This window comes from Aquabacterium sp. A7-Y, from assembly GCF_026153205.1.
Lineage (GTDB): Bacteria > Pseudomonadota > Gammaproteobacteria > Burkholderiales > Burkholderiaceae_C > Caldimonas.
The window spans coordinates 1-56,329 of sequence record NZ_JAPFBW010000030.1 but is presented as its reverse complement, the minus strand read 5'-3'; the positions used below and the strand labels follow the sequence as shown (position 1 = coordinate 56,329).

The window sequence follows — 56,329 nt, the reverse complement described above, 5'->3', positions numbered from 1 at the left end:
ACACGGCGATGCTCTCGACGTGCGCCGTGTGAGGGAACATGTTGACCGAGCCCGCGCCGGCCGCCCGGTAGCCGGCCTGATGCACCAGCAGGCCGGCGTCGCGCGCCAGCGTGGCCGGGTTGCACGAGACGTACACGATACGCCGAGGGGCACTGTAGCCGGGCACCAGCTCGGGCTGCTGGTACAGCTCGGCGAGCGCCTTGACCAGGGCGAACGCCCCCTCGCGCGGCGGATCCACCAGCCACTTGTCGGCCGGGCCGTAGTTTGCGAGCTCTGCCGGCGCGATCTCGAAGAGATTGCGCGCCTCGAAGGCGGTCTTGTGTTCCAGCCCGTTGTAGCGGGCGTTCTCGCGCGAGCGCTGCACCAGCGACTCGCTGCCCTCCACACCCAACACCTCTCGCGCTGTGCGGGCGATCGGCAACGTGAAGTTGCCCAGCCCGCAGAACCAGTCGATCACGCGTTCGCCGGCTTGCGCATCGAGCAAGCGCAAGGCGCGGTTCACCAGCACCCGGTTGATGTGGTGGTTGACCTGCGTGAAATCGGTCGGCTTGAAGGGCATGGTGATGCCGAACTCGGGCAGCGTGTAGGCCAGCTGCACCCCGCCCTCGTCGAGCAGGTGCACGCTGTCCGGGCCCTTCGGCTGCAGCCACCATTGCACGCCGTGCTGCGCGGCGAAGGCGCGCAGGCGCCCCAAGTCGGCCGTGCCGAGAGGTTCCAGGTGGCGCAGCACCAGGGCCGTGATCAGCTCGCCGTCGCGGTCGCCGACCGCGACCTCGATCTGCGGCAGCCGTTCGCGGGCGTCCATCGAGGCGATCAGCTCCCGCAACGGCACCAGCATTGCGCTCAGGTGGGGCGGCAGGACCTCGCAGCGTGTCATGTCGGCCACGTAGCTGGACTTGCGCTCGTGGAAGCCCACCAGCACCCCGCCCTTCTTCTGCACGTAGCGCACCGACAGGCGAGCCCGGTAACGGTAGCCCCAGGTCGGCCCTTCGATGGGTCGGAACATCGTGTCGGCCTTGACCTTGCCGAGGTGCCAGAGGTTGTCCTCCAGCACACGCTGCTTCACCGCGAGCTGCGCGCCGACATGGACGTGCTGCATCTTGCAGCCACCGCAGGTGCCGAAGTGCTGGCAGCGCGGCGTCACGCGCTGCGAGCTCTCGCGCCGCAGGGCACGCACCGTGGCCTGCTCCCAGTTGTTCTTGCGGCGCCCGGTGTTGACCTGCACCTCTTCGCCAGGCAGCGCCCCCTCGACAAACACCACCTTGCCCTCGGCGTTGTGGGCCACGCCTTGCGCCTCCAGATCGAGGGACTCGATCCGGAGCCATTCATTCACTTGTGTCATGCCCCGATTATCGGCTCCAGGCTTGCAGGTACTCCTGCCAGTGGGCTTCGTCGAGCTCACCCAGGCAGGCCCGGACGTGCTCGATTTCACGCTCGTATTCGGCCTCCGTGAGCCCGCCGCGCATCTGCTGGAAGCGGCAGTAGAGCAGATAGGTGTTCATCACGTCCGTCTCGCAGTAGCGGCGGATGTCCTCCAGCTGCCCGGCCTTGTAGGCCGGGAAGACGGCTGAGCCGTCCATGCCGAGCTTGCCGGGGAAGCCGCACAGCTTGGCCATCGCGTCCAGCGGCGCGTTGGCGCGCGGCTGGTACATCGCCAGCAGGTCCATCAGGTCCAGGTGGCGCATGTGGTAGCGCGAGATGTAGTTGTTCCACTTGAACTCGCGATCGTCCTCGCCCAGGTCCCAGTATTTGCTGGCCGTCACGCCGTGGCGCAGGCCGCGGTAGTGCAGCACCGGCAGGTCGAAGCCGCCGCCGTTCCAGCTCACCAGCTGGGGCATGTGCTTTTCTATCGTGTTGAAGAAGGTCTGGATGATCTTGCCTTCCTGGCTCACGCCGTCCGGTTCGCGGTCCACGAAGGAATGGATGCGCAAGCCCTCGGCGTTGCGAAACACGCAGCTGATCACGAGCACGCGCTGCAGATAGTGCGGCAAGAAGTCGCCCTGCCCGTTGGCTGCCCGTTCGGACAGTACCTGAGCGTAAAACTCGTCATCGCCGAGTTCGGGCTGTGCGCCGCGCAGGGCCCGCAGGCCCGCGATGTCGGGAATGGATTCGATGTCGAAGACGAGTACCGGCCAGGTCATGGCACCTCTTGGCAGTCAGGGCAAAAAAGAAGGCGAGGAAGCCGCAGGCGGGATGGCCGGGGTGAGCCGGCGCCGCCCTCAGAAGATCGAGTCGCGGTCCACCCCGTTACGGATCATGCGGCGCTTGAGCTTGAGCAGGGCTTCCTGCTGGATCTGCCGAATGCGCTCGCGCGTCAGGCCCAGCCGCTCGGCCAGCACCTCCAGCGTCTCGGGCTCCCGGTCGTGCAGGCCGTAGCGGCCCGCCAGCACTTCCCGCTCGCGTTCGCTGAGATCGCCCAGCCAGGTCTTGAGCAGGTGCTCGACCTCGTGCGAGAGCGTCGTGCCCATCGGGTCGGTGGCCTGCTCGTCGGCCACCATGTCGATCATCGACTCGCTGTTGTCGCGCTCCAGCGGCGCGTCCAGCGAGGTCGGCGTCTCGGCGAACTTCAGCAGCTCGGCCACGTCCTGCACTGGACGGCCCAGCATCGCCGCGACGTCCTCCACCCGCACCGGCTTGTCGCCGTCGGGGCGGCGCGAGAGCTCGGCCTCGAGTTGGCGGCGCGCCTTGAGCACCTGGTTGAGCTCGCGCACCACGTGCACCGGCAAACGCACCAGACGGGCCTGGTGCATGATGGCCCGCTCGATGCTCTGGCGGATCCACCAGGAGGCGTAGGTCGAGAAGCGGAAGCCGCGCTCGGGCTCGAACTTGCCGATCGCGTGCATCAGGCCCAGGTTGCCTTCCTCGATCAGATCGGTCAGCGGGAGGCCGCGGCCGAGGTAGTTTTTCGCGATGCTGACCACCAGCCGCAGGTTGTGCTCGATCATGGACTGCCGGGCACCGAAGTCGCCGCTGCGGGCACGGGTGGCGGTGGCGTATTCCTCTTCGGGCGTCAGCAGCGGAGTGCGCCGGATTTCGCGCAGATAGGTCTGCAGGGTGTTGCCGATGTCGGGTTCGCCGGCGGAGAACTCGGTCTTGGCGGCACCGTTGACGACCGGCTCGGCGACCTCGGGCAGGGGCTCGGCCGGCACCGCCTGGTCAGACTCCAGGTAGGGCTCCAGCGCCGCCTCAGGAAGCTCGCGACCGTTGAGTTCGACGTGCTTCCTGTTCATCATGGTCAGCTGCTCCGAGGAACGATTGCGCTCAGCGCGGTGGTAGGAACTTCGCCGGATCGACCGGCTTGCCCTGCTTGCGTATCTCGAAGTGGAGCTTCACTCGATCCGAATCCGTGGAGCCCATCTCGGCGATCTTCTGACCGCGGCGCACAGTTTGATCCTCCTTGACCAGGAGCGTCTGATTGTGCGCGTAGGCGGTAAGGTAACTGTTGTTGTGCTTGACAATCACCAGGTTGCCATATCCACGCAGACCGGAGCCTGCATATACAACGCGGCCGTCGGCCGCCGCGAAAACCGGATCGCCGGGCTTGCCGGTGATGCCCAAGCCCTTGTTGCGCGCTTCGTCGAAGCCGGCCACCACGGCACCGGTCGCCGGCCACATCCAGTTGACGTTGTCGTCGCCTTCACGTGCTACCGGCGGGGGCGGCGGGGGCGGCGGAGCCACCGGCGCGGAGGCCGCGACCACCACCGGCGGCACCCCTGTTTCGGGGGTGGTGCCGGGCTTGGCATCGAGCGGGCGAGGCTCGACACGCGCAGCGGTGATGGGCTTGGTTGCGGTGCCGGTGGGATCGGCACCAGGCGGCACCACCCTGAGCACCTGGCCCACTTCAAGGATGTTGGGGTTGTCGATGTTGTTCCAGCGCATGACATCGCGCCAGTTCTGACCCGACTCCAGGCCCACGCGGATCAGCGTGTCGCCGGGCTTGACCGTGTAGAAGCCGGGTTTGCCGGCATTCTCCGCTCCGGGAGGAAGAGGTTTGGCGGGATCGGCGGGCTGGCTCGACGACACACGCCCGGAGCTGCCGCGCTCTTCGACGGGGGCGCGATGCCGGGGCGACGCGCAAGCCGTCAGTAGCAAGGCGACTGCGATGCAAACGCCTGTCTTGAAACTCATCAAATCTCCAGAAGTGGACACCATCAGGGGACCCGTGGGAGCTCAGGTCGTGCCCGATTTTAAAGGGACAAAGTGAACGGCTTCGTGCTCGGAGCGAACAAAGCCGGATTCGCTGCGCTCGACCAGGACGATGACCTGACCGCTGCCGCGCACCACCGGCGCCACCAGCCGGCCGCCGACGGCGAGCTGGTCCAGCCAGGCCTGCGGGATGGCGTCACCGCCCGCGGCGCTGACGATGCCGTCGTAGGGCGCGTTGGGGCCATGCCCCAGCATGCCGTCGCCGTAGACGAGTCGCAGGTTGTCCACCCGCATCGAGCGCAGCAGCCCGCGCGCCTTCTCGTGCAGCGGCTTGAGCCGCTCGACCGAGATCACCTGTCGGCCCAGCAGCGCCAGCACCGCCGCCTGGTAGCCGCAGCCGGTACCGATCTCGAGGATGCGCGGCAGCGGCTGCTCGCCGCGGCCACCGCGCAACAGCTCCAACATGCGAGCCACCACCGAGGGCTTGGAGATGGTCTGCTGCAGCCCGATCGGCAGGCTGGTGTCCTCGTAAGCCTGCGTCGCGAGCGCGGTGTCGACGAACAGGTGGCGCGGCACGCGCGCCATCGCCGCCAGCACCTGCTCGTCGCGCACGCCGGCGGCCCTCAGCTTCTGCACCATGCGCTGGCGCACCGGTTCCGAGTCCAGGCCGAGGCCCGCGGGCGCCGCAGCGCGGGCGCGGTCCTGCACCGCCTGGTGCAGCGGGCGCTGCGGCCTCAACACCGTGGCCCCGGGAGGCGCCGGCGCGGCGGCCGGCTTGCCGACCGGCCCGAGGCGCTCCAGGCTGAGCGGAAAGGCGCGCGGGGCGCGCGGCTTGGTGGTGTCGTTCATGCAGCGCCCTGGCCGGCGAACCAGTCGCGCCACAGCGGCAGCCGCTCATGGTCGGTCAGGTCGATCTGCAGCGGCGTGACCGACACCCGGCCCTCGGCCACGGCGTGGAAGTCGCTGCCCTCGCCGGCCTCGCGCGCGCCGCCGGCCGGGCCGATCCAGTAGATCGGCTCGCCGCGCGGGTTGAGCTGACGGATCACACCCTCGCTGGCATGGCGGCGGCCGAGCCGCGTCAGGGCCAGCCCCTGCAGCGCCTCGTAGGGCCGGTTGGGGATGTTGACGTTGAGCAGGTAGGCGCCCGGCGACGGCGGCTGCGCGACCACGCGGCGGATCACGTCGCGCGCCACCCTGGCAGCGGCATCGAGGTGGGCCCAGCCCTTGTCGACCAGCGAGAAGGCGATCGCCGGCACGCCGAACAGAAAACCCTCCATCGCGGCCGCCACGGTGCCGGAGTAGAGCGTGTCTTCGCCCATGTTGGCGCCGTTGTTGATGCCCGAGACCACGAGGTCCGGCCGCTGCTCCAGCAGCCCGGTGAGCGCGACGTGCACGCAGTCCGACGGGGTGCCGTTGATGAATCGGAAACCGTTGGCGGCCTCGAACACCGACAGCGGCCGATGCAGGGTCAGCGAGTTGGAGGTACCGCTGGCGTTCTGCTCGGGCGCCACCACTTCGATGTCGCCCAGCCCTTGGCAGGCCTCGACCAGGGCCTGCAGGCCGGGGGCCAGATAACCGTCGTCATTCGCTACTAGGATGCGCATGGCGCGATTGTATTGAGTCGTCACCTCCGTGACTCAGGCCGTTAGGCACGCTCCTTATCATTCGTCAACTCTTCGAGGAGACTGGACGATGCATGCTTGGATTTGCGACAACCCCGTGGGCCCGGAGGCGCTGACCTGGAAGGAAGTGCCGACCCCGGCGCCCCAGGCCGGCGAGGTGCTGGTGGCCGTCAAGGCGGCCGGCCTGAACTTCCCCGACCTGCTCATCGTGCAGAACAAGTACCAGATGAAGCCGGCCCTGCCCTTCGTTCCCGGCGCCGAGTTCTCGGGTGTGGTCGAGGCGGTCGGCGAAGGTGTGAGCCATCTGAAGCCGGGCGACCCGATCGCCGCCTTCGCCGGCGTAGGCGGTTTCGGCACGCATGCGATCGTGCCGGCCGCGCTCGTGATGCCGCTGCCCAAGGGTTTCCCCTTCCCCGATGCCGCCGCCTTCCTCTGCACCTACGGCACCACCTACCACGCGCTGGTCGACCGGGCCGCGCTGCAGCCGGGCGAGACCGTGCTGGTGCTGGGCGCTGCCGGCGGCGTCGGCACCGCGGCGATCCAGATCGCCAAGGCGGTCGGCGCCAAGGTCATCGCCGCCGCCTCCAGCGACGAGAAATGCGCGCTGTGCCGCGAGCTGGGCGCCGACGCGACCATCAACTACACCAGCCAGAACCTGCGCGAGGCCATCAAGGCCCTCACCAGCGGCAAGGGCCCGGATGTGGTTTACGACCCGGTCGGCGGCGACCTGGCCGAGCCGGTGTTCCGCTCCATCGCCTGGCGCGGCCGCTATCTCGTCATCGGCTTCGCCCAGGGCAGCATCCCGTCGCTGCCGCTGAACCTCACGCTGCTCAAGGGCGCGTCCATCGTCGGCGTGTTCTGGGGCGAGTTCGCCAAGCGCGAGCCGAAGAACAACGCCGCCGCGCTCGGCCAGCTGGCCGCCTGGTATGCGCAAGGCAAGATCAAGCCGGTCATCGAGCACCAGCTGTCCATGGGGCAGCTCAAGGAAGCCTTCGATCTGATGGCCGCCCGCCAGGTGCGCGGCAAGCTGGTCCTGACCAACGCTTGAAAGCCGCCGGCCCGGCGGCCGCCCGGGGTCCAGGGCGGCCGGACGCCGGCCGGCACCGGTTCGAAGGGCCAGAACTGTCCCGTGATGAAGTGACATTGCCGCCGGGTGGGCAAATGGCTGCGCTACCATTGCGCCTGTTGGAGGAAGGCGCATACAAATGACAGTCAAGGTCCTGATCGTCGAAGACAACCCGGTTGCCCGGGCGTTCCTGTGCCGCGTGGTACGGGACAGCTTCAGTGACGCCATCGCGATCACCGAAGCCGGCGACCTGGAGTCCGCGCGCCGCCAGATCGGACTGCAAGCCGGCCAGGCGCTGGTGCCCGGGCCCGATCCCTTCAAGCTGATGCTGCTCGACCTGGAGTTGCCCGACGGCAACGGCCTCGAGTTGCTGGCCCAGCTGACGCAGTATCCCGCCACCAAGGTCATCACGACCCTCTACTCCGACGACGAGCACCTCTTCCCGGCGCTGCAGTGCGGGGCCGACGGCTACCTGCTCAAGGAAGACCGCTTCGAGGTGCTGGTCGAGGAACTGCAGAAGATCGTACGCGGCCAGCCGCCGCTGTCACCGGCGATCGCGCGGCGCCTGCTGACGCACTTCCGGCACGGCGGCGAGTTCGGCGCCTCGCGCTACGGTGACTCGGGCTTCAGCACGCCGGAGCCGCAGCCCGCGCCGGTGCGGCAGCCGGCACATCCGCCGATCCCGATGGATCCGGCCGACAAGCTCGACTACGAGCGCCTCACGCCGCGCGAAAACGAGGTGCTGACCTACCTGAGCAAGGGCTTCACGATCAAGGAGATCGCGAGCCTGATGGGCATCAAGTGGTTCACGGTCAACGACCACATCAAGTCGATCTACAAGAAGCTCAACGTGTCCAGCCGTGCCGAGGCGGCCGTGCTGGCCAGCAAACAGGGCCTGGTCTGAGCCCGGCGATGCGGCGGCTGCGGCTGCCGTGCCACGCGGGATCGGTCCCACGATCTAGGGACTGACGCAGGCAGGCGGCTTGCCTATCGTACGCTCGCCCCAGTTCGCCCCGGCACGCCCTGCTTCCATGACCACCGCCCCCCACCCACCCCAAGACCCGACTCCGCCTACGCTGCCGGGCTCGGAGGCCTTGCTGAGCACGGGCCAATGGAACGCCTACGACCGCAGCCTGGGGCGTCAGTCGCCCGCGTCGCACTGGCTGGGCTGGCGCCTGCGGGTGTTGGTCGCCACGGCGCTGCTGGGCTGCCTCGGCGTCTTCTGCCTGGCCTGGTGGCTGGCCGGCCAACCCCAGCTCGGCGCCGCGTGGCGTGCCACCGGCAATGGCCAGGTGGAGCTGAACCTCGCGAGCGACCCGGCCCTGAAGGCGGCCCAGGGCAAGACGCTGGTGGCGCTGTCCGGCCCCGACGGCCGTCCAGTGAACGTCGACGCGACGGCCTTGCAGCGCTCGGCGCGCTGGCTGATCTCGGATGCCGAAGCGGCACGCTACCTCGCCACCCAGGAGCAGCTCGGCCGGGTGCTGCAAGGCGACACGGTGCAGTTGCACTTTTCCGACCGCACCCTGCTGGAGCTGCAGCCGCAAGCGCGCGGCATGATGGGACTGGGTCTGCTGTTCTGGCTGCTGTGCGCGCTCGCGCTGGTGCTCTACGGCGTCGCCATGGCGGTGCTGCTGGCCCAGCCCGGGCAGCGCAACGGCGTCTACGCGGTGATGGCCTTGTGCCAGGCGCTCAACCTGGTGTTCATCGCGATCGAATCGACGCTGGACCTCGCCTGGCCGCGCGGCCTCGCCGACTGGGACCTGTATGTCCGCCTGGCGCTCGACATCTTCACCGCCGGCGCGACCGTGCATGCGACCGCCGTCTATCCTCGCCACATGCCCCACGCACGCTGGTGGCTCACGGCGGCCTGGAGCTGCGTGGCGGCGCTGATCGTGTTGTCCTGGCTGGACTGGCTGCCGGGCAAGTGGTGGTGGTGCCAGATGGCCTGCGCCGCGTTGAGCAGCTGCGCGATGCTGCTGCTGACCTGGTCGCACAGGGTCGAGCCCAATCCCTTCGCGCTGGTGCTGCGGCGCTTCGGCTTCATCGCGCTGGGCACCTGGGTGCTGCTGAGCCTGGCAGTCGCGATAGCCGACGGCCAGCCGGGCATCCAGCAGAGCATCTCGATCATCGGCTCGATGATCTGGTACGTGTTTTTCGCCTCGCTGCTGCTGCTGATCCCCTTCCTGTCGAAGTCGCAGCAGGTGATGCGCGAGTTCTCCTTGCTGGCCGCCATCACGACGGTGGCGACCTCGCTGGACCTGCTGTTCGTCGCCGCCTTCTCGCTCGGCCAGGTGACCTCGGTGACGCTGGCGCTGTTCGTCTCGCTGGGCCTGTACGTCGGCGCGCGACAGTGGCTGCTGGACCGGCTGATGGGCAGCAGCGTGGTGACGACCGAACGCATGTTCGAGCAGCTCTACAAGATCGCGCGCGAGGTCGAGGTGCGACCCGACCGCACCTCGGCGCTGTTGACACGGCTGCTGCGCGAGCTGTTCGAGCCGCTGGAGATCCTGGTGGTCGACAAGCTCACCGCCGGCTCGCGCGTGCTGGCCGACGGCTCGACCCTGGTGGTGCCGGTGCCCAACATGGTCAACCCGCAGCCGAACGCACCCACCATGGGCTCCATCGTGATCCGCTTCGCCCACCGCGGCCGCAAGGTCTTCACCGCCGACGACGCCCGCCTCACCGACCGCATTTTCGAGCAGCTGCGCCGCGCGGTGGCCTTCGACAAGGCCGTCGAGCAGGGCCGCAGCGAGGAGCGCACCCGGCTGGCTCAGGATCTGCACGACGATATCGGCGCGCGCCTGCTGACCCTGATGTACCAGGCCCAGACGCCGGAGATGGAGGACTACATCCGCCACACCTTGCAGGATCTCAAGACCCTGACGCGCGGCCTGGCGGCCCAGAACCACCACATCTCCGACGCCGCGGCGGAATGGAAGACCGACCTGGTTCACCGCCTGCAGGCGGCCGAGTGCGAGCTCACCTGGAACGTCGGCTTCGACCGCAACGTGCCGCTCGGCGTGGTGCAGTGGTCGGCCCTCACGCGGGTGCTGCGCGAGCTCGCCAACAACGCCCTGGCGCATGCCCGCGCGACCCGTGTCGACATCGCGATGACCTTGCAGGGGGACCGCTTCGAGCTGATGGTGCGAGACAACGGCATCGGCCGCAATCCGGCGGCCTGGTCGCACGGGCTGGGGCTGGGCGGCATCCGCAAGCGCATCAAGCAGCTGGGCGGCGAGGTCGAGTGGCGCGAGGTGGTGCCGCAGGGCATCGAGTGCCGCGTCATCATCGCGCGCTTCCGGCCGACCGACTGAAAGGCGGCCGCACCGGCCGCACCCGACTCAGGGCTTGGGCAGGAACACCCAGAGCCGCCCGTTCTGCCGCGTCTTGGCCGCCACCTCGCCGGCATGCGCACCGAAACCCCAGAAGAAGTCGGCCCGCACCGGCCCCTTGATGGCGCCGCCGGTGTCGTGGCCGAACACCACACGCCGGTTCATCACGCTGGGCGACAGCGGCGAGGGGAACTCGATGTACATCGGCGTCCCCAGCGGCACCGCCTTGGGGTCCACCGCCACGGAGCGCATCGGCACCAGCGGCGCGCCAGCGGCGCCGCGCGGGCCGACCGTCACGTCAGCCACGCTTTCCCAACGGAAAAACACCACCTGCGGGTTGCTGTGCAGCATCTCCTGCACCCGGGCTGCAGGGTTGCGGCGTGCCCACTGCCGGATCTGCAGCATGCCGGGCGAGGCCAGCTCGCCGGTCTCCTTGAACCAATTGCTCAGCGGCCGGTAGGGGTGGCCGTTGTGGTCAGCATAGGAGAGCCGGATTGCACTGCCGTCGGGCAGCGCGACGCGGCCCGAGCCCTGCACTTCGATCAGGATCACGTCCATCGGGTCGTCGACCCAGACGATCTCGCGCCCGCTCATCGAGCGCTGCCCCTCCGGCGCCGCCATTTGCGCCCGGGACCAGTAAGGCAGCACCTGGCTGCCCTGCCGCCGCCCGCGCGTGACGCCCTTGCCCGCCTTGGCATCCAGCGGCACCAGATCGACCGGGCGCGAATACAGCGGGAAGAAATACGGGTTGCGCGCCGTCCGCGAGCCGCGCAGCACCGGTTCGTAGTAGCCGGTGACCGGGCCGCTGGTCTCCCCCTGCTTGGACTCCAGCCGGTAGGGCTGCAAGCCCTGCAGCAGCTTGCGCAGACCGACCGCGTCACCCGGCTGCAGCCGCCCCACCTCGGCGCAGACGCTGCGCCATTGCGGTGTGCGGTTCAGGTAGGGGCAGCTGAGGCGGAAGCTCTTGTGCACATCGTCGAGCGGGTCGACCTCGACATCGGGCAGCTCGCTCCAGGCGACCGGCACGAGCCGGCCGGCCTCGGTCTCGATGGGCCGGGCGACGGGCGCCGCCGCGGCCGGAGCGGGCGCGGCTGCGGCAGGACCGACGGCCGGAGTGGGTGCCGGTGCCGCCGGCTGGCCCGGCTGCGTGGCGCAGCCGGTCGACAGCACGGAGACGAGGGCCGCAACGCCGGCCCGGACGGCGCCCGCACGCAGCGCAGCCCGGCGGCCCGGCTCGGCCGCAAAGGATCTCGACATCATCGGCCCCTCACTGCACCCGGATCTCGACGCGCCGGTTGCGGGCCCTGCCTTCTGCGCTGTCGTTGCTGTCCGCCGGGCTGGCATCACCCTGTCCGCTGGCCTGGATCGAAGCGGCCGAGGCACCTTGGCGCACCAGCAGCTGTCGCACCGCCTGGGCGCGCGCCTCGCTGAGCGCCTGGTTGCGTTGACCCTGGCCCTGCTTGTCAGCGTGACCGAGCACCGTGATGCCGGCACCGGCCGCTGTACCGACCAGCGCCTTCAGCTGCTGGCGTTCGGCGGCGCCGAGCCGGGGCGTGGCGCTCCCGGTGCCGAAGTACAGCACCAGCGAGCGCACCGGCTCGCCGGCCACTGGCACGGAGGCGGAAGCCGCGGGAGACGGGGCAGGCGCAGGCGCGGGTGCGGGCGCCGAAGCGGCCGCACCCTGCCCGCCCGCGGCCGGTGTTGCCGCGTCTCCCGAGGCTGCACCGGCCGCCGCCACCACCGTCGAGGGCGCATCGACCCACTCGAAGCTCACCGCCTCGAAACGTCCGCTGGGGGCATCACCCGTCGCCGGCTGCGACTTCAGCACGATGCGCTCCGGCGGCAGGGCCTCCATGAAGAGGATGCTCGCCGCCTCGGCGCGTGCCCGGCCCAGGTCCTCGCCGGCGGGACCCTGCTCGTTGGTGTGGGCCCGCCCAGTCACCTGCAGGATTTTGGTGCTGCCGCCCTCGGCCAGCATGCGGTCGCGCCAGGCGACAAATTCCGGCCCCGTAACGGCCACCGTCTGGTTGGCCTCGAACAGCACCGCGGTGCCTCCGGGGGCGGGAGCGCTGCTGTCGACCTGCTGGGCCGGCGCGTCGGCCGGACGATCGCCGCAGGCGCCCACCAGGGCGGCCACGGCCAGGGCGAGCGCGAGGCGCGCGGAAGCACGGGAAGACAACGGGCTCATGGGTTCTCTCCTGAATGTATCTCTGGCGCTCTGCGTGCACTGCCGGCCGGGCCACGAGGACCGGCGCGCTCAGGCCGCATCGCTGCCATAGGACCCGATCCGGCCGATCACGGTGGTTTCCGGGTCGATCTCTTCGGGCTCGGGCTCGGGGCCGCCGCTGAAGACGGCCAGCAAGGCGGTGAAGTTGTCGCGGTTCTCGGGCGCACGCTGGTCGACCCAGCGTTCCAGGCTGGCGAGCAACTGCTCGGCGTCACCGCCCTGGCGCAGCAGCTCCTGCATGTCCTGCTCCAGCACGTACTCCCAGACCCCGTCGGTGCACAACAGCAGCAGATCGCCCTCGCGTCCCGCGCCGGGCAGCTCGTAGACATAGGGCTCGACGCCGCCAGCGCTGCCCAGCGAGCTGGTCAGCACGCTGCGCTCCTTGCGCTGGCGCACGTCGCAGGCGGCGATCATGCCGGCATCCACCATCTGCTGCACCAGGCTGTGGTCGCGCGTCTGCAGCTGCAGTTCGGCGCCGCGGAACCAGTAGGCGCGCGAGTCGCCGACATTGCCGAAGACCGCGCGCCCACTCAGCAGGTCCACCAGCGCCAGGATGACGGTCGAGCGCATGTCCGGGTACTGTGCGAACTTGCTCTGCCCGGCCAGCACGACCTGCTGCGCGTGCTGGATCAGCGCGTTGGCTGCCTCCATCGAGCAGCGCGGCCGCAGCGAGTGCTGCTCGAGGATGGCGCGCACCACCAGCTTGGACGCCAGGTCGCCGCCCCCGTGACCTCCGGCGCCGTCGGCCACGACGACGCAGGCGATGTCCTCGGAGACGCGCAGACCGTAGGCATCCTCTTGATAGGAACGTCCGCCCTGGTTGTGCAGAAGATGGGCGTGCAGCTCCAGCATGGCGGCTCTCACTCTTGCGGCGGCATGTCGCGTTTCAGGGCCTCGACGTGCTCCTCGTAGGCCTTCAGGAAGGCCTGGCCGAACAGCGCGTGGAAGTCGTCTTCGGCTTCTTGCGCGATTTCCTTGTACAGCTCGGTGAAGAGGTCCCACAACCGGGCCTTGCGGGCGGCCGGAATGATGGACTCGACCAATCCACGCGTGCTCAGCCGCCCTTCCAGGCGCTGCGGCTCGAAGCGCTCCAGCACACCTTCGAGCGCCGCCTTGGTACCGGCCATGAAACCGAACTGGTGCGAACGCAGGTCGTAGTAGGCGTCGCGCATCGCGGTGATGGGGGGCATGAAGGCCGGATTGAGCCGGCCCGACACCAGGTAGAGCATCGCCGTCTTGGCGTCGGGCGAGAACTTCAGCGGGTTGTTGTTGCGCTCCATGATCATGGTCGCGCTGGCCTTGACCTCGCGCTTGGTGACCGCGCGGGCGCTGAGCAGGTCCACCGTACCCTGCACCGCCTCGCGCACCAGGCCGCCCATGCGGTACATGAACTCCTCGGTCACGCCGTCAGGCAGGTTGAGCGGGCTGCCGAGTCCTTCGCAGAAGGCCGCCATCAGCGTGTCGACCGAGACCTGGCTGGCCGACGCGGCGGGGGTGCCCGGCGCAGCAGCACCGGAGACCGGCCCTGCCGCCGGCGCCGCGCCGGGCACAGGCGCCGGCACGGGCGCTGCCGCCGGGGTCGGCAGCGGCGCGGACTGGGTCGGCTGGGCCACCCGGAACTGGCCGGTGGCGCCCTTGGGATCGAGCGGGCCGACGGAGGCCAGCAGGTCGTCGATGGCCTTGGCCGTGACGGGCCTGCCATGCGCACCACCGGCCGGCGGCAGCGGCGGCATCGGGGTCGGGCCGGAGTGCGCCGGGGGTGACACCTGCGGCAAGGCGAAGGCCGAATGCACGGCTGGCGTCTGGTCGGCCTGGGCCGGACCGGCGCCGCCGCCGGCCGGGGCACCGCCGAACAGCGCCAGCGGGTCGTCGACGGGCTGCGAGGACGGGTTCACGCCGGCCGGCGCGCCCAGCACGTCGAGCGGGTTGGCCGGCGCATTGCCCAGGCCGAACAATTCATCGATCGAAGCCGATTTCTCGACCGCCGGGCCGAGCAGGTCCTCATGCCCCGCGCGCGCGTCGAAGGGGATGGGCGCCGGCACGCGGCGGCTGCCTGAGCTGAGCGGGTTGAACCCGCCCGTGCCGGGAGCCGTCATCGGCTTCGGCAGGCTCGCGAAAGGGTCGAAGTCGTCCGGGATACCGCCCGGAGCGGCAGCCGGAGCGCCCAGGCCGGTGATCGGGCCCGCGGGCAGGCGCGGCGCCGAAGGCGCCTGGGGCGAGACCGGCGCGCCCGGCGAGCCGAACAGGTCGGCGAAGGGATCACCCGGCGCCGGGGCGGGAGCGCCGACACGCCCTGCCGCCGGCACAGGCGCGGAGGGCGGTAGCGCGAAGGGATCGAAGCCGGTGGCGGGCACCCCGCCACCGTGACCCTGCATCGGCGCCGACGCTGTTGCGCCGGGATCCTTGACCTGGGTGCTGTTCGCGTCAAAAGGCCGCGAGGCCGGCGCCTCGACCATCAGCACATAGGGCCCGATGCGCAGCTCGTCGCCGCCGCTCAGCGGCACCGCCTGGCCCGCGCCCACCGGCACGCGGTTGCGCAGGGTCGGGTTGGCGCCCTTGTCGATCAGCACGTACTGGCCGCCCTGCATCTGGACCAGCGCCTGCTGCCGCGAAATGGTCTTGGCCTCGTCGGGCAGCACCAGGGTATTGCCTTCGTTGCGGCCTATGGTTCCGCCGGTGGGCCCGAACTGGGCCGCCATCGCGGAAGCCGGTCTCTGGCCGGCCACACTCACGACTCGGATCTGGAGCATCTTGTAACTTCTGGGTTCGGGAGTCCGCGCTCGGGTCGCGGGGCGCTCGCCCGGCGTCGACGTGCGTCGTATGCGCCACCGTCCGGGGTCCTAGCCGAGGCTATCCAAGCCCCTCGGCAGGCGCAAGGCGACCCCCCTAGTTTGAGGTGAGACGCAGGACACGCCCGGACACCGCGCTGCGGCGACACTTCGTTTTTCAAGGCGCCAGCAACAGCACCTTCACCTGACTGGGTGCAATGCGCATGCCGGGCGCGTTGGTGCTGTTCTGCAGCGACATGCTGGTGAGCCGGGTGGCCGGCATGCCGCCGACCAGCACCGTGAAGGCCCCGGTCAGGTGGCGCGACGGCCCCATCACCATGCCCGAGGCCACGCCCATCGCGACGCCGGCGTTGTCGCCGTTGGTCAGCGGCACCACGGTGCCGAGGTTGTGGGCCGGCGCCATGCCGAGCAGCACGTGGTAGGCCGCTGGCACCCCCATCGGCCCCGCGGCCAGGTTCGGATAGGGAATCGGCACCGGCACCGGCGCCGGGGTCGGTGTCAGGCAGACGTCGGGAAATGCAAAGTCGACGCCGCCCATCTGGTTGTTCGCGAACATGGCGCTCACCCGACCTGGATCTGCTTGCCGTCGATCTTGACGAGCTCGCGCGACTTCATCACGGTGTGCCCGGCGTTCAGGTGCAGCACCTCCTCGGCCCGCAGGTCGACGTGGCCGGCGCGGACCATCTCCATGTCCTCGACGTGCCGGTGGTGCGACTTGACCTGCACCGTCCAAAGCCCTGCGACCTGCTTCATGCGCGCCGCCGTGCTTTCCAGGGTGTCGGCCAGCCAGTGCACCGCCTGGCCCACCAGGCTGATGCGCCCGGCCACGGCCTCGACGGCCTCGCCCTGCAAGGAGATCGCGCCGCGCGCCTGCAGCCGCAAGTCGCCCTGCACCGAGAGGCTGGCGCTGCACGGCAGCACCATCGCGAGCGGCGCCTCCGAGGCGCGCTCCAGCACCGCCAGCACATAGGCCTGCGGCCCGCGCAGCGCCACCAGCACGGTGTCGCCGCACTCGGGCTGCACCAGGCAGGAAACGGCCAGCCGCGCCTGCAGCAGGCCGCGCTCGCTCGACACCACCACCACGCCGTCGCGGCTGCGCTCGACCTCGCCGAGGGCTTGCACCACCGCCTGCGTCACGAAGGAAGCGGCCGCATCGGCCGGCGGCTCGGACTGCGCCAAGTCGGATTTCAGGCTCATCTACTTCTCCTCACACCTCGGGCTGCCACTGCTCGGCAGCCAGATAATCCGCATCGTCGGGGGCGGCCTGGGCACGTTCCAGGCCCTGCGCCTGCTGCAGGTGCGTGCCGCGCAGGTTCGCCCGGAACAGCTCGGCCCCGCCGAAGCGGCTGCCCTGCAACTTGCCGTGGGACAGGTCGGCATGGTGCAGCAGCGCCGCTTCGAAATCGCAGTCGGTCAGCTCCGCCTGCTGCAGCACCGCCTCGGGCAGGCTGGCCTGGCGGAAGCTCGCGCCGCGCGCCTTGGCGCCCATCCAGACCGACTGGGCCAGCTGCGCGCCGTCCAGGCGAGCACCGTCCAGGCAGGCGTCGACCCACAGCGTGTGGCTGGCGCGAGCCCCGCTCAGGCGGGCCTGCTGCAACTGCGCGCCCTTGAAATTGCTGCCGGCAATGTGGGCCTCGGTGAGGTCCACGCCGCTGAGGTCGGCGTCCATGAACTGGGTGCGCAGCCAATGCGCCTGAGCGAACTGCTGGCCGGCCAGGCGGCATTCAGTGAAGACGCACTGGTCGCCCTGGGGCACGCCGAAGCGGGCCTGCCTCAGGTCGCCCTTGTAGAACACCGTGCGCAACCACTCGGCGCCGGCCAGGTCCAGCGTACCGAACTCGCATTCCATGAAGTTGGCCGACACCAGACGCGCCTCGCGCAAGGAGGAGCCCATCAGCAGGCACCTGGCCAGCGTCGCGAACTCGAGATCGGCGCGCGTCAGGTCGGCCGAGCTGAGCCGGCACTCGTGAAAGCTGGCGCTGGCGGCGCTCGCCTCCAGCAGCGAGACCTGCGACATCGCGCAGCGGTGGAAGGTTGCCAGACGCAGGGCCGCGCCGCTAAAGCGCACGCGGTCCATGCGGCACTCGACGAAGGAGCACTCCTGCAGGTCGGCTTCGGTGAGGTCGCTGCCGCTCAGGTCGACGCGATAGAACACCCCTTTGCGCAACACGGCGCGCGCCAGACTCTGCCCGGCCAGGCTGGTCTCGTGCACCGGATCGCCGGCACGCACCCGGGCTTCCAGGGCCTGCAGCTTCATGAACCGCCTCCCGTCGTCTCAGGTCCCGCGCGGCCGGCCTTGCGCTGCGGATGCAGACGCGCCTTGGTCAGCACCGCCGCGTCGAAGCGCGTGTAGGCATCGACGTCGATGCGCATCAGGTCGGCCGCGAACAGGTTGGCGCCCTGCAAGTCGGCACCCTGCAGCCTGGCATGCTGCAGCACCGCCTGCATCAGGTTGGCGCCGCGCAGCACGGCCGACTGGAAGTTGCCCTTGATCAGCAGCGCGGCCTTGAGGTTGCAGCGATAGAAGTTCACGCCGGCGCAGCCCGCCTCGCTCAGGTCGCTGCCCGCCAGCAGCGCGTTGCTGAAGTCGGCGCCGTCGAGCGGCATGCCGCGCAGGCTGGCCTTCTCGACCTGGGCGTCCTTGAAGGAGGTCCGGCGCAGGCTGCTGCCGTGCACGAAACGCACGTTGTTCGCCTGGCAGCCGTCGAAGCGGCTGCCGTCCACCGGGCAGGTCACGAAGTCCGCCGAATCGAGACGGGCGCCGCTGAAGTCGCACTCACGCAGCTGCGCCTCGATGAAGGAAGCACGCGTCAGCGTCGCCTTGGTGAAGACGGCACCGTTGAGCACCGACTTGAGGATCACCGCCTGCGTCAGGTCCACCTGGATCCAGTGCGACTTCGCGGCGCTGATCTCCAGCAGCGTCACACCCGCCAGGCGGCTGCCGTAAAGCACCGCCTGGTCCAGCACCGTGTGCTGCAGGGTGGCGCCCTTGAACTCGCAGCCGACACAGCTGGCCCGGGCGAGCCGGGCCTTGCCGAGGTTGGCCTGGGTGAAGTTGGCGCCTTCGAGCTTGGCGTCGTCCAGGATGGCGTGGGCCAGGCTGGCATGGCTGAAGTTCGCGCCGGTGAGCGTCGCGCCGCTGAAGTTCACGCCCTCCAGCTCCGCGCCCGAGAAGTCGGCATGCGACAGGTCCAGCCCGGAAAAGTCGGCGCCCTTGAGTTTCAGGCCGGCGAAGCTGCGGCCCTGCGCCTGCGCCCGCGCAGCGCCCTCGCGCCAGCGCCCGGCGGTCTCGGGATCGAGCGGCACCGGTGCCGGCTGCAGGTGGGCGGCCTCGCGCAGCATCGGCCCGGCGGTCTTCTCGGCGTGCGCCGCCAGGCTCTTGAGCCGCGGTTCGAGCGCCTGCTGCGACTGAGCCAGCACCTGTTCGAGCTGGGCCACCGCCTGGGTCGGCGAAAACGCCGCCAGCGAGGGCTTGGGTCTGGCCAGCGCATCGAGCGCCGCGACCGACTTGCCCTGGGCCGTCAGCTCCTGCCGGGTCGCCTGCAGCGCGGCCTGGCCACGCGCCTCCAGGGCGGCTTTCAACTGCGCCGGGGGCAGCAGCTGCGCTTCGATCTGCTGCATCGCCGCCGCCAGCTGGGCCGGCTCGTCGGGCACCTGGGTCGGCACCTCGGGGACACCCAGTTCCTGGCGGGCCCGCGCCGCGCCGGCCTTGGCCTCGGCCAGCAAGCCGGGCGGGGTCACGGCGCCCAGCCGGTCGTCCAGCTCCTGCTGGGCGGCACGCAGGCGCTGGTTCAGCTGCTCCAGGCTGCCGCCGCTGGCGCCGAGCAGGCGCTTGTGCCGCAGCATCATCTCGTTGGGGGTCGCGAGGCCTTCGGGCAGCAGCTCATGGTCATCGAGCGCCTTCAAGCCACCGCTGTCCGGGTGCAGCCGGGCATCGATCGCCTGCACATAGGCCTCGCGGGCACGCGGGCGGGCGATCCACTCGGCGCCGGCCATCAGCAGCTCGACCTCGTCAGCAAACTCGTTGTCCACCTCCAGCAGCGCGTGCCAGATCATCACCATCCTCAGCTGGCGCGGGAACAGCCACAGGGTCGTCAGCCGGCCATCGACGAAACGCGCCTGGCCGGGCCCGTGGGCCCGGGTGCGCACGGCGATCACCGGGCGGATGCCGGGCAGGCGGCACTCGATGTGCGGCTGTTCGGGATGCAGGTGCCGCAGCTCGATCGCCTCGTCGCCCTGGAAGGGTTCGCTCTGCCACTGGTCCTCGCTCGCGAGGCCGTGGAAACGCCAGTTGAAGTCCTCCGGCGGGCCGGGATAGTGCTGCTTCAGCCAGGCGTCGTCGTAGCTGCCGTCGAAACGCTTGCGCTGCGGCCAGGCGCCCGGAATGGGCGCAAAACTGGCCGGCGCGATGACCTCGGTCGGCAACGTGCTGGGTGCGTTCGGGTACTCGACCTGCGCCAGCGGCTGCAGCCGGCCGTGCGAGGTCTCCTCCGGCGCCCTGCCCTTGCCCGCCGGGTTCTCCGCGAAGTCGGTGCCGCCGTAGGCCTGCGCCCAGGTCAGCGGTACCGCATCGACCGGCACCGGCTCGGTGGCACGGCCCGCGACCCAATAGCGCGGACCGAACACCCGCAGGGCCTTGCGCAGGCCCCCGACGCGAGCCTCGACATCGAGCCCGCCGACGCGCTCGCCGCGAGGCGCGCAGGCCTCGCCCATCAGCAGGAACTCCCCGCCCGTCTTGGGCAGCGCCATGTCGAGCGGGATCTGCGGGTCCAGCAGCGGCGGGACCTCCTGCCACAGTTCCTGCTCCGGCAGCAGCGCCGGCTCGTTCTGCAGCGGCACGTAGGCCAGCACCGCGATGCCGAGGTAGGCATGCTGCTGGCGCTCGAAGCAGCGGTGCAGCACCGACAGATGCTGGGGCTTGACGACTCGCATGCGCTCAGTCCTTGTGGGCCGCCCAGGGCTCGTCGATCACAAGGCGGTCGCGCCGCTTCGGATCGATCTTGAGCCGCAGCACCTGGCCGGGCTGGACCGCCGGCGTGTGGACCACCGCCACCACCAGGGTCAGCGTGTGCGGGTACGGCGGCTCGCCGGGCCGGGCGACTTCCAGCGCCAGCGCCACCTCGGGGTTGTTGCCGCTCCAGCTGCCGGTCTGATTGACGGAAATGACACGGCCGGTCGCCGCCACGCCGTGGCGGCGCAGCTGCTCGTCACGGTAACTCAGGTGGGCCATGTAGAAGGCCAGGCCCAGCACGATCACCAGGACCGCGGCCGCCGACCACCAGGAGTTCGATGTCATGCCAGGGTCCTCAACCGATGATGGTCATCGCCTTTTTGTGCACCGCGATCGCGCCTTGCGAGATCAAGGTCACCGGGTTGGCAAGCTGCAGCACGGTGGCGATCTTGTTGAGCACCACCTCCGACTTCTGGAAGGCCACGTTTTCGCCCTTGAAGGTGATGGCGCCGATGTCCACCCCCTTGGTCTCGACGTTGATGCCCTTGATGCCCCAGTCGTAGCTCTTGATGTTGCCCTCTTCGGTGGCATAACCCATCAGCTTGGTGCCGGCCAGCAGGTTCACCCCGGCGGGCGCCGTGATGTTGATGCCGCCCAGGGCCTCGATGTTCATCACCGCCGGGGTTTTCATGTTGAGGCCGTTGCTGGCCTCGACGTTCCAGGCCCCGCCCAGGGTCGTGTGCGTCGCGTTGCCGCCGGTGACGCTCTGGGTGTAGCCGCCGCCCTGGATGGTCTGGCTCACCGCGCCGGTCACGGTCTCGTCGATGCCGTCGGTGATCTTGAGGGTCTGGCCGCCAGCGCTGACGGTGTGCTCGTGCCCGCCGGAGGTGATGGTGGTCTTCAGGCCGTCGGTGATCTCCTCGACCTCGCCGGCGCCGATACGGCGCACGCTCATCTTGTCGACCAGCAGGTCACGGAAATCGCCCTTGACATGCTCGTAGCGGCTCTTGTCGACGGTGAGGCGGTCGATGCCGTGGATGTCGGTGGTGCGGTCGCGGCCCACGTCGCGCAGCTCGTCGACCTCGACCTCGGTGCGCAGCTGGCGCTCGGCATGGATGAAGATCTCTTCGTCGCCCTTCTTGTCCTCGAAACGCAGCTCGTTGGCGGTGCTGGTCGAGCCGCCCTGGGTCGAACGGGTCACGATGCCGGTGCGGGTCTTGTGGTCGGCCAGCGTCCAGGGCGGCATGTGCTCCTTGTTGTAGACGCGGCCGGTCACCATCGGGTTGTCCGGGTCTCCTTCGAGGAAGTCGACGATGACCTCCTGGCCGATGCGCGGGATCGCGATCATGCCGAAGTTCTTGCCGGCCCAGGGGTGCGAGACACGCACCCAGCAGGAGCTGTTCTGGTTCGATTCGCCACGCCGGTCCCAATGGAATTGCACCTTCACGCGGCCGTAGTCGTCGGTGTAGATCTCGTCGCCCTTGGGGCCCACCACGATGGCCGTCTGCGGGCCCTGCACGGCCGGCTTGGGCGTGACGCGCTGCGGCCGGAAGGTCTCGCGGCTGTCCAGCACCGCGAAACCGCAGCGCAGCCGCGCACCGACGCCGTCCTGCGACTCGTGGCCGTTGTCCTCCAGCTCCAGCGTGGTCCGCACCACCAGGTACTCGCGGTTCTGGTCGTCGCGCGGCTGGCCGGAAAGCCGGAACAGCGAGCCCACCGCGATGCCGCGCGCATTGCCGGCCCCCTCGACCAGCTCGTAGCGCGACTGCAGCTCCTCGAGCCTCACCTTGACGTAGTGGTCGCCGTCGCTGGCCTGGCGGTATTCGCCCGGGTAGTCGTAGTACTCGCCCGAGGACTGGGCGTGCTCGCGCTCGCGCCGGGTGGAGGCCCGCAGGTCGGCGCTGGGCTTGGTGAAGTCGAAGTCGTCGATGACGTAGGCGCCGGGCTGGATCTCGCGCGAGAAGTACCACTCGTCGATGTATTCCTGATCCAGCCGCCCGCCGCGGTCGTGCGGGATGAAGGGGATGGTCCTGTAGTCGTCGCTGAACGGGCGGTGCGCGCTCGGCCCGTCCGCCAGCACCAGGGTGTGCAGGCCGTCGGCATGCTCGAAGTAGTAGTAGATGCCCTCCTGCTCCATCAGGCGGCTGACGAAGTTGAAGTCGGTCTCGCGGTACTGGACGCAGTAGTCCTTGGGGGTGTAGCTGCCGGTCAGGCAGGTGTCGAACGAGGCCGAGGGGTACTTGTCGAAGATCTCCTTGAGGATCTCCGGCACCGTCTTGTTCTGGAAGATGCGGCAGTCGCTGTTGCGGGTCAGCAGCCACAGCCAGGGGCGGGCCGTCAGGCGGTAGCGGTAGTAGCGGCCGGAGATGCCGCTGAGGCCGAAGCGGGTGACGTAGCCGTCGAAACAGCGCGGCTCGGCGAAGGGCAGTTCCAGCCGCACCGTCACGTTTTTGCCCAGGATCTCGTCCGGGTTCAGGTCATTGCGCTCGGACAGCGCCTCGATCTGGTACTCGAACAGCCGTCCCAGCTCCTCGTGCGCCCTCATCGAGCTGAACCGGAGCACGTCCCCGCCGAAGGGCGTGCTGACTTCCATGACGCGTTGCATAAGAAAACCCACCCCTCCAGCCGGACGAGCGCTCTTGTTCGTATGGAAGCATTTTCCTTAACAGAGGCAAGAAAATGTATCCCTAACCTGCGGTCCCCTTGTGCCGTGGATACGCGCCGCCGCGCGCGCTCCTAGTGCAAGGCGGCCGTGTCGGGGACCCGGGCCGTGACGACCCAGCCTTGCACCGGCTTGCCGCCTTCGTTGCGCAGCGGCTGGCTCTGCAACTCGGGCGGCTCGAAACCGGCCTCCAGCAACACCCGCCGTACATAAGCGGCGTCGTGGCTGTAGCGGCCGTGGGGATGGAGGTGGAAACCCGTGCTGACATCGTCCGCGCTCCAGGCCTCGACGGTGAAGACCAGCCAGCCGCCCGGCCGCAGCGCCCGGCACGCGGCAGCCGAGACCGCGCCGAGGTCACCGAAGTAGCACAAGGTGTCGGCCGAGACGATCAGGTCGTAGCTGTCGGGCGCGGCCTCGATGAAAGCGGTCAGCTCGGCCTTGGTGAGCTGGTCGTAGACCCCACGCGGCTCGGCCTTGCTCAACATCTGCCCCGAGAGGTCCACGCCCACCAGCCGGCGTGCATAGGGCGCCAGGCCCGGCCCGCACAGGCCGGTGCCGCAGCCGGCGTCCAGCACGTCGAGGTGTTTCTGCGGCGCGCCGCAGGCGGCCTCGACGGCCGCCTGGATCAGCTGCGGCGCCCGGTAGCTGAGCCGCGCCAGCTTGGCGTCGAAGCTGTTGGCGAAACGGTCGAAGGTGTCCTCGACATAGGCGTCGGACGCCCGCACCGGCGCGGCCTCGCCGGAGCAGGCGGCCAGGTAGTGGGCCGCGACCGGGTTGCCGGGCTCCTCGGCCAGCCACTCGCGGTACACCCGGGCGGCCTCCTCCACCCGGCCCAGCGCGCAGTAGCCGATGCCCAGCATCTTGCGCGCCTCCGGGTGGCGGGGCTTGAGCTCGATCGCCTTGATGTAGAGCGCCAGCGCATCCTGGCTGCGGCCGCGGTCGGACATCAGGTTGCCGAGGTTGTTGTAGGCGTCGGCGAAGTCGGGCGCGAGCTCGATGGCGCGCCGGTAGGCGGCTTCGGCATCGTCGGGACGGCGCTGCGCGCGGCGCAGCACGCCCAGGTTGTTGAGCAGATCGGGCCGCTCGGGCGCGAGCGCCAGGCAGCGCTCGTAGGCCTCGGCCGCCTCGTCCAGGCGGCCCATCTCCAGCAGCACGTTGCCGGCATTGTTGTGCCAGTCCGGCAGCTTGGAGTTGGCCTGCAGCGAGCGCTCGATCAAGGGCCAGGCCTCCTCGCTGCGGCCCCGCTGGTGCTGCAGCACGCCGAGGAAATGCAGCGCGTCGGCCTGCCGCGGCGCCAGCTTCAGGATGCGCTGGTAGAGCGTCTCGGCGTCGTCGAGCGCGCCCGTGCGGTGCATCTCGACCGCCAGCCGCAGCGCATCGCCCAGCGAGAGGTGGGCGGGCGCCTTGGCGCTGCCGCGGCGGGCTTTGGAAGAAGGCTTGCTCATCGCGTCAGTCCATCTGGGACCGCAGCATCTCCGCCTTCTCGCGGTAGAAGCGGCCCGAGGCCTCGTTGCCGCTTGCCTTGAAGCGGGATGCGGCCTGCAGGGCAGCCGCTTCAGCCTCGCGGAAGGCCTTCACGGTCACGCCCGGGTCGTCGGTCGGCACCGCGGCGCCCTGCTTGAACTCGCCGGCGACCAGACCCTCGGGCTTCTCGATCACACCGATCTGCGGTGCGCCCTCGGCGAGCCGACCGTAGAAAACCTCCTTCACCTGCTGCTTCTCCAAGGCTCGCAGCACGCCGCTGCCCGAGGCCCGGCCCTTGGCGCAAGCGCCTTCCCAGCGCACCGTGTAGCCGCTCCAGCCTTGCGGCACGACAAACTGGCAGTGTTTGGGACCCTGGAGGACAGCGGGCGCCGGAGCCGACGCCGGTCCGGCGGGCGGGTCGGCCTCGGCACAGGCGCTGGTCGCCAGCCCGCAGGCCAGCAGCAGCAGCGCGATGCGTCGGGACAGGCCCGGGCGGCGCGCATGGAAAAGCGAGGTGGCTGGTGTCATGTCAGGCCCCCAGGGCAGGCGCCCAGGCTTCGATCAAAGACTGGCTGGCTTCGAAGTGCATCGCGTCCTCGGTGCGGAAGGCCGCGCCCCAGTACCAGCCGTGCCGGTTGAAGATCGGGGCGATCAGGGCCAGACCGTACTGGATGTTGTTGTCGCCGCGGCGGTCCAGCAGGCCATTGAGCTTGAGGTCGATCGCGGTGCCCCAGGCATGGTTGGAGATCGAGCTGGTCGAGCCACGCACCAGGCGGCAGCACAACATGCCGGCGGTGCCGAGTGCGGTGTAGACCTCACGATGCCGTTGGTTCACCTCGTCCAGCACCGTCTGCAGGCTGTCCACCGCCGGCCTCAGGCCGGTGACGCGGAAGGGGCCGACGCTGCGCGTGACAACGTGGCGCTTGAGCCTCTCGTTGGTCATCGACTGGCAGTCCTGCGTGTAGCTGTTGCGCGGGTTGCCGAGCTTCTCGGTCATGTAGCGGTTGCTCACCGCCACCAGGCCCGGGTTCATGGTGCTGCGGTCGGGCCGCGGCAGCAGGCGGGTCAGCGTGCCGTCGGCCGGCGCCGGCGGCGTGACCGGCGGGACTGGCGCCGTCGCGCTGCCGACCAGGCGGCGCCAGCTGGTGCCGCCCGGATCGATGCGGCCGTCCGGGTTCCTCAGGAAGCCGGTCTGGAAGGTGCGGATCGATGCCAGGGTGCGCCGGCCGCACTGGCCGTCGGCACCGCCCGTGTCCAGGCCTCGCTGCATCAGCAGGCGCTGGACGATGATCACGTCATCGGGGCGGTTGGCGCCCCGATACCCCACTGAACTCTGTATTTCGGCAGGCATGGTGTGGTCCTCTCCCTAGGCAAAGTTATAGGCGAACTCCCCATTGGCCACGTCGATGCGCACCCCCGTGATATCCCGCCCTTCCATCATGCGGCCGAGGAACTCGCGTGAGATGTCCGGCAGCATGGTGTTGGTCAGGATCGCATCGATCATGCGGCCGCCCGATTCGCTTTCGGTGCAGCGCGAGACGACCAGCTTGACCACCTCGTCGCTGTAGCTGAACGGGATCTTGTAGCGTGCTTCCACCCGCTTCTTGATTCGGCCCAGCTGCAGCGCGACGATACGGCCCAGCATCTCGTCCGAGAGCGGGTAGTAGGGAATCGTCACGAGGCGGCCCAGCAGCGCCGGCGGGAAGATCTTCAGCAGCGGCTCGCGCAGCGACTTGGCCAGGCCCTCGGCGTCGGGCATCAGCTCGGGGTCGCGGCACATGCTGGCAATCAGGTCGGTGCCGGCATTGGTGGTCAGCAGGATCAGGGTGTTCTTGAAGTCGATCTGGCGGCCTTCGCCGTCCTCCATCCAGCCCTTGTCGAAGACCTGGAAAAACAGCTCGTGTACATCCGGGTGGGCCTTCTCGACCTCGTCGAGCAGCACCACGCTGTAGGGCTTGCGCCGCACCGCCTCGGTCAGCACCCCGCCCTCGCCGTAGCCGACATAACCCGGGGGCGCGCCCTTCAGGGACGACACCGTGTGCGCCTCCTGGTACTCGCTCATGTTGATGGTGATGAGGTTCTGCTCGCCGCCGTACAGCGCCTCGGCCAGCGCCAGCGCCGTCTCGGTCTTGCCGACGCCGGAGGTGCCAGCCAGCATGAAGACGCCGATCGGCTTGCTCGGGTTGTCGAGGCCGGCGCGCGAGGTCTGGATGCGCTTGGCGATCATCTCCATCGCGTGGTCCTGGCCGATGACGCGCTGGCCCAGCGCCTTCGCCAGGTTCAGCACCGTCTCGATCTCGTTGCGGGCCATGCGGCCGACCGGGATGCCGGTCCAGTCCGCAACCACGCTGGCGACTGCCTGGTAGTCCACCGTCGGCAGGATCAGGGGGCTCTCGCCCTGCAGCTCGGTCAGGCGCGCCTGCACGCTCTTGAGCTGTTCCAGCAGCGCGGCGCGGTCGCTCTCGGTGAGCTTCTGTTCGTCCGGCGTGACGGCTTCGGCGGACGCTTCGAGCGCGCTGCCGGTGCCCTCCACCGACCTCACCCCGCCGCGCAGCCGGGCGCGGATCGAGAGCAGGTCGTCGACCAGGCCGCGTTCGCTGTTCCAGCGCACGGTCAGGTTTTCGAGGCGTTCACGCTCGGTCGCCAGCAGGGCGTTGCAGTTCGCCTCGCGTTCGCTGGTGTCGATGCCGATGCTCTTCTCGCGGCCGATGATGCCCAGCTCGGTCTCCAGCGCCTCGATGCGGCGCTGGCTGTCCTCGACCTCGGCGGGGGTGGCGTGCAGGCTCACCGCGACGCGCGCGCAGGCGGTGTCGAGCAGGCTGACCGCCTTGTCCGGCAGCTGGCGCGCCGGGATATAGCGGTGCGAGAGCTTGACCGCCGCTTCCAGCGCCTCGTCGAGGATCTGCACCTTGTGGTGCTTTTCCATCATCGTGGCGACGCCGCGCAGCATCAAAATGGCCTTCTGCTCCGAGGGCTCGTCGACCTGCACCATCTGGAAGCGGCGGGTCAGCGCAGGGTCCTTCTCGAAGTACTTCTTGTACTCGGCCCAGGTGGTGGCCGCGACGGTGCGCAAGGTGCCGCGTGCCAAGGCCGGCTTGAGCAGGTTCGCCGCGTCGCCGGTGCCGGCCGCGCCGCCCGCGCCCACCAGGGTGTGAGCCTCGTCGATGAAGAGGATGATGGGCTTGGGCGAAGCCTGCACCTCCTCGATGACCTGGCGCAGGCGCTGCTCGAACTCGCCCTTCATGCTGGCGCCGGCCTGCAGCAGCGCGATGTCCAGGGTGCGCAGCTCGACGTCCTTGAGCGCCGGCGGCACGTCGCCCTTGACGATACGCTGCGCGAATCCTTCCACCACCGCAGTCTTGCCGACGCCGGCCTCGCCGGTCAGGATGGGGTTGTTCTGGCGCCGGCGCATCAGGATGTCGATGACCTGGCGGATCTCATCGTCGCGGCCGACGATGGGGTCCATCTTGCCGGAACGCGCCTGCTCGGTGAGGTCCACCGTGAAGCGCTTGAGCGCCTCCTGCTTGCCCATCTGCGCGGCCGGCATCGCGCCGCTGGCCTCGCCGGGGGCGGCGCCGCCCAGGGAGCTGCCGTCGGTGGAGGCCAGGCCTTCCTCCGGCGAGCCGGCAACGATGGTCTCGAAGTCCTCGGCCAGGTCGTCCGGGCGGATGCGCTCGAACTGGCGCGAGATGCCGAACAGCGCGTTGCGCAGGAAGGAGGTCTTGAGCAGGCCCACCAGCACGTGGCCGGTGCGCACCTGGGCCTCGCCGTACTTCAGCGAGCCGTAGACCCAGCCGCGCTCGACCGCGTTGGAGATGTTGTCCGACAGGTCCGAGATCGCGGTGGCGCCGCGCGGCAGGCGGTCCAGCGCATTGGTGATGTCCTTGGCCAGCACCGAGACGTCGAGCTGGTAGTGCTTGATGATGCGATGCCAGTCGCTGTCGGCCACCTGCACGATCTGCGAGACCCAGTGCTCCAGCTCGACATACGGGTTGCCCCGGAGCTTGCAGAACACCGTGGCGCCCTCGACCGCCTTGTAGGCGACGGTGTTGAGCTTGCCGAACAAAGCCACGCGGCTGATCTCACTCATGGTTCTCTCCTTCAATTCGTAGGCCTCAAGCGAACATCGCTCGGGTGGTGTCGGTGTTGGTGTTGGTGTCGGATGCCGCGGTGGGCGCCCCTGCGGCTGCCGCTCCCTCGGCGGCCCGCCGGCGCCGGCTGCGCACCTGCTCGGGGTGGATGGTCAGCGGCTCGGCATCGCCGGCGTTGCGCCGGGGGCCGCCCCAGGTGGTCCAGCCCAGCCGGGAATGCATGCCGAGCCGGCCGCGCGGCACCTCGTCGGCACGCAGGATCAGGCGCACGTCCCAGTCCAGCTCGAAGCCGATGTACTGGCGCACTGCCGCGACCAGCGGCTCCAGCCCCTCGCCGCCGGGCAGGAAGTGCAGGTACTGCGCCATCGTCAGCGGGCCCAGGTGGATGCGGAACTTGTGCTGGCGGTCCCAGACACGCCGGCCCACCACGGCGCCCACGCCCAGTTGCTTGCTCTCGGACGGTTCGCGATGCAGCCGGGTGCGCTGGTCCTGCGGCAGGTTCATCCAGTGGCCGACGAACTGCTCGACGCGGGTCGGCAGGCCGAAGTAGCCCTGCAGGAAGGCCTGCAGCCCTTCGGCATTGCGCACCTGGCGCACCAGCAGGCCGGCAAAGTGCAGCTTGGCGTTGTCGGGCAGCGCATCGCGATGCTGCAGCGGCGCGCTGCCGATGCCGAACAGCGAGCCGACATAGCTGGCGAAGCGGTCGTCGCGCGGCCGGTCCAGCGACACGGTCGGCTGGGCCTGCGCCCAGGCCCGGTAGAACAGCAGCAGCAGGCGGTGGTGGAAGACGTCGGCAAAACGCGCGAAGCTGCGATCGCCGTGGTGCAGCAGGCGCTCGCGCGCGTAGTCGGTCAGGTGCAGCGGCAGCGGCCCGTTGGGGCCGAACAGCCCGAAAAAGCGCACCTCCATGCGCGGCGGCCGGCCGCCGTCACCGGGCTTGAAGCCCGACAGCGAGGCCGGCGCGAAATCGAGTGCCGGCTCCTGCCCCAGGCGCACCGGCTCGTCCACCGGCCGCAGCCCCAGGCCCAGGCGCGGGCGGTCGGTGTAGTGACACTCGATGCGCCGCATCGCCCAGTAGAAGTCGTGCCGCCAGGGCTCGGCCTCCAGGCGCTGCCACAGCAGCGCCGGCGGTCCCTTGCGGGCCGGGGCGCCCGGGCCCGCGGGACTGGCGAGCGGTGCCGCAGGTGCTGCGCCGGTCTCTGCGGAGGTCGGCGTCTGGCTCACAGGATCGCCCGGCTTCCGCATCTCGGCACCCAGCGCATCAGCTGGCCGCGGCTGGTCGAGCGCAGCACGGTTTCGGTGAAGGCGTTGATCGAGACATAACGGCTGAAGAAGGTCGCCAGCACCGAGCCGAACAGGAAGGCACTGGCACCCTGGAAGGCGAACTCGTCGACCTCCAGGCCGATCTCGATGCCGCGCCCGAAGGTGATGGGCCCGGGCACCGGGAAGCGCCGCACGGTGGGTTTGGTGCTGACCGAACGCAGCCCGTCGATCTGCTTGAGCAGGCTCGCGTCGCCGCTTTGCGCGTAGAGCGACAGCAGGTCGCGCAGCGCCGCGGCGCCTTCGCGTGCGTCGGTGTCGAGCAGCGACAGGTAGTTCAGCGAAAGCTGGTTGACGAACTTCCAGCTCGCCGCGCCTTCGCGGATCGCCGAATGCGGGCGCGACGGTCCCTTGATGGCCCGCACCGCCTCGACCGGTGCCGCCATGTCGAGCACGAAGTCGGTCTTGCCGATGCCCAGCGGCATGTGCAGCGGCAGGTCGCGGTTGGTGCACAGCGCCGTGACGGCCAGCTGGCGCAGGTCCTCGGCGAAAGGCGCCTCGCGGGGGTCGACCAGCGAGAGGTAGACCTCGCTGCCGACATAGCTCGAACGCGCGCCGCGGCGCTTCTGCTCGGTGGACAGCAGGCGCGGCTCGCGCTGCAGGCTGTAGTAGGCGTGGTGGGCGCCGTCCTTGGCATGGAAGGCGGCGTAGAAAGGCAGAAAGCGGTGCTCGCTGTCCGCGCCGACCCCGTAACCCGTCACCGAGCTGACGTCGTAGACCTCGAAGTCCATCGGCCGGGTGCGGTCCGGCACCACGTGGTAGTCGTGGTTGTTGTCGGTGATGTGGATGCGGTCGCAGCGGCGCTCGAACAGATTGATGGCCGGCGAGCAGTAGAGCGAGAAGTTGCCCGCGTCGACCACGTTCTCCAGGCTCGCGTCGCTGCGGTCGAGCAGCAGCACGACCTCGATCTCGTTGCCGCTGTGGCGCGACAAGGCGGGCGCCAGCGAGCCGATGTCGAACATCAGGAAACGCTGCGGAAAGGTGAAGTACTCCTGCAGCAGCCGGTAGCCCTGGAAGTTGCGCAGGCCGACCGGCAGCAGCGCCTCGCTGTCGTCGAAGCCGGCCGGCGTCACGGCGCTGGCCGGCAGCGCCTGGTGCCAGGGCACCGGCCGGGCGGTCGGCACCACCATGGCACCGAGGGTGCCGCCGAGGATGGCCTCGTAGAGCTTGTAGGCGATCTCGTCGCCGCCGGAGAGGTGCACCCTCAGCGTGTCGAGCGCGATCTGGTTGAAGTTGAGCCCGGCGGTACAGCGCAGCTTCAGGCGCACCCCACCCTTGACACGCCGGCCGACCGCCAGCTGGTTGAGCGGCAGGTCGGGAGCGTAGGAAAAATAGGAGGCCGAGGCGATCTCGATCGGCCACAGCGTGACGTCGCTCGCAATGCGGAACTGGCAGGGCGTCTCGTCGCCCTTGCCGAGCAGGCTGCGCATCGAGCTGCCGCGGGCAATCGTGAAGCCGCGCGCCAGGTTGCCGTCGTTGAGGTCGGGGCGGAACTGCGCCATCACCATCGCGGGCGTGGGCGCCAGGTAGTTGGGGTAGACGATCTCCAGCAGCCGCTGGGTAAAGCGCGGGAACTCGGAGTCGATCTTGAGCTGCACGCGCGAGGCGAGGAAGGCGAAACCTTCGAGGAGGCGCTCGACATAGGGGTCGGCGACCTCGATGCCGTCCATGCCGAGGCGGCCGGCGATCTTCGGGAACTGCTGCGCGAACTCCGCGCCCATCTCGCGCAGATGCTGCAGTTCCTGGTTGTAGTAGCGAAGCAGCCGGGGATCCATGTGACTCTGTCTAAGACTGCGGGCGACCCGGTCGTGGGGCGCGGGCGGCCGGGGTGGGGAAAGCGAGGGCGGGCCGGACCATCTCGGGGCCGCGCGAGCTCAGCGCGTCAGCTCCTGGATCTCGACCTGGCCGGTCTCCAGGTCGACCTCGGTGCGCAGCAGCAGCTCGAAAGGCACCGGCTGGGCCCACAGGTGGCCCGAGATGCGCAGGCTCACGACATTGTGATGGTCCATCTGCAGTTCCGATACCAGGGCTTCCACCTTGAGGCTGGCAGCCATGATGCGGGGCTCGAAGTCCAGGATGGCGCGCTTGACGTCGGCCTCCAGGTTGACGATGTCCAGGGTCGAGGCGGTCTCCCCGGACAGCGCCGGCAGGCCGAAGTTGACCACCGAGCGCTCGGCATGCGGCAGGCTCTGCCAGTCGGTGTGGCCGGACATGCGGGTCGAGTTGAACAGCCAGGCCAGGTCGCGCAACACCGCCTCGCGCAGGCGCGACTTGCTCAGCACGCGCAGTTCGCGAGGCTCGACGGTTTTCGAGGGGTCGTCGTCGGTCAGCCGGTCCAGCAGGGCCGGCTGCAGGCGTTCCTGGGGGGTCAGCTCGGCCACCGGTCACCCGCCTTCGGCGCTTTCTGCTGCCGGCTCCGCCGGTGCGGCGTCCCACTCGATGCCCCGCAGGTCCATCAGCGACAGGTCGCCGCCGTCGGTGGCCAGCACGCGCTGGCCCAGGCCGACATAAAAGCCGGGCGCCGGCTCCTGCCACTCGGTCTTGCGCGCCAGCGCGAGCAGCCCGTCGGCGCTCTTTTCGCTGCCGGGATAACGCGTGGGAATCAGGCCGACGGTTTCGCCGCCGTTCTCGAACTGCAGCTGCGCCGGCATCCAGACTGCGTCGCGCAGGTCGGCGGGCGCTTCGATCTCGAGCCGCGCCAAGCGCGCGAAGGGCACCCAGTAGTACTTGCCGTTGATGATGACCTCGAGCACCGGGCCGAGCCGCATGTCGGCATCGGCGATCCAGGCGAACGGCGTCTCGCCGGTCTTGCCGGAGCCGGCCGGCGCCTGCTCGAAAGCCTGGTCGCGCAGCGCGCGGGCGTCGGCCGGCTGGCCCTGCCCTTCACGCAGCAGCGCCTCGATCAGCAGCGCGATCCAGGGCTCGGGCTCGCCGAACAGCATGGGCACCTTGCGGCCTTCGAAGACCTGGGCGCGCAGCAGCTCGCACTTGATGGCCTCGCGGTAAGTCTGGGCCATCGCCAGCGCCGAGGGGTCGAGCTCGGCAGCGACATTGAGCTGGTTGAGCGCACGCTCCCACTGGCCCAGCACGCACAGCAGCTGGAACAGGAACACGCGCTTCTTGGCGTCGGCCGGGGCGGCGCGCACTTCGTCCTGCAGGGCCTTGAGGGCAGCCTGCGGGTCGCCGGCCTTCAGCAGTTCTTCGGATCGGGTGGCGGCCATCTCAGTTGACCTCCGCCGTGAAGTTCATGCTGCCCTTTTTCATGCCCCGGTCGTCCTGACCGGCGTATTCGGCCGTGATCTTCTGGAACGAGAAGGTCAGCTTTTCGAGCAGGATGTCGTTGGCGCCACTCATCGTGGTGACGTCGTAGGAGGTGATGCGCGCGTTCTCCAGGGTCACGATGAAGTAGTCGATCGGCAGGCCGCCGGCCTTGCGCACCGTCAGCACCACCTTGGTCAGCAGCTCGTTGTTGCGCATCACGGACATCAGCGCGGTGGAGGCCATGTCGACCTCCTTGGTGACGTGCAGCGATTCCACCGTCGTCTTGACCTGGGTGCCGCCGCCGCCCATCGCGCTGGCCGACCGCATGCCCCAGGACCAGCCGAGCAGGTCGATCTCGTCACGATGCGCCTGGTCGTTGGCCTCTCCCTTGATACCGCCGGAGCGGCTGCCGTTGACCTTGAGAAACATGTCGCCGTGAGACATGGCTCGCTTTCGTTAGAGGGGTCCGAGCGACAGGCTCGGCCCGCAAAGGGCTGGGTCCGGACCTCGCCGCGATGCGCTCCTGCACGATGCGCACCCTGGAGAGGGCCAGAATGGAAAAGGCAGGCCCCGGGGGGCCTGCATTCTGAACGCAGGCCTTTAGACCTTGACGTTCTCGGCGATGTTCCAGGCCGCTTCGACCACCGCTTCGCCGGTACCGTCCGGCTTCTGCGGGGCGTACTCGATCTTGAACTCGGCGAAGTTCAGGGTCACGTTTTCGGTCAGGCGGTCCTCCCCCCCCGAGCCGCCGGTGCTCAGGTTGGAGATGAGGACTTCCTTCATCGTGATCTTGATGTACTCGAGCGGCTTCTCGCCGGCCTTGCGCACGGTCAGCACGGCTTCCTTGTAGTGCTTGCCGTTGCAGCAGGCCAGCATCAGGGTCGGCGAGGACTTGTCGACGTACTTGGTCAGGGAAATGTCCTGCACCGAGACCTTGCCCGAGCCGCCGCCACCGCCCAGATGGGTGGTGCCGGACTGGGACATGCCCCAGCTCCAGGCCAGCACGTCGATCGTGCCCTTGTGCTTCGAATCTACCGACTCGCCCTTGACGTCGTCGATCTTCAGAAACATATCTACAGCCATGTCGCGCTCCTATTTGCAATGACAGTGATGGAAAGTACTGCGTCTTCTTTTGCTGACCCTTTCGGGTCAACGCTTCAGTAAGCCGACGTGCGGCTTAAGCCCCCTTGACTGACGGCAGCTTGGATACCAACCGCAAGGAGACGGTCAAGCCTTCGAGCTGGTAGTGCGGTCGCAGGAAGAATTTGGAGGTGTAGTAGCCGGGGTTGCCCTCGACTTCCTCCACGACAACCTCGGCGGCGGCCAGCGGCTTGCGCGCCTTGGTCTGTTCGGACGAGTGGGCGGGGTCGCCGTCCACGTACTGGGTGATCCAGTTCTGGAGCCACACCTGCATGTCGTCGCGCTCCTTGAACGAGCCGATCTTGTCGCGCACGATGCACTTCAGGTAGTGCGCGAAGCGGCAGGTCGCGAACAGATACGGCAGGCGCGCCGCCAGGTTGGCGTTCGCGGTGGCGTCCGGATCGTCGTACTCGGTCGGCTTCTGCAGCGACTGGGCACCGATGAAGGCAGCGAAGTCGCTGTTCTTGCGGTGCACCAGCGGCATGAAGCCGTTCTTGGCGAGTTCGGCCTCGCGGCGGTCGGAGATCGCGATCTCGGTCGGGCACTTCATGTCCACGCCGCCGTCGTCGGTCGGGAAGGTGTGGGCCGGCAGGCCCTCGACCGCGCCGCCCGACTCGATGCCGCGGATGCGCGAGCACCAGCCGAACTCCTTGAAGGAGCGGTTGATGTTGGTCGCCATCGCGTAGGCGGCATTGGCCCAGGTGTACTTGTGGTGGTCGGCCGCGCCGGTGTCTTCCTCGAAGTCGAACTCTTCCACCGGGTTGGTGCGCGCACCGTAGGGCAGGCGCGACAGGAAACGCGGCATCGCCAGGCCGATATAGCGGGAGTCGTCGGACTCGCGCAGCGAGCGCCAGGCCGCGTACTCGGGCGTCGTGAAGATCTTGGTCAGGTCGCGCGGGTTGGCCAGCTCCTGCCAGGTCTCCATCTGCATCGTGGTCGGCGAAGCGCCGGCGATGAAGGGCATGTGCGCGGCGGCGCAGACCTTGGCCATCTCGCCCAGCAGCTCGACGTCGGGCGGGCTGTGGTCGAAATGGTAGTCGCCCACCATGCAGCCGAAGGGCTCGCCGCCGAACTGGCCGTACTCTTCCTCGTAGACACGCTTGAAGATCGGGCTCTGGTCCCAGGCCGTGCCCTTGTAGCGCTTGAGGGTCTTGCCCAACTCGCTTTTCGTGATGTTCATCACGCGGATCTTGAGCTGCTCGTCGGTTTCGGTGTTGTTGACGAGGTAGTGGAGACCGCGCCAGGCGCCTTCGAGCTTCTGGAAGTCGTTGTGGTGCAGGATCAGGTTGATCTGGTCCGACAGCTTCTTGTCGATCGCAGCGATCATCGCCTCGATGGACTTGACGACGTCCGAGCCGATCAGCTTGGTCTGCGACAGCGCCTGCTGCGCCAGGGTCTGGACGGCGGTCTCGACGGCGGATTTGGCCTCGTCGGTCTTGGGCTTGAACTCGCGCTGGAGCAGCGCGCCGAGTTCGTTGCCTTCGAAGGTGACGCCTTCGAGCTGGGTCTGCTGTTGTTGTGTGTCAGCCATGAATAGAACTCCTGAGTGGTTCGAGCGACTTCAGTCGAGCGACCTCAGGCCGCACCGCCTTCTTCGGCCGGCTTCTGGTTGGCAGCCAGCGACTGCAGCAGCGCCGGGTCCTGCAGGACCTTGGCGATCAGCTCCTCGGCGCCGGTCTTGCCGTCCATGTAGGTGACCAGGTTGGCCAGCTGCTGGCGAGCTTCGAGCAGCTTGTTCAGCGCGTCGACCTTCTTCGCGACCGCGGCCGGCGAGAAGTCATCCATGCTGTCGAAGGTGATGTCGACGCTGATGTTGCCTTCGCCGGTCAGCGTGTTGGGCACCTGGAAGGCCACCCGCGGCTTCATCGACTTCATGCGCGAATCGAAGTTGTCGACGTCGATGTCGAGGAACTTGCGGTCAGCCACCGGCGCCAACGGATCGGCCGGCTTGCCAGACAGGTCCGACAACACCCCCATGACAAAAGGCAGCTGGACCTTCTTCTCGGCCCCGTACAGCTCCACGTCGTACTCGATCTGCACGCGGGGCGCACGATTCCTGGCAATGAATTTCTGGCTGCTGGTGGCCATGGGGTTCTCCTAGGGTAGAAAGCGGGACCGTGCGTGCAGGCGCTGCGGTCCGTGACATCACAATGAATACAAGACGTAGACGCTCGGGCTCGGCACCGGGGCGCTGCGGGCCATCCAGGTCATTCGCGAATGCCCGCCAGGTTGCGCACGGTGCTGGCGCCGTCGGGCGTCATGTCCTCGATGATCTCCAGGAAGTTCATCGTCATCAAGCGCTGCGCACGCCGCAGCAGCAAGGGGGCCGGGTTGGTGGGCTCGTTGCGCTCCAGGAACTCGATCGCCTTGTCCAGCATGCGCAGCACGTCCTCACGGCTGCGCATCTCGCCCGGCACCGCAACACGGACGGGGGAGCCGGCGCCGGCACCCTCGCCTGCCGGCACCTCGCCCGCGGCGTCCGCGGCGGCCTCGGCAGGCGCCGCGACCTGGTCGACCATCTTCGTCACCGCATTGAGGATCAGGCGCAGCGGGCGCAGGTCCACCGCCTGGTCGGAGCCGATCTTTTCGTTCAGCCAGGTCTGCAAGGCATTGGCCTGCACGCTGGCGCGGCGCATGCCCTCCACGAAACCGGCGTCGGCCGCGGCCGCCTCGCGAAAGGCCGACAGGATCTCCTGCTCCGAGGGCAGCGCTTGTCCGGCCGGCGGCTCGACGAGTGCAAGCGCGTACTCGATCTGCTTGACGCTGATCGCGCCGCCACGGGTGCGCACGCAGGGGCCTTCACGCAGCTCGCGCAGGCCCGCCTCGGGATGAGCCAGCGGCGCCAGTGCGTTCATGCGCATGATGGGATCGAAACCGTCGTCGGCGTCGAGCTGGGGATACAGCTGGTCCCAGTAGCGCTCGCACAATCCGTGCAGCAGCTCCAGGCCGCGGCCCAGGCCCGCCGGGCCGCCGGTGCGGGCCAGGCCGCGCGCAAGGTAGGTTGCGATGCGCAGATCCTTGGTGCGCAGCAGCAGCGCGGTGGCCGTATCGATCACCTCGCCCCAGTCGGGCTCCTCCGCCGCGACCACGGTGTCGCCGAACTGCTGCTCGGCCTTGCCGCGCGCCGCCTGCTCCAACGCCATGAACTGGGCGTCGTACTCCAGGTCATCGCCGCAGGGCGAGGACTCGGAGACAGGGGCCAGCAAAACATCGAGATCGATCACGGAAGACACCTCAGCGGCACACAATCTGCGCCATTTCGTTTGAATTGCCGGCAGTCTAGGATCGCCCCGGTGCAGGCGCTACCCCAAGGGTTAGGGGATCGTAAGGTAGGGGAGTCCGAGGGCCGGTTTTTGCCCCCCGCGACCCCTTTGCCGCTCGCCCGGGCCCGGCCCCCTAGTTCTTGGTGGTCCACGGGCAGGATGCTTTCTTCCGTGTCCGACGCGACCCATAATCGTGCGGCGACTCAGGGCGCGGGCCGCGCATGTCCTTACGCGAAAGGCCCGAGCGCCCTCACTTCGATCGATGTTTGCAACGGAATATCCAATGAGCCGACTCCTTCCCGACCTGCTGAAACGTCTCTTCGTGGTCGGTCTGGCCGCCCTGCTGTGGGGCTGCTCGAGCACGCCGAAGCCCACACAGGTCGAGATTCAGCTCGTCGGCACGGCCGACGTCAACCCCGACACCCGCAACCGGCCCTCGCCGGTGATGGTCCGGGTGTATGAACTGAAGACCCCGGCGGCTTTCGAGTCGGCCGACTTCTTCTCGCTGTTTGACAAGGACCGCGAGACCCTGGCGGCCGATCTCAATACCCGCGATGAGTTCGTGCTGCAGCCGGGGCAGAACCTGTCGCTCAAGCGCATCGCCAAGCCCGACACCCGTTTTGTCGCCGTGCTGGTCGCCTACCGCGATCTCGAAAACGCCCGCTGGCGCGCCGTGGGCGGCCTGAACCTGGGCAAAAAGCAGGTCGTGCGTATCACCGCCGGCCCGCGCGCCGTCGACCTGTCGGTCGCGCGCAAATAAGTCAGCAGATCGAGGCGGCACGGGCCGGGCCGGTGCCGCGAGCCGATTTTTCAGTCACACGTCCCGAGGGAAGCGGATTCATGTCGAGCTTTCGCCGCGTGGTGTGGACGGAGGGCATGTTCCTCCAGCCGCAGCACTTTCAACAGCAAGACCGCCACATCGAGCGCTGGGTCGACCAGCGCCTGTCCACCACCGCCGCCTACCGCTGGGGCTGGGTCGAGTACGAGCTCGACGACGCCAGCCTGATGCTGGGCCGGGTGCAGCTGCTCAAGGTGCGCGGCGTGCTGCCGGACGGCACCCCGATCGACGCGCCGGCGCTCGACCCCCTGCCCGCGGCCTTCGACTTCCCCGTCGACATCAAAGACCAGGTGGTCGTGCTGGCCGTGCCGTCGCGCCGCCCCACCGCCCAGGAAGCAGGCATGGAGGACGAGGACGACGCGGCGCTGCTGCGCTACATCGCCCGCGACGTACAGGTGCAGGACGCCTCGGCCGGCTTCGACAACACCGCCGACATCCAGGTCGGCGATCTGCACGCGCGCCTGATGCTGCAGCGCGACGCGACCGAGGCCTACCAGTCGGTCGGCGTGGTGCGCATCGTCGAGCGCAAGGCCGACAACCAGCTGCTGGTGGACCGCGGCTACATCCCGCCGATGCTGGCGGTGGCCGGCCACGCCCGTCTGGCCGGCTATGCCCGCGAGGTGCAAGCCCTGATGGCGCAGCGCGGTGAAGCACTGGCCGCGCGCATGGGCAAACCCGGTGCGGGCGGGGTCGCCGAGATCGCCGACTTCCTGATGCTGCAGACCGTCAACCGTTACGAGCCTCTGTTCACTCACCTTTCGAAGCTTTACCTGGTGCACCCGGAGCTGCTCTACCGCACCTGCCTGGAAGCCGCCGGTGACCTGGCCATCTTCGGCAACCCGACACGCCGGCCGCGCCAGATGCCCGACTACCTGCACGAAGACCTGGAGCGCAGCTTCGGCGCCGTGGTGGCCGAGCTGCGAGCGCTGCTGGGCACGGTGCTGGAGCAGCGCGCCATCGCGATCGACCTGGTGGACCGCAAGTACGGCGTGCGCACGGCCTCCATCGCCGACCTGGAGCTGATGAAAAGCGCCAACTTCGTGCTGGCGGTCAACGCCCAGGTGCCCGGCGAGCAGCTGCGCACCCGCTTCCCCTCGCAGGTCAAGCTCGGGCCGGTGGACAAGATCCGCGACCTGGTCAACCTGCAGCTGCCCGGCATCACGCTGCGCGGGCTGGCGGTGGCGCCGCGCGAGCTGCCCTACCACGCCGGCTTCCACTACTTCGAGCTGGAGCGCCATGGCGACCTGTGGGAGCAGCTGAAGAAGTCCGGCGCGATGGCGATGCACATCGCCGGCGAGTTCCCCGGGCTGCAGCTCGAGTTCTGGGCCATCCGGGAGCGCTGAGGCCGGGCGCCGTGTTTCCCCGCGGCTTCCGCCCCGCCCCCGCCTTCCACGCCGCCTGACCGCCGCCTGACTTTAAGGTGTCCTCCATGACCCCCTCCAACGACCCGTTCGCCGGCTTCGACATCGGGCAGACCTTCGTGATGCCCACTCCCGGCGCCCGTCCTGGCGCGATGCCGGCACCCGCGTCGAACGGCTACACCCGCGACGCGGCGGCCGACATCGCCTGGCACCCGGCCGGCTTCAACCCGCTGATCGCTGCCGCCAACCCGCTCCTGAACATGATCGCGCAGATGCGCTCGATCACGGTGCACCAGGACGTCGCCGGCCTGCGCGACAACCTGGCGCAGGGCATTCGCCAGTTCGAGAACGCCGCACGCTCGGCCAACATCGCCAACGAGAAGGTCATCGCGGCACGCTACATCCTCTGCACCGTGCTCGACGAGACCGCCGCCAGCACGCCCTGGGGCGGCTCGGGCGTCTGGGGCCGCCACAGCCTGCTGGTGATGTTCCACAACGAGGCCTGGGGCGGCGAGAAAGTGTTCCAGCTGCTGACCCGGCTGGCCCAGAACCCGGCCGACAACATCGAGCTGCTGGAACTGATCTACACCTGCATCGCGCTCGGTTTCGAGGGCCGCTACCGGGTCATCGAGAACGGCCGCACCGAGCTGCAGGTCCTGCGCGAGCGCCTGGCCCAGCTGATCCGCCGCCAGCGCGGCAATTTCGAGCCGGCGTTGGCACAGCACTGGGCGCCCGCCGTGCTGCCCAAGCGCAAGTGGTCCACGGCGATGCCGCTGTGGATCTTCGGCGCCGTCGTGGCGCTGGTGCTGCTGGGCGGCTACATGGCTTTCAGCTATGCGCTGGCGCGCGCCTCCGACCCGCTCTTCTCGGCGATCGGCGGCATCAAGGTGCGTCCGGCCCAGGCCTCCCCGGTGACTCCGCCACCGGCGGTCCGCCCGCGCCTGGCGCACTTCCTCGCGCCGGAGATCCAGCAGGGCCTGGTCGACGTGCGCGACTTCGCCGACCGCAGCATCGTGACCATCCGCGGCGACGGCCTGTTCGACCCGGGCAGCGCGACGCTGGCCGCGGCACGCGAGCCGCTGATGCTGCGCATCGCCGATGCGGTCAACTCCGTCAACGGCCGGGTGCTGATCACGGGCCACACCGACAACCAGCCGATCCGCTCGGCGCGCTTCCCCTCCAACTGGCACCTGTCGCAGGACCGCGCCAAGTCGGTGGCCAACCTGCTGGCCGGCAAGATGGACGCGAGCCGCCTGCAAGCCGAGGGCCGCGCCGACTCCGAGGCCATCGCGCCCAACGACAGCGCGGCCGGGCGCGCCCGCAACCGCCGTGTCGAGATCACCGTGTTCGTCAGCAACAAGCCCGCCTGAGGCAGCCTCGCGGCTCTAGGAAAGATGATGAAGAAGATATTGGGTTGGATCTTCAACCGCTGGGTGATGCTGGCGCTGGGCCTGATCGCGCTGTCCATCGTGATCTGGATCGTCGGGCCGCTGGTCTCCATCGGCCAGTTGCGCCCGCTGGACAGCCTGTGGGCGCGGCTCGCGCTGATCGGGTTGATCGTGCTGCTGATCGTCGCGCGCCAGCTCTATGTCGCCTGGCGCGCCCGCAAGGCGAGCGAGAAGCTGGTGCAGGGTTTCGCCCAGCAGGCCGCGGCGGCGCCACCGCCGAGCGCCGGCAGCCAGGAAGTGGTGCTGATCGAAGGCCGCTTCAAGGACGCGCTGGAAACGCTGCGCAAGGCCGGGCTGGGCGGCAAGGCCAGCCTCAGCCACAAGCTCGGGCGCGGCTACCTCTACCACCTGCCCTGGTACATCATCATCGGCGCGCCGGGCTCGGGCAAGACCACCGCGCTGATCAACTCCGGCCTCGAATTCCCGCTGGCCGAGAAGTTCGGCAAGGAAGCCATCCGCGGCGTCGGCGGCACCCGCAACTGCGACTGGTGGTTCACCAACCAGGCCATCCTGCTCGACACCGCCGGCCGCTATACCACCCAGGACAGCAACCAGCAGGACGACGCCACCGCCTGGCAGGGTTTCCTGCAGCTGCTGCGCAAGAACCGTCCGCGCCGTCCGATCAACGGCGTGCTGGTGACGATCAGCGTCTCCGACATGCTGTCGCATGCCGGCCCCGAGCGCGAGCGTTACGCACAGACGGTGCGCCAGCGCATCCAGGAGCTCTACCAGCAGCTGGGCGTGCGCATCCCCATCTACCTGCTGGTCACCAAAACCGACCTGCTGCCCGGCTTCACCGAGTACTTCGACAAGCTCACGAAGGAAGAGCGCGAGCAGGTGCTGGGCTTCACGATGGCCTACCAGGACCGCGCGCCGGCACTGGAGAAGGCCGCCCTCGGCCAGACCTTCGCGACCGAGTTCGAAGCGCTGTCCAAGCGCCTCTTCGAAGGCTCGCTGGAGCGCCTCGAGGCCGAGCGCGACCCGAGCCGCCGCGCACTGATCTACAGCTTCCCGCAACAGTTCGCCGGGGTGCGCGAGGTGCTGGGCGAGTTCCTGGTCAATGCCTTCGCCGGCTCCCAGTTCGACGAGGCGATGATCCTGCGCGGCGTCTACTTCACCAGCGGCACCCAGGAAGATTCGCCGATCGACCGCATCATGGGTGTGCTGGCGCGCAGCTTCAAGGTCGAGCGACGCGCGCTGCCGGCGCAGAAGTCCACCGGGCGCAGCTACTTCCTGACCCGCACGCTGAAGGACGTGGTGTTCCAGGAGTCGGAGCTGGCCGGCACCAACCTCAAGTGGGAGCGCCGGCGCGCCTGGCTGCATGCCGCCGCCTATGCGCTGATCGCCCTGCTCGCCGTCGGCACGCTGGCGGCCTGGGGCGTGAGCTACGTCAACAACAAGAAATACCTGGCTGCCATCGAGCAGCGCATCCCACCGGCGAACAAGACCGTGCAGGCGATCGATCCCGGCACCGGCGCCGACGTGGTGCAGTTGCTGCCCGCGCTCAACGAGCTGCGCCGGCTCGCCATCATCGAGCCGGTCACCGAGGACCTGCACGCCCCGGTCTCCTGGCGCTTTTTCCTGTTCCAGGGCGAAAAGATGGACGCCGCGGCACGTGCGGCCTACGAGCGCCTGCTGGACGACGCGATGCTGCCCAAGGTGGCACGCCGTGTCGAGGACCTGCTGCGCTCGGCGCAGAGCCGCAACCCCGAGCTGATGTACGAGGCGCTCAAGGCCTACCTGATGCTCTACGACAGCGAGCACTACTCGGCCGGAGCCCTGAAGGACCTCGTCCTGGCAGACTGGGAAGCCAACCTGCCGCGCGAGGTCAACAACGAGCAGCGCGCGGCGCTGGAGCAGCACCTCAATGTGCTGCTGGACCGCGGCATGGTGCTGTCGCCGGTACCGGCCGACAAGAACCTGATCGAGAGCTCGCGCGTCGCGCTGCAGCGCATGTCGCTGGCGCAGCGCGTCTACAGCCGGCTCAAGCGGGTCGGCGTCGGTTCCGAGATCCCCGAGTTCAAGCTCACCAAGGCGGCCGGCAATGCCGCCGGCCTGGTCTTCGCCCGCGCCAGCGGTGCACCGCTGACCAAGGGCATCCCCGGCCTCTACACCTACGACGGCTACCACCAGGCCTTCCTGAAGCAGACCGACACGGTGGCCCGCCAGCTGTTCGATGAGGAAGGCTGGGTGCTGGGGCTCAACGAACAGCAGCGCACCTTCAACCTGCAGGACCCGCAGGCCCTGGCGCGCCTGGTCAACGAGGTCCGGCGGCTCTACCTGGAGGACTATGCCCGCATCTGGGAGGCCTTCGTCGCCGACATCAGGCTGGCCAACCACAGCACCCTGGCCCAGACCATCCAGCTGACCCGCATCCTGTCGGCCGCCGACTCGCCGCTGCCGCCGCTGCTGCGCGCCATCGTCAAGGAAACGACGCTGGGCGAGAAGGTCGAGGGCAACCGTGTCGATCGCGCCACCGACGCGGTGCGCGACAAGGTTTCCGGCACCCGTGACAGCCTGGCGCGCCTGCTCGCGGGCGAGCAGGCCCAGCCCGGCGCCTCGGCCCAGCCGGCGCGCCTGGAGAGCATCGTCGACGACCGCTTCGAGCCGCTGCGGCGTTTTGTGCTGAGCCCGGGCCAGGGCCAGCCGGCGCCGATCGATACCTCGCTGGCGCTGCTCAACGAGCTCTACACGCTGATGACGGCCACCCAGACCGCCGTCAGCAGCGGCGCGGCGCCGCCCACCAGCGATGTGCCGAACAAGGTGCGCGCGGAGGCGGCGCGCCTGCCCGAGCCGACGCGCAGCCTGATGAACCAGATGGTCACCAGCGGCGCGAGCCAGGCCCTGGGCGCCACCCGCGACAACCTCAGCAACAACCTGCAGACCAGCGTCTCGGACTTCTGCCGCCAGGCCATCGACGGGCGCTACCCCTTCGCCCGCGGCAGCGCCCGCGACGTGACGCAGGACGACTTCTCGCGCCTGTTCTCGCCCGGCGGGCTGATGGACGACTTCTTCCAGCGCAACCTGATCCAGTTCGTCGACACCACCACCCGGCCCTGGACCTTCCGCGAGATCGGCGGCGGCCAGATGGGCAGCAGCAGCAGTTCGGCGGCGCTGGCGCAGTTCCAGCGAGCCCAGGCGATCCGCGACACCTTCTTCCGCTCCGGCGGCAAGGTGCCCGGCTTGCGGCTGGACTTCAAGCCGGTCGAGATGGACGCCAGCATCACCCAGTTCATCCTGGACGTGGACGGCCAGATCGTGAAGTACGGGCACGGCCCCTCGGTGCCGATGAGCGTGCAGTGGCCCGGCACCGGTGGCCGCGGCCAGGTGCGGATCCAGCTGTCGCCGCCCTCGGCCTCGGGCAGCTCGGGCGCGGTCTTCGAAGGCCCGTGGGCGCTGTTCCGCATGTTCGACAAGGTGCAGATCGACAACGGCGGCCAGCCGGAGCGTTTCCGCGCCACGTTCAATGTGGATGGCCGGCGGGCGGTCTTCGAGGTCACGACCAGCAGCGTGCTGAACCCCTTCCGCATGAGCGAGCTGGCGAGCTTCGGTTGCCCGGGCAAGCTATGAAGGCCAGCGCTTCTTGCAGGGGGACGCGGGAGGTGACGCGATGACGGGTTTGGCGGATTGGCTGCTCGCGCCGGCGAGCCAGGAGGGGCCGGCCTGGTTCGGCAAGCTGCCGGCGCTGGGCGACTTCGCGCACCGGCGCGGCAACGAGCGTTTCAACGGCCTGCTCGACGCCTGGCTGCAGCGGGCAATTCCGGCCAGCCGGGCGCAGCTGCACGAGGGGTGGACCCACGCGTACGTCGGCGCCCCGCTGTGGAGCTTCGCCCTGTTCCCGGGGGTGTGCGGCGAGGAGGCCTATGCCGGCGTGCTGATGTCCAGCGTCGACCGCGTCGGCCGCTACTTCCCGTTGACCGTCTACACCCAGGCGCCCTACACACGGGCCCTGCTGCGCGAGCTGCAGGGCGGCGGCAGCTGGTACCCCTATATCCAGCAGGCACTGCCCCAGGTGCTCAACACCCAGTTCACCCACGATCAGTTCGAGGCCCTGCTGGCCGGCGCCCCGCCTGCGCCGGGCAGTGTCGAAGGCCTCGACATGGCGGGCAGCATCGACTGGGCCGCCGCCTTCCAGCAGGGGCAGCCGCTGATGCTGCCCAGCATCGCGACCGCGGTCGACACGCTGGGGCTGGACCTCGCGACCCACTATCTGCGCGGCAACACCTTGTGGTGGGCACAACTGCCCGGCGGCGCCACCGTCGTGCGCGCCTTCAAGGGCATGCCGCCGCCGGAGGCCTACACGGCCCTGCTGACAGCCACGGGCTGACGCGGCCGCGCCACCCGATTCGGCTCAGCCCTCGGCGGTGCGCTCGTTGCGGGCCGTCTGGTACTCGCGCTTGCCGACCTCGGTGAGGCGCAGCTGCGCGCCCTCGCGCTGCAGCAGGCCGACCGAGAGGTAACGCTCCAGCTTGTCGGCGGGGATCAGGTCGGCGCGGCCCTGGTCGAGATAGTCCACGGCCTGGCTGTATTCGATGCGGTCGGCGGCACTGTTGAACATGAAATCGCACTCCCTTCGGTGGACACGAGGGCCCGGGCCGTGTCAAGGCCCGGGCCTGCAAGTCCAGCAGGCCGTGTGCCCACGGCGCCCCTGTCCCCCAGCGTCGACGCTTCAAGGCATCGAAAGCCCCCATGCCTTGCCTGAGGATCTCACGCAACTCATGATGTGCCATGCGACGAGATAGCAGACTGTCGAGCGTGCTTCACGTGCTCCTGCACATGGCGGAGATGGAGGGGCCGGTGACGTCGGACGCCCTCGCGGCGGTGATGCACACGAATCCTGTCGTGGTGCGGCGCCTCATGGCGGGCCTGCGGTATGCGGGCTTCGTGAGTTCAGCCAAGGGGCATGGCGGCGGATGGGTCCTGTCCTGCCCCTTGTCGGCGGTGACCTTGAGAGACATCCACGAAGCGCTCGGCGCCCCGGCCTTGCTGGCCGTCGGTCACCGCAGCGACAACCCGCATTGCCTGGTCGAGCAGGCCGTCAACGCGGCTCTCGATACCACCTACCGGGACGCCGAGGCCTTGCTGCTGGCCCGGCTGGGCGAGGTCACGCTGGCAGCGCTGTCCGAGGACTTCCATCGCCGCATGGTGGCAAGCGGCGCTTCATTGAAGGACATTTCACATGCACTATGACGCCCTGGTGGTCGGCGGCAGCTTCGCGGGTCTCTCCGCGGCCATGCCCGAGCAACGGGGATGTGCCATCGACGCGGGCCCGCTCGGCCCGGTGGTCCGGACCGATGCGGCCAAGATGACGACCGTGCCGGGCGTCTACGCGGCCGGCGACGTCGCCCAGAGGTGGTCCAACGCCACCCTCGCTTCGGCGGACGGGGTGCTTGCAGGAGCCGCGCTGCACCGGGCTTTGGTGTGGGCACCCTGATCGCTTGCACACCGGCGAAGATCCGGTTCTGATCACAACGAAACCGGACCTCCGACGCCGCTGCCCTCACCTAGCCGCAGGCGCCCACGTGTCCGCAGGCGGTGCAGAAGCTGCAGCCGTCCTTCTGGATCACCGCGCTGTTGCCGCACTCGGGGCAGCGCGCGCCGGCCATGGGCCGCGCCGCGGGGACGGCGGCGCCTTGCGGCGCTGCCAGGATGCCCATCTCCTGCAGCGGGAAACCCTGCTCGTCCAGCACGCCCAGCATCGCGTAGCGATGGATGATCAGGCGCGCGAGGTAGGCCACGGTGGAGGGCCAGGTCTGCTGGCGACGCTGGTGGGCCGGCAGCCCCGGCACGAAGGCCATGAAGTGCCCCAGCGGCTCGGCGTAGCTCAGCAACTTGCGCAGCTTCATCCCGATCCAGGCCGGGTCGATCACGCGCATGTCGAGCGACAGGACGTGCGCCAGGCCGTCCAGCGCGCGCGGATAGTTGCCGGAGAAACCAAGGGCGCACGGGCGGGTGCGGAGCGTCCCGTCGGCGCCAGGGAGCAGCACCTCCTTGAGTGTCAGGGTGAAGTCCTCGCCGGTGCTCGGGTTCTCGATGTCCACGGCCCAGGCCAGCGTCCCGGAGGGTCCGGTGTGCGGTTCGTCGAGGCTGAACATCGCGTCCAGCACTGGCGTCGGCGCCTTGCCGCCGTCGTGACTCCACAGGCCCAGTTGCTCGCAGCGCCAGCGCAGCACCGCAGCGGTGGCCGCCACCACGCCGGGGAAGGGGCGCATCTCGCCGTGCGGGGGAAACGGCATCTCGAAGGAGCGCTCTTCCTGCACCGTGGCCAGCGCGTCCAGCTTCAAGCGCACCCAGGCGGCGTCCTTGGCGCGCAGATCCATGGACAACGTCTTGGCCAGCGCCCCCAGGCCTCGCGGCTGCTCGGCACCGTTGACCCACACCTCGAAGGGCAGCGGGCGCGGGATCAGCTCGTCGGACGGTGCCTCGCCGACGAACAGCGCGAACTGGCCGTGGGGATGGCGCACCATGTAGCACCAGGCCGCATTGCCGGCCCGGAACTCCGGGCGGCCGGGCCAGCGCAGGGAGGCCAGCACCGGGCGCAGCGGCAGCCGCTCCAGCGCCAGCCGCTGGTCGGCATGCGCCGTCGCCATCGGGGCCGCCTGCACCGACGTCGCCGCCGGCTCCACGCTGAGGACCGAGCCCAGCACGCTGTTGGGGCGGTAGGTCGCCAGTCCCTTCAGTCCCGACTCCCAGGCACGCAGGTACAGGTCCTTGAACTCCGCATAGGGATAGTCCTCGGGCACGTTCACCGTCTTGGAAATCGCCGTGTCGATGCAAGGCGCCACCGCCGCCACCATCTCCTGGTGCGCCTGGGCACTCATCTGCAGCGCGGTGACGAAAGCCTCGGTCAAAGGGGCGTCCGGGCCTTTGAGGTGCCGGTACAGCCGCCAGGCGTGGTCCTCGACCGCGTACTCCTTGAGGGTACCGTCGGCCATGCGCTTCTTGCGCGCATAGGTCCACGAAAACGCCGGCTCGATGCCGTTGCTGGCATTGTCCGCAAAGGCCAGGCTGATGGTACCGGTGGGTGCGATGGCCAGCAGGTGCGAGTTGCGCAGGCCGTGCTGCCGGATGCGGTCCTTGAGGCGCTGCGGCAGGCGCGAGGCGAAGGTGCCGCGCTGCAGGTAGAGGTCGGCGTTGAACAGCGCAAAAGCGCCGCGCTCCCGGGCCAGCTCGATCGATGTCTCGTAGGCCGCGTCGCGCATCAGTTCGGCGATGCGGCGAGCCATCGTTCGCGCCGGCTCGCCGTCGTAGCGCAAGCCCAGCATCACCAGCGCATCCCCCAAGCCGGTGAAACCCAGACCGACGCGGCGCTTGTTGGCGGCCTCCTCACGCTGGCGCTCCAGCGGCCAGAAGGTCACGTCGAGCACGTTGTCCAGCATGCGGACCGCCGTGCGCACCAGTGCCGTGAAGCCGTCCTCGTCGAAGCGGCTGTCTGCCTCGAAGGGATCGAGCACGAACCGGGTCAGGTCGATCGAGCCCAGGCAGCAGCAGCCATAGGGCGGCAAGGGCTCCTCGGCGCAGGGGTTGGTCGCCGCGATGGTCTCGCAGTAGGACAGGTTGTTGTCGGCGTTGATGCGGTCGAGGAACAGCACCCCGGGTTCGGCATGGTCGTAGGTGGACCGCATGATCTGCTCCCACAGCGCGCGGGCCTTCAGCTTGCGGTAAACCCACAGGCCGTCGGCCCGCTGGTAGGCGCCGGCCGCCTTCTGCGCCTCGCCCGGCTGGGCCTTGTGCAGCAGTTCCATCTCGCCGTCGGCGACGACCGCCTGCATGAAGGCATCGGTGATGCCCACCGAGATGTTGAAGTTGCGCAGGTCGCCGCTGTCCTTGGCGTGCACGAACTCCTCCACATCGGGGTGGTCGCAGCGCAACACGCCCATCTGGGCGCCGCGGCGTGCGCCGGCCGATTCCACCGTCTCGCAGGAGCGGTCGAACACCCGCATGTACGAGACCGGGCCGGAGGCGCTGGACCGCGTGCTGCCCACCCAGGCGCCGCGCGGGCGGATGCGCGAGAAGTCGTAGCCGACCCCGCCGCCGCGGCGCATGGTTTCCGCGGCCTCGGTGAGGGCGGTGTAGATGCCGGGGTGGCCGTCGTCATCCTGCGCGATGGAATCGCCCACCGGCTGCACGAAACAGTTGATCAGCGTCGCCGTCAAGTCGGTGCCGGCAGCGGAGTTGATGCGCCCGGCCGGAATGAAACCCGCCTCTTGCGCCTGCGTGAACTCTGCCTCCCATCGTGCACGCTGATCCGGCGCTTCGGCCTGCGCGAGGGCGCGTGCCACGCGGCGGCGCACATCGGCGATGGATTTTTCGTCGTCCTTGGCGTACTTCTCCAGCAGGACCTCCTCGCCGATCGGTTGGGGGGGCAGCGGGGTGCGGGTCAAGGTGCTCGTCATCGGGCCTCCAGAAAACTTGAGCTGGGCAGGACGGTAGAGAGTTCCTGCGGCGGCGACCTTGACCGGGGTCAGCATCCACGCGCCTTGCGCACAACGACGGCCGCACGGTGAACCCCTTTGTGCTGGATCAAAGCGACCTGCCGCCGCGATGTTTTCAATGTGAAGGTTGAAGGCCAACAGGACACCTGCCCCCCATGCCCCGCGACCGCGATCACCTGCCGCTCGTCTACTCCTGCTCCGGCTGCTCCAGCGCGGCCCAGCTGGCCAACCACCTGGCCGTGCGCCTGGACCGCGGCGGCGCCGCCGAGATGTCCTGCATCGCCGGGGTGGGCGGCGGCGTGGCGCCGCTGGTGCGCAAGGCCCGCGAGGCCGTGGAGGCCGGCCGGCCCCTCATCGCGATCGACGGCTGCGTGCTCGCCTGTGCACGCAACTGCCTCGCCCAGCGCGGCCTGCAGCCCACGCTGCACGTGCAGCTGCAGGAGTCCGGCGTGCGCAAGGCTTACCACGCCGACTTCGACGCCGCGCAGGCCGACAGCCTCTATGCGGACCTGGAGCGTCAGGCCCGAGAGCTGTCGGCGACTGCCGGCGCCGCCCTCGACGCCAAGCCGTAGAAACAGCCCGGCGGTCTCACCGCCACAGCGGCCCGATCGCGTCCAGGGTGTTTTTCAGCACCAGGCCCAGCTCGGTGTCGCCCTCCATCACCAGGGCGCGCTCGAAAAACAGCCGATCGGCGTCGTCCTCGCCGCGCAGCAACCGCCAGTAGGCCGGCAGCGCCGCCGCGATAGACAAAGCCGGCGTCGCACCGGCCGGGGCCACGGCGAAGCCCCGCGGCCCGAGCTGAAGCCGCAGCGTGAGGCCGAGGTCCGTGACCGCCACCTGCACGCATCGGTCGGACAAGGCAGCCCGCGCCTCCGCCTCCAGGCGTGGCAGCAGCAGCCGGTTCAGCGCGGCGGCCAGGGCGAAGGCCGGCGGCTGCATCGGCAGGCGCTGCACCAAGGGCCGCCCGCGTTCGGCCAGCGCCGACAGCTGCCGCCACAGCGTGGCCATCGAGGTGAAAGAGGGATTCATGCAGCGCTCCAATCCATGCCCGGCCGCTGGTGCGCAAAGCCGTTGACCAACCCGCCGGGCAGGCTCAAGGCCTCGAGTGCGATCAGCGCTTCGCTGGCACTGCCGCCTTCGTTCATCACGCGGCTGAACCAGGCGATCACCTCGCCAAAACGCCGCGAGACGGGCGACAGCCGCAGCCGCGACACGCCGGCCTCGCGCAGCGCCTGCCCTTCGACGATCAGGCACTGCTGGGCCGCCGACTGCGTCTGCACGCCGTTGAGCGTCAGAAAGGGCTGGCCGTCGCCGGTGCTCAACAGCAGGCCGTCGGCATCGTCGCGGCAGCGAAAGCCGCACTGGTCCTTGCTGAGTCGGTGGTGGCGCGCCGTGAAGCAGCGCGCCGAGAAGGCCAGCGGCACGCGTCCGTAGGCCCACACCTCGGTCCCGATCGCTGCGTGGGGCGGCGCTGCGCACGACACCGGCCCGGCCGGCGGATTGATCTGCCCCACGGACTGCAAGGACAGCTCCACCGGCGCCACCCAGCGCAGCGCCCCCAGCTGTGCGTATTCCTCCAGCGCGGCGCGGCTGTAGACGTTGATGTGCGGACCGAGCACGAAACGCGCCCCGGCCTGCACCAGCACCTGAAGGGCCGAGGCGTCGCCTGCTTCCACGAGGAAATCGCCCTGCCAGGCAATCCGCCGCAGCGTGCGCAGGTCGGCCTCCGATTCGATCAGGGCCTGGGTTGCGAGGACCACGTCCTTGCCGGCCGCCGCCAGGTCGCGCGCCAGTGCCAACCAGTCGTCGGTTTTCATCTCGTGGCGGCGCGAGCACACCACCTCGCCGAGCACTACCGTGTCGGCGGCCGAATCGGCCACCTCGGCATAAAAGTGCAGCAGGGTTTCGCGAGGCCAGTAGCTCAGTACCGGCCCCACCGTGAGGGCAAATTCCTTGTCGGGCATCGTGTGGGCAGGAGCAAGCAGGAAAAGAAACGCGTTCAGCGCCAGGGTCGATCGTAGGCACCGAGGGTGTGCTGCTGGCCTTCGGCCAGGTGGCCCAGCGTGGCCGTCCAGCCGGGCTGCACCTTGAAGCGGTCCGGCGCCGCGGCGGCCGCGTCGATCGCCTGTCGCCACACCCGCGTCACCTGCTCGACATAGGCCGGGCTGCGCTGCCGGCCTTCGATCTTGATGGCGCGCACGCCCTGCCGCATCAGTTCGGGCAGCAGGGCCAGCGAGTTGAGGCTGGTGGGCTCTTCCAGCGCGTAGTCGCGCCGGCCGTTCACCTCGAAGCGGCCCTTGCACAAGGTCGGGTAGCCACGCGCTTCGTCGGGGGCGTAGCGATCGATGAGCAGCTTGTTGAGCCGCACGTCCACCCCGTCGGGCCGGTCCTGCCAGCGCACCGCCGACGGCGGCGAGCACACGCCGGCATTGTTCGGCGACTGCCCGGTGGCATACGAGGACAGCGCGCAGCGCCCCTCGACCATCACGCACAGGCTGCCGAAGCCGAACACCTCGATCTCCACGTCGGTGTGGCGCAGCACATGGCCCACCTGCGACAGCGTGAGCACCCGCGGCAGCACCGCGCGCTGGATGCCGTAGTGGTCGCGGTAGAAAGCGATCGCCTCGTAGCTGGTGGCCGAGGCCTGCACGGACAGGTGCAGGCGCAGCTGCGGATGCTGGCGGCGTGCGTAAGCCATCACCGCCAGGTCGGCCACGATCAAAGCGTCGGCCCCGAGCGCCACGGCGGCGTCGACGCTCCGGTACCAGGGGGCCGCATCGTCGGCGCGGGCGAAGGTGTTCAGTGCCATCAGCACCTTGCGGCCGCGTGCATGCGCGTAGGCCACGCCCTCGCTCAGCTGCGGGTCGGTGAAGTTGAGGCCGGCAAAGTTGCGTGCATTGGTGGCATTGCGCAAACCGAGGTACACCGCATCGGCGCCCGCGTCGACCGCGAGCTGCAGGGCACGCAGCGAGCCGGCGGGGCACACGAGCTCCGGCCTGGCCGGTGTGGGGAGGGGTGAAGACATGCGCAAGCACTGTATCGAGCCAGCGCCCACGCGAATTGCGCGGCGTCAACGGTTGTTGGTTTGCGCCGTGCCGAGCCTCAGCCCGGCCGGCCATCCGGCCGGGGCCTCCCGTACCAGCGGACATGGCGCAGCGACCACGCCGCCATGCAAGCGGCCCAGGCCAGCGCCGCCACCACCATCAGGCCGGTCGCCGAGGCCGGCCACAAGGCCGCGCCGACACGCGCCGCGGCGGCCAGCTGCAGCAGCCAGAACAGCCGCCACACCAGATCGTCGGCGACCAGCGCCCGTCCGCCATGAGCGCAGGACACGCGGGTGACCATGACCAGGAAGGTGCTGCCGAAAAACCCGATCGTGAGGGCGTGGGTGGGCGCCAGGCCGAGCGACCACCCCTCCCCGCCGGCGGCCACCAAGGCATGCGACAGCGCGTTCAGCGCAAAGGCCAGCCCCAGCCACACGAAACCGAGGTGCAGCATCGCGATCAGCCGCATGCCGAGGTTCTGCACCTGGCCCCAGCGCACCGCGAGCCGGAGCAATAACAAGGCGACAGGCACTTCGACGCCAAGCCGTGCCATCCGCGCCCACGCCGGCAGCGCCCCCCACAGCCCCTCGGCCATTGTCAGCGGCCCCTGAACCGCGACGGCGACGCAAAGCACCCACAGCAGCCACATCGGCCGCCACGCGTCGAGCCGCGGCATCGCGGCCGCGGTGAAAAACGGCACCATGCGGTGTATCGCCGTCACGAACACCAGCGCCGCACTGCTCCACAAGCCGCCGTGGACCGCCGCGCGCACCAGCAGGAGATCGCCTGCGGCGAGGCCGAGCGTCGCCAGCCCCTGCACCCCCAGCCCGGCCACACAGCCGACCGCCAGCAACTCGGCATGCCGGGTGTCCTGCGCCGCGCTGTCCCTCAGCATCCGGACGAAACGCGCGGTCATCATCGCGAAGCCCGCCGTTGCCAGCGCCGTGCCGAGCGCAGCCAGCTGGCCATCGAGGTGCACGCCGGCGAGAAAGACGACCCATCCCGCGAGGCAGCCAAGGACCGGCCTGAGCATCGTCCCGGCCTCGACCGGCGGCTGTCCCAGCCACTTCGGTCCGGCCGTGAACAGAAAGCCGGCGAAAAACAGCGGCAGGAAGCCGTAGCCCATCAGCAGCCCGTGCGCCGCGGCGGCCGGCACCGCCCAGGTCAGCCCCTGCCCCTGCGCCTGCAGCACGACCACGGCGGCCCACCAGACCGCCGACCCGGCCAGCACCACGGCCGCCGCAAAAAACGCCAGACGATGCGGCGCCGCCAGCAGCCAGCGAAAGCGCCAAGGCGCTGCCGAGGCCGGCAGCGCCTTGGCGCGCCCCGATGCTCCCTTCATCCGCCCACGGCCGGCGCCGGTGCCAGCAAGCCACCGCCCAGCAGCCGCTCCACCAGCTCGCGCACGCTGCGGATCTGATGGCCGAACGGCAGCGCGCCGCGCCCGCGGAAAAACAAGCCGCGCTGCACGTCGCCGCGCATCGCGGCCACCAGCTGCTGGTCGATGCAGAACTGGCCCCAGCCGACTTTGCCGTCGCGCAGGCCGCACTGCGCCAGGCAGTCGAACACCTTGGTGCAGCGGGGCTTCACATGCGCCACCGCCTGCAGGCGCGGCTCGGCCTTGAGATAGGCCTTGAGCCAGGGCGTCGGCACCGCGCGGGCCGGCAGGCCGGCCACGCTCACGAACTCCACCAGGTCCTCGTCCCTGGCTTCGGCCAGCACCCGTTTGAACTCCTCGGCCGCGTCGCATTCGGTGGTCACCGCGAACGGCGTGCCGAGCTGCACTGCCGACGCACCCAGCCCCTGCAGGCGCCGGATGTCGTCCTGCGAGCGGATGCCGCCGGCCGCGATGACCGGCACCTCACGCTCCACGCCTGCCGCACGCAGCACCTCCAGCGTCTGTGGCACGACCTGCCCGAAATCGAAACGCGGGTCGCTGACGTCTTCCACCCGCGCGGCGCCCAGGTGGCCGCCAGCGTGGCCCGGGTGCTCCAGAACGACGGCATCAGGCAGGCGTTTGCGCCGCTCCCATTTGCGCAGCACCAGCTGCACGCCGCGCGCATCCGAGAGGATGGGAATCAGCTTCACCTGGGGATGCTCGGCGGCCAGGTCGGGCAGGTCCAGCGGCAGGCCCGCGCCCACCACCACCGCGTCGATGCCGCATTCCATCGCGCGCTTCACGTAGGCCGCGTACTCGCTGACCGCACGCATCACGTTCACGGCGAGCAGACCCAGCCCCCCGCTCAGCTGCCGCGCCGAGGCCACTTCCCGTTCGAGCGCTTCCAGGTTGGCCGCGTCGATGGTCTTCTTGGCCGCCTCGTCGAAGCCGATGTTGCGGGTGCGCTCCATCAGGTCGGGGTGATGGCGGCGCAGCTCCACCGCCGACAGGGTGCCGATGCCGCCCAGTGCGGCGACGCTGCCGGCCAGCCGGTGAGCCGACACGCCGATGCCCATGCCCCCCTGGACGATGGGCAGCAACTCGCGCCCGCCGATGCGCAGGGGCTTCAGGCCGCTGGCTTGCAACAGCGGCCGCAGGGTGGAGGCGATGGCGTCGAGGCATGTCATGGAGAAGGCACCGTGCGAGGAGAACAGAAGAACGACAACGGTAAGGGCCCGGCGAGCGCCGTTCATTGCCTTGCGTCAATGAACGGCGCAAACCTCAACAACAGCCACCCCGCCCTCGATACGCCGCATCGATCTCGTTGAAGATGGCATCCTCCGGCCCCGCCTTGTACGGCCCCGTGCCGCTGTGCTCCGCCAGCGACGAGGGCAGGAAACAGCCGCGCTCCACGTCGAACACGTGCACCTCGCCGTCTTCGATGACGTAGTGCCAGCCGTGCAGGAACAGCCGGCCCGCCTCCACCCGCCTGCGCACCATCGGATAGCCCATCAGCCGCTCCAGCTGGAGCACCACGGCACGCTGTTCGGTGCGGCGCAGTGCTTCCTCGCTCACGCGCACCGGCAGCGTCGCTTCGCGCGCCAGGTCGAGCCAGGCCCTCAAGTTGGTCGCTTCCTCCGGCACCTCCTCGTACAGCGCCTTGATGGCACCACAGTGGCTGTGGCCGCACACCACGATGTGCTGCACATGCAGGTTGAGCACCGCGAACTCGATCGCCGCCGCGGTGCCGTGGAGTCCGTGCAGCCCCTCCACCGGCGGGACCAGCGCTCCGACGTTGCGCACGATGAACAGCTCGCCGGGGCCGGCCCCCGTCAGCAGGTAGGGCACCAGGCGCGAATCCGAGCAGCCGATGAACAGCGTGGTCGGATGCTGGCCCTGGCTCACCAGGTCCTGGAACTTGCGCCGGTGACGCGGAAAGTAGTCGGTGTGAAAGCGCCGCAGGCGCTCCAGCAGCGCGTCGTCCATGGCTTCGTCGCCCCGGCCTACTGCACCAGCGGGCTGTCGCTGGCCGCCAGGTCCACGCCCTCCACCTCGGTGTCTGCCGCCAGCACCTGCAGGTACTGGCGCAGCGCGCTCACGTAGGCCTGCTGGCGCAAGGCCAGGGTGACGACCTCGCGCACCGCCTCGAAAGGCCGGGCCTGGCCGGGCTCGCGCGCCAGCACCTCCACCACGTGCAAGCCAAAGCGGCTGTGCACCAGACGCGGCAGCACGCCCACCTCCGTGTGCCCGAACAGCTCGCGCGCGAACTCGTCGACGCAGTCCTCGCGCACCAGCCAGCCGAGCTCACCGCCCAAAGCACCGGTGGGGCAGTTGGACTGTCCGGCGGCCAGCTCCGGAAAACGCTGCGGCTCGGCCCTGAGGTCCAGCAGGGACTGCTCGGCCACCTTGCGCAGGGCGTTGAAGTCGACACCCGCCGTCACGGCAAAGAGGATGTGGCGTGCCCTCACGCGTTCGCCGGCGCTGTAGTGCG

The 56,329-nt window shown here is 69.3% G+C and carries 49 protein-coding genes (1 of these 49 cut by a window edge); 11 read left to right on the top strand and 38 right to left on the bottom strand.

What is annotated here, in order from left to right:
* The 6 genes from rlmD to surE form a co-directional block, all read right to left on the bottom strand.
* On the bottom strand, positions 1-1,342 hold the 5' portion of the coding sequence (rlmD, locus tag OOT46_RS23410) for a 23S rRNA (uracil(1939)-C(5))-methyltransferase RlmD (protein WP_265406041.1). The gene continues 14 nt to the left of window position 1, outside the view; the window shows 1,342 of its 1,356 coding nt (coding positions 1-1,342); the start codon lies at positions 1,340-1,342; its stop codon lies off the left edge, out of view.
* 7 nt (positions 1,343-1,349) lie between these two features.
* Positions 1,350-2,141, bottom strand: a complete 792-nt coding sequence (locus OOT46_RS23405; protein WP_265406040.1) for a 3'-5' exonuclease — start codon at positions 2,139-2,141, stop codon at positions 1,350-1,352.
* 78 nt (positions 2,142-2,219) lie between these two features.
* A complete protein-coding gene (rpoS, locus tag OOT46_RS23400) occupies positions 2,220-3,233 on the bottom strand; it encodes an RNA polymerase sigma factor RpoS (RefSeq protein WP_265406039.1) in 1,014 nt (337 codons plus the stop codon).
* A 28-nt stretch (positions 3,234-3,261) separates the two neighbouring features.
* The gene (locus OOT46_RS23395) at positions 3,262-4,152 is read right to left on the bottom strand and encodes a peptidoglycan DD-metalloendopeptidase family protein (protein WP_265406038.1); all 891 of its coding nucleotides are present in this window, start codon (positions 4,150-4,152) and stop codon (positions 3,262-3,264) included.
* 18 nt (positions 4,153-4,170) lie between these two features.
* Positions 4,171-4,995, bottom strand: coding sequence for a protein-L-isoaspartate(D-aspartate) O-methyltransferase (locus OOT46_RS23390; RefSeq protein WP_265406037.1), 825 nt, complete (start codon positions 4,993-4,995; stop codon positions 4,171-4,173).
* Positions 4,992-5,750, bottom strand: a complete 759-nt coding sequence (surE, locus tag OOT46_RS23385) for a 5'/3'-nucleotidase SurE (RefSeq protein WP_265406036.1) — start codon at positions 5,748-5,750, stop codon at positions 4,992-4,994. The genes OOT46_RS23390 and surE overlap by 4 nt, the downstream gene beginning before the upstream one ends.
* An 88-nt stretch (positions 5,751-5,838) precedes the next feature.
* On the opposite strand from surE, the gene OOT46_RS23380 reads away from it, so the two are divergent.
* The 3 genes from OOT46_RS23380 (at position 5,839) to OOT46_RS23370 (ending at position 10,148) form a co-directional block, all read left to right on the top strand.
* Positions 5,839-6,816, top strand: coding sequence for an NADPH:quinone oxidoreductase family protein (locus OOT46_RS23380; RefSeq protein ID WP_265406035.1), 978 nt, complete (start codon positions 5,839-5,841; stop codon positions 6,814-6,816).
* 157 nt (positions 6,817-6,973) lie between these two features.
* Positions 6,974-7,738, top strand: coding sequence for a LuxR C-terminal-related transcriptional regulator (locus OOT46_RS23375; protein WP_265406034.1), 765 nt, complete (start codon positions 6,974-6,976; stop codon positions 7,736-7,738).
* Between the two features lie 127 nt (positions 7,739-7,865).
* A complete protein-coding gene (locus OOT46_RS23370) occupies positions 7,866-10,148 on the top strand; it encodes an ATP-binding protein (protein ID WP_265406033.1) in 2,283 nt (760 codons plus the stop codon).
* A 27-nt stretch (positions 10,149-10,175) separates the two neighbouring features.
* On the opposite strand, the gene OOT46_RS23365 is transcribed toward OOT46_RS23370, so the two are convergent.
* The 23 genes from OOT46_RS23365 to tssA form a co-directional block, all read right to left on the bottom strand.
* Positions 10,176-11,426 carry a murein transglycosylase A gene (locus tag OOT46_RS23365; RefSeq protein WP_265406032.1) on the bottom strand — a complete coding sequence of 417 codons (1,251 nt, stop codon included), beginning with the start codon at positions 11,424-11,426 and terminating at the stop codon, positions 10,176-10,178.
* A 7-nt stretch (positions 11,427-11,433) separates the two neighbouring features.
* The gene (locus tag OOT46_RS23360; RefSeq protein ID WP_265406031.1) at positions 11,434-12,354 is read right to left on the bottom strand and encodes an OmpA family protein; all 921 of its coding nucleotides are present in this window, start codon (positions 12,352-12,354) and stop codon (positions 11,434-11,436) included.
* Positions 12,355-12,423: 69 nt separating this feature from the next.
* The gene (locus tag OOT46_RS23355; protein ID WP_265406030.1) at positions 12,424-13,245 is read right to left on the bottom strand and encodes a PP2C family protein-serine/threonine phosphatase; all 822 of its coding nucleotides are present in this window, start codon (positions 13,243-13,245) and stop codon (positions 12,424-12,426) included.
* An 8-nt stretch (positions 13,246-13,253) separates the two neighbouring features.
* Positions 13,254-15,143, bottom strand: a complete 1,890-nt coding sequence (gene tagH, locus OOT46_RS23350; protein ID WP_265406029.1) for a type VI secretion system-associated FHA domain protein TagH — start codon at positions 15,141-15,143, stop codon at positions 13,254-13,256.
* A 196-nt stretch (positions 15,144-15,339) separates the two neighbouring features.
* Positions 15,340-15,738: a DUF4150 domain-containing protein gene (locus OOT46_RS23345; RefSeq protein ID WP_265406028.1), complete on the bottom strand. Its 399-nt coding sequence runs from the start codon at positions 15,736-15,738 to the stop codon at positions 15,340-15,342.
* Positions 15,739-15,743: 5 nt separating this feature from the next.
* The gene (locus OOT46_RS23340) at positions 15,744-16,379 is read right to left on the bottom strand and encodes a DUF3540 domain-containing protein (protein WP_265406027.1); all 636 of its coding nucleotides are present in this window, start codon (positions 16,377-16,379) and stop codon (positions 15,744-15,746) included.
* Positions 16,380-16,389: 10 nt separating this feature from the next.
* Entirely contained in the window at positions 16,390-17,439 is a 1,050-nt protein-coding gene (locus OOT46_RS23335) for a pentapeptide repeat-containing protein (protein ID WP_265406026.1), read from the bottom strand.
* Positions 17,436-20,114 (bottom strand): DUF2169 family type VI secretion system accessory protein, encoded by a 2,679-nt coding sequence (locus tag OOT46_RS23330; RefSeq protein ID WP_265406025.1) that lies wholly within the window; start codon positions 20,112-20,114, stop codon positions 17,436-17,438. Before OOT46_RS23330 ends, OOT46_RS23335 begins: the two co-directional genes overlap by 4 nt.
* A 4-nt stretch (positions 20,115-20,118) precedes the next feature.
* A complete protein-coding gene (locus OOT46_RS23325; RefSeq protein ID WP_265406024.1) occupies positions 20,119-20,478 on the bottom strand; it encodes a DUF3592 domain-containing protein in 360 nt (119 codons plus the stop codon).
* Between the two features lie 10 nt (positions 20,479-20,488).
* Complete coding sequence (locus tag OOT46_RS23320) at positions 20,489-22,726, bottom strand: type VI secretion system Vgr family protein (protein WP_265406023.1); 2,238 nt, start codon at positions 22,724-22,726, stop codon at positions 20,489-20,491.
* Positions 22,727-22,869: 143 nt separating this feature from the next.
* Entirely contained in the window at positions 22,870-24,240 is a 1,371-nt protein-coding gene (locus tag OOT46_RS23315) for a tetratricopeptide repeat protein (protein ID WP_265406022.1), read from the bottom strand.
* Between the two features lie 4 nt (positions 24,241-24,244).
* Positions 24,245-24,787 carry a hypothetical protein gene (locus OOT46_RS23310; protein WP_265406021.1) on the bottom strand — a complete coding sequence of 181 codons (543 nt, stop codon included), beginning with the start codon at positions 24,785-24,787 and terminating at the stop codon, positions 24,245-24,247.
* Between the two features lies 1 nt (position 24,788).
* A complete protein-coding gene (locus OOT46_RS23305) occupies positions 24,789-25,610 on the bottom strand; it encodes a M15 family metallopeptidase (protein ID WP_265406020.1) in 822 nt (273 codons plus the stop codon).
* 15 nt (positions 25,611-25,625) lie between these two features.
* Positions 25,626-28,349, bottom strand: coding sequence for a type VI secretion system ATPase TssH (tssH, locus tag OOT46_RS23300; protein ID WP_265406019.1), 2,724 nt, complete (start codon positions 28,347-28,349; stop codon positions 25,626-25,628).
* Positions 28,350-28,374: 25 nt separating this feature from the next.
* Positions 28,375-29,574 (bottom strand): type VI secretion system baseplate subunit TssG, encoded by a 1,200-nt coding sequence (gene tssG, locus OOT46_RS23295; protein WP_265406018.1) that lies wholly within the window; start codon positions 29,572-29,574, stop codon positions 28,375-28,377.
* Complete coding sequence (tssF, locus tag OOT46_RS23290; protein ID WP_265406017.1) at positions 29,571-31,445, bottom strand: type VI secretion system baseplate subunit TssF; 1,875 nt, start codon at positions 31,443-31,445, stop codon at positions 29,571-29,573. Before tssF ends, tssG begins: the two co-directional genes overlap by 4 nt.
* Positions 31,446-31,544: 99 nt before the next feature.
* Complete coding sequence (gene tssE / locus OOT46_RS23285; protein WP_265406016.1) at positions 31,545-32,051, bottom strand: type VI secretion system baseplate subunit TssE; 507 nt, start codon at positions 32,049-32,051, stop codon at positions 31,545-31,547.
* Between the two features lie 3 nt (positions 32,052-32,054).
* Positions 32,055-32,891, bottom strand: coding sequence for a type VI secretion system accessory protein TagJ (locus OOT46_RS23280; RefSeq protein WP_265406015.1), 837 nt, complete (start codon positions 32,889-32,891; stop codon positions 32,055-32,057).
* Between the two features lies 1 nt (position 32,892).
* On the bottom strand, positions 32,893-33,375 hold the full coding sequence (locus tag OOT46_RS23275) for an Hcp family type VI secretion system effector (RefSeq protein ID WP_265406014.1): 483 nt from the start codon (positions 33,373-33,375) through the stop codon (positions 32,893-32,895).
* Positions 33,376-33,531: 156 nt separating this feature from the next.
* A complete protein-coding gene (locus OOT46_RS23270) occupies positions 33,532-34,014 on the bottom strand; it encodes an Hcp family type VI secretion system effector (RefSeq protein WP_265406013.1) in 483 nt (160 codons plus the stop codon).
* A gap of 94 nt (positions 34,015-34,108) precedes the next feature.
* Entirely contained in the window at positions 34,109-35,602 is a 1,494-nt protein-coding gene (tssC, locus tag OOT46_RS23265; RefSeq protein WP_265406012.1) for a type VI secretion system contractile sheath large subunit, read from the bottom strand.
* Positions 35,603-35,646: 44 nt separating this feature from the next.
* Complete coding sequence (gene tssB / locus OOT46_RS23260) at positions 35,647-36,159, bottom strand: type VI secretion system contractile sheath small subunit (protein WP_265406011.1); 513 nt, start codon at positions 36,157-36,159, stop codon at positions 35,647-35,649.
* A 119-nt stretch (positions 36,160-36,278) separates the two neighbouring features.
* Positions 36,279-37,295 carry a type VI secretion system protein TssA gene (tssA, locus tag OOT46_RS23255; RefSeq protein ID WP_265406010.1) on the bottom strand — a complete coding sequence of 339 codons (1,017 nt, stop codon included), beginning with the start codon at positions 37,293-37,295 and terminating at the stop codon, positions 36,279-36,281.
* A 322-nt stretch (positions 37,296-37,617) separates the two neighbouring features.
* Here tssA and tssJ point away from each other — a divergent pair, with 322 nt between their 5' ends.
* From tssJ to tagF, 5 genes are all read left to right on the top strand, one after another.
* Positions 37,618-38,094 (top strand): type VI secretion system lipoprotein TssJ, encoded by a 477-nt coding sequence (gene tssJ / locus OOT46_RS23250; protein ID WP_265406009.1) that lies wholly within the window; start codon positions 37,618-37,620, stop codon positions 38,092-38,094.
* Positions 38,095-38,174: 80 nt separating this feature from the next.
* Positions 38,175-39,515, top strand: coding sequence for a type VI secretion system baseplate subunit TssK (tssK, locus tag OOT46_RS23245; protein WP_265406008.1), 1,341 nt, complete (start codon positions 38,175-38,177; stop codon positions 39,513-39,515).
* Between the two features lie 86 nt (positions 39,516-39,601).
* Positions 39,602-40,903: a DotU family type VI secretion system protein gene (locus OOT46_RS23240; RefSeq protein WP_265406007.1), complete on the top strand. Its 1,302-nt coding sequence runs from the start codon at positions 39,602-39,604 to the stop codon at positions 40,901-40,903.
* Between the two features lie 27 nt (positions 40,904-40,930).
* On the top strand, positions 40,931-44,551 hold the full coding sequence (tssM, locus tag OOT46_RS23235) for a type VI secretion system membrane subunit TssM (RefSeq protein ID WP_265406006.1): 3,621 nt from the start codon (positions 40,931-40,933) through the stop codon (positions 44,549-44,551).
* Positions 44,552-44,591: 40 nt separating this feature from the next.
* Complete coding sequence (gene tagF / locus OOT46_RS23230) at positions 44,592-45,308, top strand: type VI secretion system-associated protein TagF (protein ID WP_265406005.1); 717 nt, start codon at positions 44,592-44,594, stop codon at positions 45,306-45,308.
* 24 nt (positions 45,309-45,332) lie between these two features.
* Here the strand turns inward: tagF and OOT46_RS23225 are convergent, their stop codons facing one another.
* The gene (locus OOT46_RS23225; RefSeq protein ID WP_265406004.1) at positions 45,333-45,539 is read right to left on the bottom strand and encodes a hypothetical protein; all 207 of its coding nucleotides are present in this window, start codon (positions 45,537-45,539) and stop codon (positions 45,333-45,335) included.
* Between the two features lie 170 nt (positions 45,540-45,709).
* Between OOT46_RS23225 and OOT46_RS23220 the strand changes: the two genes are divergently transcribed.
* Complete coding sequence (locus tag OOT46_RS23220) at positions 45,710-46,171, top strand: Rrf2 family transcriptional regulator (protein ID WP_265406003.1); 462 nt, start codon at positions 45,710-45,712, stop codon at positions 46,169-46,171.
* Complete coding sequence (locus OOT46_RS23215) at positions 46,161-46,415, top strand: hypothetical protein (RefSeq protein WP_265406002.1); 255 nt, start codon at positions 46,161-46,163, stop codon at positions 46,413-46,415. The genes OOT46_RS23220 and OOT46_RS23215 overlap by 11 nt, the downstream gene beginning before the upstream one ends.
* Before the next feature lie 70 nt (positions 46,416-46,485).
* Here OOT46_RS23215 and OOT46_RS23210 read toward each other — a convergent pair whose 3' ends face one another.
* On the bottom strand, positions 46,486-49,377 hold the full coding sequence (locus OOT46_RS23210) for an adenosylcobalamin-dependent ribonucleoside-diphosphate reductase (RefSeq protein ID WP_265406001.1): 2,892 nt from the start codon (positions 49,375-49,377) through the stop codon (positions 46,486-46,488).
* 194 nt (positions 49,378-49,571) lie between these two features.
* On the opposite strand from OOT46_RS23210, the gene OOT46_RS23205 reads away from it, so the two are divergent.
* Entirely contained in the window at positions 49,572-49,988 is a 417-nt protein-coding gene (locus OOT46_RS23205) for a putative zinc-binding protein (RefSeq protein ID WP_265406000.1), read from the top strand.
* Positions 49,989-50,004: 16 nt separating this feature from the next.
* Here OOT46_RS23205 and ubiT read toward each other — a convergent pair whose 3' ends face one another.
* The 7 genes from ubiT to OOT46_RS23170 form a co-directional block, all read right to left on the bottom strand.
* Positions 50,005-50,445, bottom strand: a complete 441-nt coding sequence (ubiT, locus tag OOT46_RS23200; RefSeq protein ID WP_265405999.1) for a ubiquinone anaerobic biosynthesis accessory factor UbiT — start codon at positions 50,443-50,445, stop codon at positions 50,005-50,007.
* Positions 50,442-51,380, bottom strand: a complete 939-nt coding sequence (locus tag OOT46_RS23195; protein WP_265405998.1) for a U32 family peptidase — start codon at positions 51,378-51,380, stop codon at positions 50,442-50,444. Before OOT46_RS23195 ends, ubiT begins: the two co-directional genes overlap by 4 nt.
* Before the next feature lie 35 nt (positions 51,381-51,415).
* Positions 51,416-52,441, bottom strand: a complete 1,026-nt coding sequence (gene ubiU, locus OOT46_RS23190; RefSeq protein ID WP_265405997.1) for a ubiquinone anaerobic biosynthesis protein UbiU — start codon at positions 52,439-52,441, stop codon at positions 51,416-51,418.
* A 77-nt stretch (positions 52,442-52,518) separates the two neighbouring features.
* A complete protein-coding gene (locus OOT46_RS23185) occupies positions 52,519-53,802 on the bottom strand; it encodes an NnrS family protein (RefSeq protein ID WP_265405996.1) in 1,284 nt (427 codons plus the stop codon).
* Entirely contained in the window at positions 53,799-55,025 is a 1,227-nt protein-coding gene (locus tag OOT46_RS23180) for an NAD(P)H-dependent flavin oxidoreductase (protein WP_265405995.1), read from the bottom strand. The genes OOT46_RS23185 and OOT46_RS23180 overlap by 4 nt, the downstream gene beginning before the upstream one ends.
* Positions 55,026-55,119: 94 nt before the next feature.
* A complete protein-coding gene (locus tag OOT46_RS23175; RefSeq protein WP_265405994.1) occupies positions 55,120-55,824 on the bottom strand; it encodes a carbonic anhydrase in 705 nt (234 codons plus the stop codon).
* A 17-nt stretch (positions 55,825-55,841) separates the two neighbouring features.
* A partial coding sequence (locus OOT46_RS23170; RefSeq protein ID WP_265405993.1) for a peptidylprolyl isomerase occupies positions 55,842-56,329 on the bottom strand: 488 nt, incomplete at its 5' end.

What these genes read in the sequence shown, in the direction of transcription:
- OOT46_RS23405 (WP_265406040.1), bottom strand. Translation starts at nt 2,141, where the DNA reads ATGACCTGGCCGGTACTCGTCTTCGACATCGAATCCATTCCCGACATC.
- rpoS (WP_265406039.1), bottom strand. Translation starts at nt 3,233, where the DNA reads ATGATGAACAGGAAGCACGTCGAACTCAACGGTCGCGAGCTTCCTGAG.
- OOT46_RS23395 (WP_265406038.1), bottom strand. Translation starts at nt 4,152, where the DNA reads ATGGTGTCCACTTCTGGAGATTTGATGAGTTTCAAGACAGGCGTTTGC.
- OOT46_RS23390 (WP_265406037.1), bottom strand. Translation starts at nt 4,995, where the DNA reads ATGAACGACACCACCAAGCCGCGCGCCCCGCGCGCCTTTCCGCTCAGC.
- surE (WP_265406036.1), bottom strand. Translation starts at nt 5,750, where the DNA reads ATGCGCATCCTAGTAGCGAATGACGACGGTTATCTGGCCCCCGGCCTG.
- OOT46_RS23380 (WP_265406035.1), top strand. Translation starts at nt 5,839, where the DNA reads ATGCATGCTTGGATTTGCGACAACCCCGTGGGCCCGGAGGCGCTGACC.
- OOT46_RS23375 (WP_265406034.1), top strand. Translation starts at nt 6,974, where the DNA reads ATGACAGTCAAGGTCCTGATCGTCGAAGACAACCCGGTTGCCCGGGCG.
- OOT46_RS23370 (WP_265406033.1), top strand. Translation starts at nt 7,866, where the DNA reads ATGACCACCGCCCCCCACCCACCCCAAGACCCGACTCCGCCTACGCTG.
- OOT46_RS23365 (WP_265406032.1), bottom strand. Translation starts at nt 11,426, where the DNA reads ATGATGTCGAGATCCTTTGCGGCCGAGCCGGGCCGCCGGGCTGCGCTG.
- OOT46_RS23360 (WP_265406031.1), bottom strand. Translation starts at nt 12,354, where the DNA reads ATGAGCCCGTTGTCTTCCCGTGCTTCCGCGCGCCTCGCGCTCGCCCTG.
- OOT46_RS23355 (WP_265406030.1), bottom strand. Translation starts at nt 13,245, where the DNA reads ATGCTGGAGCTGCACGCCCATCTTCTGCACAACCAGGGCGGACGTTCC.
- tagH (WP_265406029.1), bottom strand. Translation starts at nt 15,143, where the DNA reads ATGCTCCAGATCCGAGTCGTGAGTGTGGCCGGCCAGAGACCGGCTTCC.
- OOT46_RS23345 (WP_265406028.1), bottom strand. Translation starts at nt 15,738, where the DNA reads ATGTTCGCGAACAACCAGATGGGCGGCGTCGACTTTGCATTTCCCGAC.
- OOT46_RS23340 (WP_265406027.1), bottom strand. Translation starts at nt 16,379, where the DNA reads ATGAGCCTGAAATCCGACTTGGCGCAGTCCGAGCCGCCGGCCGATGCG.
- OOT46_RS23335 (WP_265406026.1), bottom strand. Translation starts at nt 17,439, where the DNA reads ATGAAGCTGCAGGCCCTGGAAGCCCGGGTGCGTGCCGGCGATCCGGTG.
- OOT46_RS23330 (WP_265406025.1), bottom strand. Translation starts at nt 20,114, where the DNA reads ATGCGAGTCGTCAAGCCCCAGCATCTGTCGGTGCTGCACCGCTGCTTC.
- OOT46_RS23325 (WP_265406024.1), bottom strand. Translation starts at nt 20,478, where the DNA reads ATGACATCGAACTCCTGGTGGTCGGCGGCCGCGGTCCTGGTGATCGTG.
- OOT46_RS23320 (WP_265406023.1), bottom strand. Translation starts at nt 22,726, where the DNA reads ATGGAAGTCAGCACGCCCTTCGGCGGGGACGTGCTCCGGTTCAGCTCG.
- OOT46_RS23315 (WP_265406022.1), bottom strand. Translation starts at nt 24,240, where the DNA reads ATGAGCAAGCCTTCTTCCAAAGCCCGCCGCGGCAGCGCCAAGGCGCCC.
- OOT46_RS23310 (WP_265406021.1), bottom strand. Translation starts at nt 24,787, where the DNA reads ATGACACCAGCCACCTCGCTTTTCCATGCGCGCCGCCCGGGCCTGTCC.
- OOT46_RS23305 (WP_265406020.1), bottom strand. Translation starts at nt 25,610, where the DNA reads ATGCCTGCCGAAATACAGAGTTCAGTGGGGTATCGGGGCGCCAACCGC.
- tssH (WP_265406019.1), bottom strand. Translation starts at nt 28,349, where the DNA reads ATGAGTGAGATCAGCCGCGTGGCTTTGTTCGGCAAGCTCAACACCGTC.
- tssF (WP_265406017.1), bottom strand. Translation starts at nt 31,445, where the DNA reads ATGGATCCCCGGCTGCTTCGCTACTACAACCAGGAACTGCAGCATCTG.
- OOT46_RS23280 (WP_265406015.1), bottom strand. Translation starts at nt 32,891, where the DNA reads ATGGCCGCCACCCGATCCGAAGAACTGCTGAAGGCCGGCGACCCGCAG.
- OOT46_RS23275 (WP_265406014.1), bottom strand. Translation starts at nt 33,375, where the DNA reads ATGTCTCACGGCGACATGTTTCTCAAGGTCAACGGCAGCCGCTCCGGC.
- OOT46_RS23270 (WP_265406013.1), bottom strand. Translation starts at nt 34,014, where the DNA reads ATGGCTGTAGATATGTTTCTGAAGATCGACGACGTCAAGGGCGAGTCG.
- tssC (WP_265406012.1), bottom strand. Translation starts at nt 35,602, where the DNA reads ATGGCTGACACACAACAACAGCAGACCCAGCTCGAAGGCGTCACCTTC.
- tssB (WP_265406011.1), bottom strand. Translation starts at nt 36,159, where the DNA reads ATGGCCACCAGCAGCCAGAAATTCATTGCCAGGAATCGTGCGCCCCGC.
- tssJ (WP_265406009.1), top strand. Translation starts at nt 37,618, where the DNA reads ATGAGCCGACTCCTTCCCGACCTGCTGAAACGTCTCTTCGTGGTCGGT.
- tssK (WP_265406008.1), top strand. Translation starts at nt 38,175, where the DNA reads ATGTCGAGCTTTCGCCGCGTGGTGTGGACGGAGGGCATGTTCCTCCAG.
- OOT46_RS23240 (WP_265406007.1), top strand. Translation starts at nt 39,602, where the DNA reads ATGACCCCCTCCAACGACCCGTTCGCCGGCTTCGACATCGGGCAGACC.
- tssM (WP_265406006.1), top strand. Translation starts at nt 40,931, where the DNA reads ATGAAGAAGATATTGGGTTGGATCTTCAACCGCTGGGTGATGCTGGCG.
- tagF (WP_265406005.1), top strand. Translation starts at nt 44,592, where the DNA reads ATGACGGGTTTGGCGGATTGGCTGCTCGCGCCGGCGAGCCAGGAGGGG.
- OOT46_RS23225 (WP_265406004.1), bottom strand. Translation starts at nt 45,539, where the DNA reads ATGTTCAACAGTGCCGCCGACCGCATCGAATACAGCCAGGCCGTGGAC.
- OOT46_RS23220 (WP_265406003.1), top strand. Translation starts at nt 45,710, where the DNA reads ATGCGACGAGATAGCAGACTGTCGAGCGTGCTTCACGTGCTCCTGCAC.
- OOT46_RS23215 (WP_265406002.1), top strand. Translation starts at nt 46,161, where the DNA reads ATGCACTATGACGCCCTGGTGGTCGGCGGCAGCTTCGCGGGTCTCTCC.
- OOT46_RS23210 (WP_265406001.1), bottom strand. Translation starts at nt 49,377, where the DNA reads ATGACGAGCACCTTGACCCGCACCCCGCTGCCCCCCCAACCGATCGGC.
- OOT46_RS23205 (WP_265406000.1), top strand. Translation starts at nt 49,572, where the DNA reads ATGCCCCGCGACCGCGATCACCTGCCGCTCGTCTACTCCTGCTCCGGC.
- ubiT (WP_265405999.1), bottom strand. Translation starts at nt 50,445, where the DNA reads ATGAATCCCTCTTTCACCTCGATGGCCACGCTGTGGCGGCAGCTGTCG.
- OOT46_RS23195 (WP_265405998.1), bottom strand. Translation starts at nt 51,380, where the DNA reads ATGCCCGACAAGGAATTTGCCCTCACGGTGGGGCCGGTACTGAGCTAC.
- ubiU (WP_265405997.1), bottom strand. Translation starts at nt 52,441, where the DNA reads ATGTCTTCACCCCTCCCCACACCGGCCAGGCCGGAGCTCGTGTGCCCC.
- OOT46_RS23185 (WP_265405996.1), bottom strand. Translation starts at nt 53,802, where the DNA reads ATGAAGGGAGCATCGGGGCGCGCCAAGGCGCTGCCGGCCTCGGCAGCG.
- OOT46_RS23180 (WP_265405995.1), bottom strand. Translation starts at nt 55,025, where the DNA reads ATGACATGCCTCGACGCCATCGCCTCCACCCTGCGGCCGCTGTTGCAA.
- OOT46_RS23175 (WP_265405994.1), bottom strand. Translation starts at nt 55,824, where the DNA reads ATGGACGACGCGCTGCTGGAGCGCCTGCGGCGCTTTCACACCGACTAC.